Genomic DNA, 55948 nt, shown 5'->3' with positions numbered 1-55948 from the left:
TGCCGGCCTGGTGCGCGAGGGCGAGCAGGGCGAGGGGCCCGGCGATGCCGTGCGCCGCCCCGGTGCTGGCGGTGCCAGAGGGCGGCAGCGTGCCGGGGACGGCCAGCGACTGCTCTTCCGCGCGGACCCACCAGCCGGGCCGGCCCGCCTCGTCGGCGGTGGTGATCAGGGTGGTGAGGGTGGTGAGCGCGGCGGTCAACCCCGGCTCGGCCTGCGGAAGACCGAGCTGCAGAGCGGCGAGGAGCGTGCGGCCGATCCCGGCCAGGCCCTTGATGGTGTCGTAGACGGCCCACACCGTGCCGGGCCGGCACGCGCGGACCCGCTCGGCCTGGTGCTCGGCGAGACCCTGGGCGCGGGCGCAGAGCCACGCGGCGGCTCCGGCGAGGGCTTCGTGCTGGCGCCGCCGATGTGGGAGGTAGGCGCTGCCATAGATGAGCGAGGCGGCCAGGGCGCCGGGGCCGGAGTAGATGCCGTCAGGGCGGGCGCCTGCGACGGCCCGGGCAGCGGCGTTCCAGTGCCGGGCGGCGGCGTCGAGCAGCGTGGTGTCGCCATCGGCCAGGACGGCGAGGAGCAGCGCGGTGCCGGGCAGGCCGTCCGCGAGGGTGGCGGCCGCGCCGGGGGTGAGGCCGGCGGCCGCCTGCTCCGGGTCGAGGACGGCGGCCACGGTCTCCTCGACCAGCACGAGCGGGTCAGGCATGGCGGGCGAGGTCTGCGGTGTGGAGGAGGTCTGCGGCGAGGGAGCGGGCCAGCTGCTCGCGGGTGCGGTCGGTGCCGAGGAGGCGGTTGCAGTGCATGTGGATGAGGTCGGAGGCGCACAGTGGTGCCACCTCGTCGGCGAGGTGCGGCCGGTAGGCGCTCAGGGCGGTCAGCAGGGTGTTCCACGGGTCGGTGAGCTCTGGGGGGACGGTGGCTGTGCGGCATTCGGCACGTAGCGCTTCGCGGCGGCGGCGCAGGTCGGCCGGGAGGGGACGGGGGCGGGCGGCGGCGGGGGTGTTGAGGGTGCGGGCGATGGCAGCGGCGGTGTGGGCGGCGAGGATGAGCCGTTGGTCGTCGTCCAGGTCGAAGAGGGCGGCGCGGGCGAGGACGGAGTCGGCGGCGAACACCTTCTCGGCCGCACCGATCGCCTCGGGCCCCCCGTAGCGCTGGGTCTCGCGCTGGTACGCCGCGGTGACAAGGTGGCCGGTGGTCAGGTGCTGCTCGGCCAGCAGCTCGGCGAGGCCGGCGAGGCCCTGCTGAACCTCGGCCAGCAGCTCGGGGGCGCCGTGATAGCGCAGGCGCACGTGGGGGCCGAGTTCGGGGGTGGCGTACCGCAGCCAGTAGAACAACTTGACTGGGTACATCGGCAGCTGGGTGAGGATCGCGTCCTGGTGCCGGACCGGGGCGGGCAGGGCGAGGGACAGCCAGGTGCCGCCGGGGAGGGTGGTGTCGGCCACCCGGGCCCGGGCGGCGGTGCGGGGGTCGAGGCGAACCGGCTGCTCGGCCTGGTGCTGCTGGCGCAGGGCGACGACGAGTTCGAGGTGGTGGCGGCCATCCGGACCGTGCACCGGTGGCTGGCCGGGCAGCACCTCGCTGACGGAGCGGCAGCCGAGGCGAACACTACGGCGCAGCAGTTCGCGATGGTCCTGGTCGGCCAGGTCGATGGGGAGGTGTCGGTCGCTCTCCTCGATCACGACCTGCTGCGGGACCGGCATGGTGGGACGGGCCAGCCAGTCGGCGAGGTGGGCGTGCCAGCGGTCACGGTGGTCGACCAGCTCGTGGAGTGCCTGGGGGAGGAGCCAGCGCTGGGGGGCGAGGACTGTGGAGCGGTAGGTGACCCGGGGGGTGTAGGGGGCGAGGGCGGCGGGGCCCCAGGACCAGGGGTGCCAGGGCCTCTCGTCCGCGTGCCCGAGCAGGTGGAGGAGCTGGGCGGCCGGGGGCAGGAGCGCGCGGGTGATCCGGCTGAGCAGCACCGGCCGGACCGCGCGGCCGAGGCCGGGAGAGTAGAGGGTGAGGTGACCGGCCGGAGTGGTGGTCACGTACAGGGTGCGGGGGTCGAGGTCCCGGGCATCGGTGAGGGGCAGGCCCACCGGGATGCGGTACGCCGTCCGCCCGCTCTCCACCGCCAGCGCCCCGGTGCTGGTGGTGAGGGGGCGGCAGACGATCTCGGCCAGCACCGGATCGCTGCCGGCCTGCTGCTCGGCGGCCAGGTTCGGCAGGTAGCGGGAGAGGCGTCCGGCGGCCGACCCGGCATCCTGCGCAGCGTGGGTGCCGATGGCCAGGGCGAGGCGGCCGCCGTCGTCCTCCCGGACCCGGACGTGGACCTCGGCCGTACGCGGCGGGCGACCTTCGCCGTGGTGGGCCAGCGCGTCCACCATCTCCTCGGTCAGCTCCACCTCGTGCTCGCCGCGCGCGGTCGCGGCGAGCAGCATCCCGAGGAGGAGCTGGGTGCGGCGGTCGTCCAGGTCGGAGCGGGCGCCGATCGCGTCCTCCGGCCCGGGCGGACCGATCCCGATGGCCGGGTCGACGGCTTCGAGCAGCGGGACCAGGCGGTGCGACCCGTACGCCTCGCGGAACCGCGCTGTCCAGACTTGCAGCGGCGCGGTGCGGTGGCCGATGCGCCAGAGGGTGTCGACGGTCCGCGCCGCCTCCTTGCCCACCGTGGCCGGGAGGCGCAGGTGGGTCTCGGCGATGGTGTCGCAGGTCAGCGGGCGCTCGGTGGGGTGGATCGCGTCGGCCGCCCGCCGGGCGGCGTGCAGGAGGGGCAGACGCTCCGGGGCGCCGGGCCGGTGCCGGTCCGCGTCGGCGAGCAGCGCGCGCAGGTCGAGCACGGCGGTGCGAAGGCCGGCGGCCGGGGGGAGCTTCGTGGCGAGGTGGCCGAGCGGGTCGCGGGTGAGGTCGGCGGGCAGGAGGTCGGTCAGGAGCAGGCCGGTGCGGACCAGCGCGGTGATCGCGCCCCGGACGGCGGCGGTATCGGCGCCGGGCCAGCGCGCGAGCGCCGCGCTGACGATCTGCCCGGCCGGGGCCCCGCCGCTGCGGCCGCACTCGCGCATCAGCCAGCTGGACACCTCGGTCACCCGGGCCGTGCCCTGCTGCGCGGTGCCGTCCGGCCCCGGGTGCTCGACCTCCAGCACCGCGCCGCGCTGCAGCGCGGTCGGGTTGGCGAAGAGGCGGAGCTGGTCGAGCCCGTCCGGGAGGTCGAGGGCATGGTCGGCGACGGCAGCGAGCCAGGCCGGGCTGGGGAGCGTGGCGCAGCGGTGCTCCTCGCCCAGCAGAAGAACCGGCTCGCCGGAGGCCAGGTGGGCGGTGGTGGCGGCGGCCCACACGCCGTTGGGGGTGGTGCGGGTGCGGGCGCGCAGGGCGTAGGCGGCCCGGGCCAGCGCGCCACCGGAGGCGGCGTCAAGGTCGCGGGAGGCGAGGAACAGCCCCTCGGTGATCAGCCCGCCGGTCTTCGGGCCGTTGGCCGCCAGGAGCGGGAGGCGGGCGAGCGCCACCGGGTCGGGCACGAGACGGCTGTGCACGGGCGGGTCCCCCTTGGTCGAACGGCCGGGTGGGCGGCACCGGAGCCGCCGGTGCCGCCCACCCGTCTCCTGCTACAGCTGGTCCGGGATCAGGCAGCCGCTGGTCGGCCCGGCCGGGGGCGATTCCCCGCAGCCGTCGCCGGTGGTGTCGCCCTCGGTGTCCGCGTAGTTCTCGCGCACAGCGGTGAGCGGCGTGTTCGTCGCGTCGAGCACGAAGGCGTCCAGCAGTGTGGCGGTCATGTGCATCCTCCTTCCATCGTCCGGGTGGGGATGGTGCGCCCGGACCGCGCGGGTCCGGGAGTGTGGGTGGCCGTCAGGACTTCGGCCAGGTGAGGACCATCGGCGCGCCGGGCCGTTCCAACGACCGGCCCAGGGCCATGGTCGCGGGGTCGGTGCCCTCGTCGTAGACGTGGAGGACGGGGCCGGGGCGTCCCCGGTGGTCCCGGTCCCATTCCCGCAGGCTCTCCACCAGCGTCTCGGCCAGCGCCTGGTCATCGCCGTGGAGGATCACGCCGTACTCGTACCGGTCGCTCTTCTCCTCGACCGGGCGCATCGTCACGTAAGCCGCGGCGGTGGAGTCGGTGGTCCAGGTGAGCGGGGTACCGCCGGGCAGCGCCCGCAGGGCGGACTCCTTCGGGTCCGTCAGCAGGGTGCCGTAGGTGTCGAGGACAGTGGCGAACCACAGGTCGATTACCGGCCTGGTCCCCTCGCTCGACCCGACCTCGACGCCGGACCAGCGCGGGGTGCCGGTGGTGTCGAGTGCCTTCGCCAGGGCCTCGGGGTCGAGCGGCTGGGTGCCGTCGACCCGCACGCGAGCCCCGGGGGTCAGCGCGTGCATCCGGGTGGAGCTCGCCGCTTCCCCCCGCATCGCCACGAAGCCGCAGGGCAGCCAGCCGCCGCCGCTGTAGTGCCCTTCGCCGTTGGGAGTGAGGGCAACGAGGCGGCCGAGGCCGCGCACCCGCAACGGGACGACGAGCACGCCCTTGGGGTCGAGCTGGTCGAGCCAGGCCTGTTCGATGGCGGCCGCCTGCACGGTGACTTCGATCCGGTCGTACGGGGCCGCGTCGGGGACGCCGTGCGCGCCGTCGCCGGTGACGATGCGGACGGCGTCCTCCAGGCCGGCCGCTCGCAGGCAGCGGCGGGCCCGCGAGGTCACTGCCGGGTCAATGTCGATGCTGGTCACTGCGCCAGCGTCGCCGACCAACTGGTGGAGGAGGGCTGCGTTGTAGCCCCCGGAGCCGATCTCCAGCACCGAGTTGCCCGGCTGCGGCCGAAGGTACTCCAGCATCTGCGCCACCAGCCACGGCGCGCTGACCGAGCTGAGGAGCCGGCCGTCGCCGTCGCGGTCGGTGGGCTGGTAGTCGTCCTTGTACGCCTCGCTCAACTCGACGTCCGGGACGAAGAGGTGGCGGGGTGTCGCCCGGAACGCCGCGGCGATCTCCGGGGTGGTGATCCTGCCCGCCTGCTCCAGCGCGTGGATGAGCTGGTGGTTCAGCTCGCCTGCCTCGGCAGCCAGCTCTGTGACGCTGCGATCACTGACGGTCTTCATTCTGGGGAGCTTAGACACTGGCAAGCCCTGACGGTGCGGGTTCGAGATTAGAGAGGCCCACGGGGTTCGCCTTTCGGTCAGTCGCGAGTGGGTGCTGCCAGCAGGCTGGCGCCGCGCAGGTCGTTCTCCAGGTCGGTGATGACGGTGCAGCCGAGGAGGATCGCGACCAGTTGCTCCGCGATCGTCCAGCGGAGCACGTCCGGTTCGTCGTACTGGACGATCCGCTGGACGAACTCGGCTCCGCCCGCCGGAGGGCCGTAGACCTTCCCGTCGACCCCGGCGACGACGGGGCGCCGGACGCGGACCGCGGTGAAGCCGCGCTTGAGAGCGCTGCACATCCGAATGGCCTGGCCGGCACAGCGCGCGCACAGCGGCGGATGGACGGTGCCCATCCGTTCCGGCCAGTCCTCCCAGTCCGGTTCGGGCTTGTCCAAGAGCAGGAAGAGCATGCCCTCCGTCGTCACCGAGGGCGGACCGGCGCAGACCTGGCAGAGGAACCGGCTCATACAGCGGCGCTGCCGAGCGGAGTTGATCCCGCCGAAGTCCGGCCGGCCGGCGCCGCGCTTCTGGTCCTGGCGGATCCAGAGCACACCGCGGCTGTCCCGGTCGCCGGGGACCTCGCCCGCGAAGCGCAGGCCGTTCTTGGTGGCCACCAGTGCGGCCGGGCGGTCGTGCTCGCCTGTGTACGAGGTCACGTAGGGGACGACGTCCGGCTTCCACATGGTGCCGGTGGCCGCCTGCTGGTCGGGGGTCACTTCACGGCCTCGGCCATCTCCGCGGCCGTACGCCAGTACCACGGCAGGTCGCCCTCCTCGCCGCGGACGCAGCTCAGTCGGTAGTCGCCTTCGGTGCACCAGGCGGAGGACCCGGCGGCACGTTCGAGCGCATCGATGCAGCCGGTGAGGATGTGGATCCGCCGCAGGGCCCGGTAGGGCCTGCCGTCGGTGAAGCGCGTGACGTCGACGCCGTACGCCCGGTGAAAGGCCTCGTAGGCGGCGTCCGGATCCTCGTCGTGGTCCCCCCGGTGCGGGAGGACGGGGTCGTCGGCGTAGACCTCCTGCTGCATTGCCACGGATGCCAGGTCCACCATCGGGGGCCCGATGCGCAGGTCGGCCAGGTCCAGCAGACCGGTGCCGGACGCAGTGGCCGTGGCCTCCCGCGGGCTCAGCGCGGTGTGGATGACGCCGCTCTTCGTGGGCCACCGGGCCACGTTCCACCAGGCCGCCAGGGCTTGGAGCTCGCGGAGCAGGTAGCCGCGGACGGTCGGCTCCAGATCCCTCAGCGCCCGGACCCGCACGTGCAGGTCGGTAAACGGCCGGTAGGGGCGGATGCCCAGGAAGCCCGGCGGCTCCGGGAGCGAGTGCAGGTCACTGAGCACGCTGGCGAGCCCTTCCGGAGTAGCCGGGCCGCCGTCGCCGAAGTCCTCCCAGAACGACATTGCGTGGCCGTGCGAGATGACCGGCTCGCGCCGCAGCGGGCGAGGTGTCAGGACGCCCTCCGAGCGCACCCAGTAGGCCACGGAACACTGCTGCGCGGCGGCCAGGGCGTGCCCACGAGGGTGGACCTTGGCCACCACCCCGCCCTTGCCCTTCCACATGGCGGCGGGCAGCCGGTAGACCCTGCTCCGCCCGTTCGCGAGCAGCACTGCACCTTCGGGATCGAACCCCTCTTCGAGGGCTGCCGTGTGCAGTGCCGGCTCCCTCAGCGCGATGGACCCGCCGTGCTCGGACCCGTCGGCAGATGCCGCGGCGCCGCGCGCCCTCAAGACCGCGTTGCTGGTCGTGGTGCTCACGTTCTTCAACTCTCCGTTGTCTTCTGCATGGGGTCCGGGCCGGTCTCCCGCCCGGGGGTTGGCGGGAGACCGGCGCAGCCTCGGGGTTCGACGTGCCCGACAACACGGATCCTCCGAGGGACCTGCCCCTGGCCCGGCTGCTTGAGCCGGGCGGCGCGAGGATGGGGCAGGAAACCGGCGGCCACCTGCCGGGCCACCGGGTCGTTCGGGTGCCGCACAGCGCCTTCACCGGACGGCACCCAGCTCTACGCGCTCGCGCGGCCGACCTGGCCGCCTCGAACGAACTCGTCCCAGCCGCGCCCGGGTGTGCGCTGGGGGAGGCGGTGAACCTGAGCCGACGGCGGCGATGTCGCCGCCGCGGCCGCGCGTTGGGCGAGGGTGCGGCTGCGCCGCACCATGGCGGTTAACCGTTGCTCCCGCTGCTGCTCGGTGCGGACCTGTCCGGTGGCAACGTGAAACCAGACGACCTTGCCGGCGCCAGCCGGGTACCAGCCCCATGCGTCGGCGAGCTCGCTCACGAGGTGGAGGCCGCGGCCGCCCTGGCTGCCCTTGTTGGGCTTCCGCTGCTGGGGTAGGCGAAGGCTGTTGTCCTGCACGTCCACCCTCAGGTGCCCTTCGCGGGTCCAGGTCACCTGGACTCCGAGCACCGTTCCAGCGTGGTGGCGGGCGTTGGTGAGCAGCTCGCTCAGGCAGAGCAGCGCGTCGTGCAGCCGCTCGTCGGCCGGCAGCTCGTGCTCCTTGACCAGATCCTTGAGTCTCCGCCGTGCTGTCGGTACCGCCGTATCCCCGGTCTCGATCTCCAGGGTGACGTCCACCTCGACGTTGCACGGCCAAGCGGGGCAGTCGGCGTCGCACGTGCCGTCGGCGGCCTGGCTGTGCACCGGTGCCGTGCTGGCGGAGACCAGCTGCTCGGGTTCGTGCATCGTCGTAGGCATCCGCGGTCTCCTGGGGAAGAGCGTGGCCCGCCTGCTCGCAGGGTGCGGCTCGCCGGCTGGCACGGGGGGGCTGATCCCCAGTCAACTGGCGTGGCTGGTTGTTGACGAGGAACAACCTGGGCCGTCCCGCGCGCGAGGGGAGGGAACTTTTGGCGATCTCATTACCCAAACCGCTGCACGATCAGTGAGCACGCCGCTACTTTGGGGGCATGGGGGAGAACCTCGCTCTACGTGCCCGGATGGCCGAACTGCAGCTCACACGACTTGAGTTAGCACGGCGGCTCAACGACGAGCTGGCCCGAATCACAGGCAAACTCGGGACCATCTCGGAGCGCACCGTCCAGAAGTGGCTGTCCGGCAAGAGCAAGTGGCCACAGGGCAGAATCAGGATCGCGCTCACCAGCGTGCTGGAGCGCACACCCGACCAGCTCGGCTTCATCGAGCCGGGCGTCGCACCCCCGCCGGAGGAACCTGTGCGTCGTCGCAGCTTCATCGCCATCGGCACTGCCGCTGCCCTGCCCATTCCCTCGCTCGCGGCCCCCACGATGGTCGGCCGGTCCGACGTCGCCCGCCTACGCACCAAGCTGGACGACCTGGTCGCCCTCGACTACCACCTCGGTGGGCACACCGCCCTGGAAGCCGCCGCCGTTGCAGGCGCGGCCGAAGCCCTCCAACTCACGAAGATGAACACCAGCCAGGCCGTCGGCCGGCAGCTCCTCAGCCTCGCCGCCGACTTCACCGCCACGGCGGCGTTCTCCGCGATCGACGACCGCCGGTTCGAACGGGCCAAGGAACTGCTCAAGGACACGCTCACCTACGCCGGCCTCGCGCAGGACTCCACCGCCCAGCTGCGCGTGTACAACAACCTGGCGGTCATCGCCTTCCAGCAACAACACTGGCACGAATCCATCGCCGCTGCTCAAGCAGCCCACAGCCTGGGAATCGCCCGGCGTGACCCCCTTGCTGCCTCCCTCGCCCACGCGCGCGCCGCCATCGGGTACGCCGCCGCCTCAGACCGCCAGGCCGCCCTGCGCTACCTCGGACACGCCCACGACGCCCTGAATCGAGCCGGCCAGGAGCAGAGGCCTTCCTGGCTGGACTTCTACGGCCGCGCCGAGCTGTTCGCCCTGTCCGCAGTCGTCCACCAGCGTCTCGGATCTGCGGAGCAGGCCGAGGGTGCCGCCCACCAGGCGCTGGCGAGCATCCCGGCCGAGTACCGCCGCAACCGAGCGTCAGCCACCGGGTGGCTCGCCCTCGCACAGCTGCATCAGGGGGAGCTCGAACAGGCCTGTGCGACCGCTCTCACCGTCCGGCCACTCATGGGGGACGAGCTGCCGCCCAGAATGCGCAGCCTGCTGGGCGACTTCCACCGTGACCTGATCATGGTGGCGCCGGACAGCACCGCTACGCGAGAGTGGACCGAACGCATTCGCCGCCCGAAGGAGCGCCAGTGATAACGACCCGTCACCACCACCAAGGACAGCTTCCGGCGGGACTGGCCGACCTCCTGATCGAGGTACACGCCGATGCGTACGCCGACCAGCTCGATGACCCGTTCGTCCAGCGCTTCCCCTGGTTCGCCAAGCTCTGGTCCGGCTATCCCGACTTCCACTGCGTCATCGCATACGACGGCGAAGAGCCGGTCGGCTTCGCCTACGGTGCGCCGCTCGGCGAGGGCAAGGAGTGGTGGCGCGGCCACCTCGAAGAAGAGCCGGCCGACCCCAGCACCTTCGCGGTCTCGGAGATCATGGTCCGGCCGCGCTGGCGCAAGCAGGGCATCTCCTCGCTGCTCCACACCGAGCTGATCGCGTCCAAGCCGCAGGCGCTGGCCACGCTGCTGGTCGACACCACCCACCCGCGGGTCCAGGCTCTGTACGAGTCCTGGGACTACCGAAAGGTCGGGGAGCAGCAGCCATTCGAGGACGCTCCCGTGTACGCCGTCATGATCCGGCCGATCTGACCGGTACACCTGATCGGGTGGAAGCGAGACGTACTGCTCCCTTTCAGGTGCGCTTCCAGCGGCACAGTGGGGTGCCAACTGTGCCGCGCACGGAACACGTGACGGTGAAGTGTGCCGGGAATGGCCCAGTTCACCCCTAAAGTCCGGGTCGTGACCGATCAACCGCCACCGGGCCGGCCGCAGGTCGAACGCGACCTGGCCGCCGAAGTCCTCGCGCAGTACCGCGCCAAGGCCGTCGAACCGCCCTGGGTGTCCCCAGTGTCGCCGGAGGATTTGGCCCAGGCCGTGGCGCACTTCACCGGCCTCGCCCGGGACATCTTCGTCGGGCAGGCCCGCGCCGTCGGCCCAGTCCGGCGCCGTCCGCGCCGAGGCTCGCGGCCGCCGCGGTAAGCGAACCCGGGGCAGGTGGTGCCGGTCGGCCGGCACCACCGAAAGTTCACAGTCCTTGCCCGGGTCCAGCATCACGCGGATGTGGTCCGTCGGCGTCCGTAATCGAGGGCTGCCAGGTTCGGGGCGCCGTCCTTCAGAAGCCGGGGGTGCCCGTGGGCGTTCGGCAGACTGCCCCACTTCCGTAGATGGTCTTCGCGCCAAAGGGGATGCCACCCGCGACGGTTGGCCTTCGGAGGCGCGGTGGTAGTGACGTTCCCGCGTCCGTCCAGCCAGGCGTTCGGGCTCAGGAACTCAGGTGTCACCGTGTCGGGCCGCGATGACCAGATCCGCGCCGTGTTGAGGGTGATGCCGAAGAGGCCAGGCAGATCGCTGATGCCGAGAAGCCGGATGCCAGAGCGGGTGCGATGCTCACCCGGCGGCACAACGCGGCCGCGGTGAGGGCGACAGATCGGCTCGCCCTTCGCTGTGACACGACCGGCCTTGATGAGGGCAGCCTTGATCGCCTTCCTCGCGTAGAGCTTGCCCGGTCGGCCCGTGCCGCCGACCGATTCACCCAGGGCGTCTCCGAACCGTCCTTCGCGAGCCCAGCCCTTCAGGGTAGGCAGCGGAACGTGCGGGTACTCGGCGTGGGCCTCTGCGAGGGACCACAGCGCTCCCGGGAACCCCGCCCGCCCCGCCCGCGCGCTGGCCGGCCGCGCCGGGGCGCAGCCGGGGCAGCGATCTGCGGCGGCATCGGGGTTGGCGGACGTGCCGCAGCCAGGACACGGCGGGGATGTCAAGGCGGTACCTCCGGCGGCTGCGGACTGGTTCGTATGACCTGAGTGTATCCGCGGTGGTGTCTGGCCTGGCGCCCTACCAAGGCCCGGGCATCTACCGCAGCGAAGCACCGGGGGCCGCCGTCAACCGAGCACGCCGGTGGCAGCGGCGTCCAGGCCGAGCGAACCCGAGGCTCGGACCAGACCCGCGCGTACCTGGCAGTAAGTCCTGTTGACCCGTCGGGGGAGAGCGGGTTGCTCGGCTACGCCGGAGGTTGCCCGAGCAGCGGATCTGCTTCGTCAGCCGCTCTCCAGGACCACACGCCGAAGGCCGAGACGGGCGCTGTGGATCGACGCGCAGTTCCTCGATCGAGGGTCGGCAGGCGGTCAGCTCCCCCGCAGACTACTGACTGGTACCAATGCGACCTGCGGAAACGTGCCACTCCTACTTGCTGGTAACCGGGGTGTGGACCCTCTCGTCGCCGGCCCGCGCCGTCGAACGGAGCAAGCCCTGGAGCCATGCACGAACCGCGGCGGCGCCGCTCAGTGTCACCCTCTGCGGCTCGGGGCCGCCCAGGCCGATCACGATGGCGGCCCGGAGAACGCGCCCCGACCGCCTGCCGATCTCGATGTGCCCGATCGGCGAGCCCATGCCCTCCTTGGCGTCCACGACGACGCGGTAGCTGTTGCCGAAGGCGGGCCGCTCCTGCGGGTGCAGTCCGGCCTCCTCGGCGAGGGTAATGATCTGGCGGGTAACTGTGGTCGCGGGCAACATCGTTTGGTCCTCCTTCGCGAGGCCAGCTGAGGGTGAGGCGCAGCGCGGGGCCCACAGCCGGGCCGCCTCGGTGCGCTGTTTCAAGCGTCGATGCCGGGTCGTCAGGTGCGTCGACGCGCCGCTGACCGGCCTGCAGGAGCATCATGTTTAGATGACCTGAACTTATCAGATTGAGGTGCCGGCGCTATCCGGCCCACAGTGGCGCCCCAGCCTGGGCGACCCCTGACCGTGCACACGTCGGCCCGGGGTCACCGCAGCCCAGCGGCAGCGGGCTCCGCTGCGCGCGCTCGCCTCGGCCGACCTCGGTGCTGAGCCCGTTTCCCGCCGAAAATGAGGGGCGGGTGCCAGGCGGTGAACCCGGGGTCGTGCGGGTGGGGGCGTGTGCGCACCCGCGCCTGCGTCGGGCGACGGGCGCCCATCGGGCTTCTGGTGGCCCTTTCTTGGCTGCTCGCTGCCGGGTCGGGCCGTTGGGCGATGCCTCGTGGAGCGGCCACCTGCGCGCCGACGATTGATAAACTTGCGTCATCTAAATTGATGCTGACGAGGAGCCATGACGAACACCGCCGCCATCACGTTGCCCGGCCGCCTGCACACCTACCTGCTCGCCCACCCTGACGCCATCACCGACCGCGGACTGGTGGACCTGGTGCGCGGCGCCGAGGTTCGCCCGAGGGGGGTCGGCACCGCCGCGTACATCGACACCACGGCCGACGCCGCGTTGCGTCTGGCCGACCAACTGGATTCCCTGGACGCGAGGATCGCAGCCGGCACGTACCCGCCCGCGCCGATCGACCGGGGCAGCCTTGGCATCGTCGCGGGCAAGATGCGCAGCGCGGCCGCCAAAGGCACCCCACGCAAGCCGAAGGGCCCCCGCCAACCCGCCCGGGCGGCGACGCCTGGCGACATCTACGACAAGGCGGTTCGGACGCTCGTGCGGGCCGCTGCTGACTACCTGCGGGCCAGGACCGGCCTGCCGCTGCCCGTCGTTCCGGACGAGACGGAGAAGCTGAGGACCGTGACGCTGGCCGTGGAGACGCCCCACGGCTCGGGGACCGTCCGGATCGACCTGTCCGACCTGGTCCAGTGCTGCACCCTCACCCTTGACCGCGTGCCGCTCGACCGGGCCGCCCAGGCGTACCGGGCGGCCTGGGGCGATCCGCACGACCACTTCGACGGCAGCGAGACGCTGGAAGGCTTCCCGCCGGGCGAGAAGTTCGAGTTCGAGGACGACAACGACGACGCTGAGCGGCGTACATACGACCCGCTGCGGGTCGAGGTACTCGACGGAGGCCTGGCGCGGCTGGAACTGCCGGACTTCTCCCTCGGCGACGCCGCCCTTGCTCTGGCCTGCCTGACCTCGGACTGACCCAGCCACTTGCAGGTGGGGGCCGGAAGCCGGCCCCCACCGACTTCGGATTCTGAGTCCCCGGCCACCAGGCGAGCGTCTCCGCCCACCCGACGGCCCGTGGCTCCTACCGATCGTGCCCGGCCACCAGACAAGGACCCCATGCCCATCCAAGCCGACGTTGCTGCGCTCCTGGCCCAGCTCCCCGAGCGGATGCCCGAACTTCCCGTCGATCCGCGCCGCAAGCTGCCCGTACCGGTCGTCTCCCAGCACGGCGACTTCCACGACTTCACCGCCATCAACGCTGAGCAGGGCGTGCGCCTCGCCCAGGAGCGCCGCTGCTCGATCTGCAGCGGCGACCTCGGCTACTGGGTGGCGTTCCTCGGTGGAGAGCAGTCGTTCCAGCGTCGCGGCTACGCCGACCCGCCCATGCACCCCGCGTGCGCCGAGGCGTCCCTGACTCTGTGCCCACACATCCGGCTGCAGCGCGCCCGGCGGGCGAGTGAGAACCACGTCATGGCCGGCGCGACCACGGGGGAGGGGTGGGTCGAGGCCAAGCCACAGCGGTGGGTGCTGGGCATCACCCGCTCGTACGACATCCGCATGACCGCTGCCCGCGGTGGCGGCCACGCCCCCGTCTTCCGGCCCGCGCCGTTCAAGTCGCACCGGGTGTTCGGCTACGACCAGAACGGGTTGATCACCGAACTCTGACTGCCCGGGTGGTTGTGCCGGTCATCTCCGCCATCCCGCAGCAGGAGCACCCTGGCCGCTGCTGTGCAGCGTGCTGGCAGGGCCGATCCGGGCCAGCACGCTGCACAAGACGGTGACTGCGCTCAGAGGCAGGCCTGTCGGGGCCTGCCGCCGGGGTACCGCCCGCGTCAACTCTGCTGTGACGGCTCGAACAGGCCGCGCCCGGCGCGCTGTGCCTGGCCTCGCGTGACGAGTCGCCCAAGGGTCGCGGTCACGTTGGCCAGGTTGTTGCTGGTCTCGTCCAGGCCGATGGCCTGAAGGACATCCTTCGCCCGGAGCGGCGTACCGGCCGCGGTCAGGGCGCCCTGGACGGCGTCCGCGATGCCGTTCGACCGCTTGCCGCCCGCCGCCTTGGCCGGTGCCGTCTTGGGGGCGGCCTTCGAGGCGGTGGCCTTCTTCGCCGCCGTCTTGCGCGGCGCCGGAGCAGCCGCTTCCTTCTCGGGCACCGTCTCGGCGGTCTGCGGAGCCGTTGCGGCCTTGCGTCCTCTGCGGGCCGCCGTGCCAGCCGGCTTCGCCGCGGCGGTCCGCGCCGGTCCGCGACGAGTCGGCTTCTTCGCCGTCGGCGCCTCGGCGACCGGGAGCGGCTTGTCCTCGGTGGCGGGAACCGGCTCGGCGTCCGCCGGGCTGTCCGCTTCCAGCACCGCCGGGGTGAGCGCCTTCAGGCTGCTGAGGGCAGTGCGGACCGACTCAAGGTCCCCAGTGACCGCAGCCAACTTGCCTTCCAGCGCAGCCTGTTCCGCCTCAAGCCCCGGGAGTCGAGCCTCCAGCAAGGCGATCGTGGACGCGACGGAGGTGTTCGTACCGAAGGTGGTTGCCAAGTCTGGTGCCCTCATTCGCTTGTGCCGATGCGACCGCCTTTCGCATGGTCGCTGCAACGACTGTACGGCCCTGGTCCTCGTTGACGCCTGGGGTTTCCGCAGATGGGGGCCGGTGTGGGGCGGGTGTTGACGGTGCGTCGACTTGTGGAGTGGGAGCCTCGCGCTGTTCGAATTGATAAACTCAGGTCATCTAAATGAGCGATTCGGCTTCACGGTCGGGGCCGCCCGCGCGACAAGGAGTACCCCATGAGCACCCTCCTCCTGCCATACCGCCTCGGTGACCCGACGGACATCGAGTGCCACTACCCGGTCATCGTGTCCCCCGACACCACCGACCTGGTCCTCGGGCACGTCTTCCGCTTCCACCGCCCCTGGTACGCCGTCCCCAACGGGAAGGAGGAGTACTGCGTCGGCCGCCCGGACAAGGGCCAGCCGGGCCACGCGAAGGCCGCCGACCACCTGATCAAGGAGTACGTCGACGGGAACATCACCCCCATCCCCCTGACCGAACTCGTTCCACGGGTCTTTGAGCCGCTCGATGAGGTACCTCTTCTCCACCCCCGGCTGCCCGCCACCGACCGCAACATCGGCAGCGCCAAACAGGCGTTCGCCACCATCGAGGCCCAGTTCTGGCGCGCCCGCAGCGGCTTCCCCGGCAGCGACAACCACTGGTGGCTGGAGTGCATACTCCCCGGGTGCCCCGGCTGGTCCGGGCCGCGCTACCTGTCGCACATCCGTGGCCGCAACGGCGAGCCGCCCAGCACCTACCGCCACCCGGGCTGCCTGCCGCCGGAGCAGGTACGCAAGCTGATCGCCGCCTATCAGCAGTAGCCCGCACTGCCCGCCGGGCCCGGAACCGGGCCCGGCCCCACCTACTGCCCACAGGAGTCCCACCATGAGTCTGACCGACCGCCTGGACACCCTCACGGTGGAACGCGCGCTGCGCACCCTCGCCGACCTGCAGAACGCCTACGGGGTCCGCGAGCTCGACCGGGACGAGGTTCTGTCCGGCCCCCAGTACGCGGCGGCAGAGCGCATCGCGAAAGCTCTCGTCACCGAGCTGGAGGAGCTGGCCGACCGCACGGAGGAGGTCCGTACGGCCATGGACGTCGTGACCACCGGCTACCGGGTCGTGATCCGCTTCCGGGACGGCCGCGGCGTCCTTGTCCCGCGAGCCGAGGTGCTGACCGCTACCGACGTGCCCACCAAGGGCCTACTACTCGACGTGAACGACCTCCAGGACGGCGAGCACATCACCAACGTCCCCGCCCGCCAGGTGATCGGCGTGCACCTGGAGCGCCGACCGGCAGCGACCGGCTGACGGCCGCCTTTCCCCGCCTGCACCTCGAAAACCCACTCGCCGAACTCGGTCACAAGCCCGACAAGGAACCCCATGACACCCATCATCCGCTCCACCGTCCAACACCCCCTGCCCGCCCAGACGCGCGTCTTCCACAACGCGCAGGTCTGGGGACCCCGTGTCCCCGGCGGTACTGGTGTCGTCACCCAGGCGCAGCCTGGCGCCGCCGACACCACCGAGTACCACGTGCTCCAGCCCATGGACTTCTCCCGCCGCCCCGGCCTGGACAACCCCTTCGGGCGCACCAGCCGGTGGAACTCCACGCGCACCGTGCCGGTCTACCCGCAGTCGCCCAGTGCCGAGATCCTGGAGCAGCTCGACGCCAGCTACGACACGCTCACCGTCATCGGCCTCACTCCCGAGCACCGCGTCGCGATGTGCGCCTACCTCACCGCCCGTCACGCCGACGCCGTGACGGGCATCTGGTCCAAGCTCGACGCCGACGAGCACTACGACCGCTGGTACCGCTACGAGCCTTCCTTCCTCGTCGCCGGATACCAGGCCGCCCGCATCCGGCAACACCGCGAAGACGGCACCCTCTCGTGATCGACACCAGCCCGCCCCCGATGAGCGCAGCCGACCACGACGCCGTCGCCGCCGAGTGCCGGGCGCAGGCCGCCGCCTTCACCGCCCTCGCCGAGCATGTCGTGGGCGACCCTGTGCTGCAGCAGCGACTCGCCGCCGTCGGCGCCCAGCACCTCGCCTCCGGCCCGATCACCGCCGCCGCCCTGCGCGACGCCGCCCGGGCCGCGACCGATGACGCCCTGGTGCACGAGACGGCCGCCGAATGCCGCCGCCGCTCCCCAAGCCGCGCCCCGTGCGGCTGCTCGCACCGGGACAACCAGCACGCCTTCCACCTCACGGACGCCGGCGCCATCCCCTGCCGCTCCTGCGCCTGCCCCGACTACCGGCCGCACGCCCCGGGGGGCGCTTCTACACTCGGCCCGCTGCCGAGCACCGTGCCGAGCAGGATCCCGCCACAGGAAGAACGTGATCACCGTGAGGTCTGAGATCCGCCCGCCCGCGCCGTCCGCCTGTAGGACCTGCCCGTACCGCGGTGATGTCCCGTCAGGGGTCTGGGCAGAAGAGGAGTACGCCAAGCTCGAGCGGTACGACCGTCCGACGAGCGAGCAGCCCGCTGCCCTGTGGCTGTGCCATCAGACGGACAGCGACAGCGACAAGCGCCGCATGTGCGCCGGCTGGATCGGCTGCCACGGCGGGGCGAACCTCCTGGCATTGCGGATCGCCCTGATCGAGGGCCTGATCAGCGACGCCACCTTCCGCGAGGCAGTCGGGTACGAGTCCGCTGTGCCACTGTTCGGCTCCGGAGCCGAGGCGGCGACGCACGGCCGGGTCGACATCGAGTCGCCTGGCGCCGACGCCCGACGCGCGATCGAGAAGATCGTCAAGGTTCGGACCGGGATCCGGTTCGGATGACGAGCGATGGCAGGAAGCCGCGCAGCCAGCGCCTGAGCGCTCATAGCCGAGGACTGCGCATCAAGGCCGGTGACCTGGTGATGCAGAACTACCCGGAGCAGGAGGTCCACGCCACCGTCCAGCGCGTCTACGCCCGTGCCGGGCGGTTGGTCGCTGACCTGACCTGGCACTACACGGAAGCCGAGCGGGACGTGGAGGGAGAGGACCTGTTCCCCCTGGTCACGGTGACCCGCGAACATCTGGACGCGGCGGTGAGGCCGATTCGCCTTGCCGCGGGGGAGCACCAGGGTTGGATCAAGCAGGCCGTCGTGACCCGCTGGGCGGGGCACTTTCGGGTCACCTGCTCGTGCAAGGACGGACTCGAGGTCTGCCGGACGGGCCGCCAGGCCGGCTGGAGCAGCACGCTGGATGGCGCCCGGGCGCTCTGGGCCTGGCACACCGCGGGAGAGATAGGCGTGGCACCGCCACCGACGTGAGTGTCTATTTTTTTCCTTGATGCTTTAACGCCTAGGCGCTAACATTGTCCATGTCGGAACGCGCCCGGCGCCCCGCCGGAGAGAACGGACGGACGAACATGACGAGCACCGATCAGCTCAGCACGCTACGCATCCCCAGAGTCGAAGGCGGCGACGCCAACCCGCTCGGCACTCGGCACTCGGAAGCTCGGCGACTGTCATGAAGGCCCTAGTAGCCCTGCTCCTGGCAGCCGCAGCCGGGATCGGCGCAGGCCTGATTACCGCTCAGGTGGCGGCCAGCCACCCGCAGTCGCAGGAGTCCTCCGTCACCACCTTCAACGACGGCTTCTCGGACTCCAAGAGCGACGACTGCCAACAGGGCTTCCAGCCCGCCTGCGACTGGCTGGCCGAAACGAAGCCGACCCCCGGCACTCCGAGAGGCTGACCCTGTGGATGCCGAAGAACCCAACCCCCCGTGCCCCCAGTGCGGCGAGACCGAGACGGAGCGCTGGCACGATCCCGAAGGCTCCGGCTGGGCTTGTCGCAACCTTCAGTGCCAGTGGTTCGGGGTCGACGGGGCGATGGAGTGAGCCCCCTCCCCAGGCCCCCGTGGCGGGAAGCCCAGACCACCGGCCCCTGCACCGATCAGTGCCAGGACGTCCCGCACTGGCCGGACGACCCTCTGTTCCAGGCCGTCCGCGCCCAGCACCGGCTCACCCTCGACCCCGTCGGCCCCCTGTACGTCGGCATGTGCTCCTGCGGCGGCCTCATCACCCCGCAGTGGGACAGCAACGCGATCAGCGAGGCGTACGACCAGCACGCCGCCGTCGTCCAGCACGAGCTGCGCCACCTCGACCCCGTCGACCGGCTGGACGAACTCGGCACCACCGAGATCCGCACCGCACTGGCCGAGGCCGCCTCCGGCCTGCCCGCCGACCACCCCGTACGGCAGCTCTGGGAGCGGCTCGATCAGATCCTCACCGACGGCGGAGCCGAGTGCCTGCCCGACCCCTGGGATCACGGACACGAGAACGTGCCCGCCTGCGCCGGCCACGCCGACCCCGCAGAGGCCGCCGTGTGCGACGGCTTCTGCGCCACCCGCTCCGGCCGATGACAGCACCGCCCTGGCTGCCCCTGCACCTCCCGGTGCCGGCGGCAGTCGGGGCGTCCGGTTGCCCGGGCGCTCTGGGCGTGGCACGCCGCGGGGGAGATCGGCGCAGCGCCTCCCGCGTAGGCCGGGGCAGGCCCCTGAGTGGATGCAAGTTTTTTGATTGACGAATTAGCGCCTAGGCGCTAACTTTGTCCATGTCCGAGTCGCACCAAGCGACCCCCGACGAACGAAGGCGCCCCGATGTCCGACATCCGCTACCCCAACTGCGCGGTCCCGCTGACCGGCACCGACGGCAACGCGTACTCGATCCTCGGCACCGTCCGGGCCCACCTGCGCCGCCACCTGAGCACCAACGGCATCGGCAACCCCGAGCGGTCGCAGATCATCGCCGAGTTCACCAACGCCCTCACCAGCAGCGACAGCTACCAGGAAGCCCTCAACGTCGTGCACGACTGGGTCGCCGTCGAGTAGCCGGCCCGGGCGCCGCGCGGGCTCCCGTGCGGCGCCCGGGCCGACGGGAGAGCCCGGACTGTCAGTGACGCCTGAGAAACACTCAACGTGTGCGAGGTGGCCGTGGCCCGCACCAAGAACGAGGAGCAACAACCCCATGGAGCAGACCGACCTGGCGCAGCGCGGCGCAAAGGTCGCCCGACTCGCCGCCGAGTTCGGCGCAGCAGCAGCCAAGGCCGACATCGGCCTGTTCACCAGCACCGTCGAAGCAGCGGTCCGCGACGAACTGCACCCCGAAGTGCTGGCCGCGATGCTTGCCGCAGTCCTGAAGTCCGCCCCGCCCGAGTACCGCAACGTCCACGGCATCGCTGACATCCGACGCCTCGGACAAGTCACCGGGCCCAGCGAGTTCGCCATCGCGATGATCGACCGTGGCGGCACCATCGACGAAGCCTGGGAGCTCTACCCCAACGTGCGCGAGGCCGCCGACCTCCTCCAGGACGCTGCGACCCGCCTTCACGCCTCCGGCACCGGTGAGAGCGCGATCCGCATCCTGCACGAAGGCCTCGAAGCCGACGAGGACCTGGTGGTACCCGCCCTCCAGCTCGCCTCCGAATGCCTGGCCCTCGCCACCGGTGCAGCGAAGCGGCCGCGCAAACTCGCCCACGACGAACTCCAGGCAGTGCTGTGCGACCGGCTGACCGACGCCGCGTTCCGCCACCAGCCATTCGAGATCGCCCAGACCATCAACGAGGTGATGAAGGCCGACCTCGGCGTCGGCGTCGTCTTCGGCCTGCTTGACGCCCTGCACCACCGCATGCCGACGAAGACCCCGCGCCGACCGGACGGTGCACTGGACGTCATCGACCTCACCCACACCGACGACGCGGACACCTACACCGCCCGTCTGACCGAACTCGGCTACACGCCCGACGTAGCGCAGCGGATGTACCCGGGCGCAGCGAAGGCCGCGTTCCACCTGCAGCGCTGCGCCGTGCACCTGGCGGCCGGCCGGCCACAGGTGGTGAAGGACCGGCTCGCGGCGGCATTCGAGCAGAGCCAGAACCTGATCGTCCCGGCCTGCCATCTGGTGGCGCATATGGGCGCCAGGATGGCCGAGCTCCTGTCAGAAGGCGGTGAGCTACTGCGCCCCAGCAGGGCCGCGGGGCTCGTGTTCCGCCCCGGAGGGCCGGAGGCGATCCGCTCCGAGACCCGTATGGGTCCGCTGCCATCCTGGCCCGGCCCGCCCGTGGACAGCGGTGAGGTCGTGGAAGACGAGTTCGGGACGCTACCGGTGGTCGCCGATGTCGCTGGGAGCGCGCCGTGGTGGAACGCCCCGGCTGCCGACCACGTCCCGCGCTGGCGAGACCGGATGACCGAGATGCTGAGCCTGCCCACCGTCGCACAGGAGACGGCCAGGATGATCGAGAACGGGCGAGGCACGATCGGGCCGGCGATCAACGACACCCAGCGTGCCGTGCGGGTGCTGGCCGTCCAGGAAGAAGAGCGGCTGTCGAAGGGGCGGGTCTGGTTCGTCGGTCCCCGAGTGACCGCCCGCGCCCGAGCAGCGGCCACGACAGCACTCGACAAGCCGCTGTCCTTCGACCGGCTGCCCTCCCGCAGCGGCCTCGTTGTGTTCTCCGGCCCGCTGGGGGCGTACTACTCGAAGGAATGGGACCACTGCACCCACCACCCGGTGATCCCGGTCGTCGCAGTCTCCTGGGGCCCGTTCAAGGGCGGCTGGGCGAAGGACACGGTGCCGACGCCGGAACGCGACGAACAGTGGTGGTACAAGCGCAACGCCGGAGTCAGCGACGAGGAAGCCGCGGAGGTCTTCGGCGAGGCCGGGCGCCTGGAGCTGGTCGACGGGCGCACGATCCCGGTCGGGCTGTTCCGGCCCGAGCGCGACGAGGACGGCAAGTTCCAGGAGTGGCTGTGGTTCACATTCTGGGTGCCGACGGGAGCGCTACTCAAGTCGCTGCCCGAGGGCGCGCAGGTCAGCCCGGACCGCAAGCTGTGGGCGCCGGCGGCCGAGCTGCGCGCCTTCCGCGAGCACGACTCGCCGCTGGAGTGGGAAGACGAACTGCTGCTGCGGATGGGCCAGCAGCTGGCGACCGCCCCAGAGGCCGGCTCACGACTGGCCTGGGCGCGGGGCGCTATCGAGGCACTCGCGATCTTGAAGATGCTGCTCGACAAGGTAGCCGACCTGGACGGACAGCCGATCGTCGGCCGGGAGATCGAGGTCCCCCGCCGCGAGCGGCCCGTGAAGCAGGGCAAGGGCAAGACGAAGCGGGTCCGCACGGTGGACCGCGTGACCGTCGTGGACCTGGAGGAGCCGAAACCGCTGGTCCCCTCGCAGCGCGCAGCGGAGGACGAGAAGTCGGGCCGGACGTGGACGCCGCAGTACGGGCGCGAGGTGGAAGAGCGCACCCGGCAGAACCACTGCCGAACCCCGCGTCAGCACCGTGCGCTCGTGGAGGAGCTGGGGGAGTGCCCGAACCACGGGCCCGTGACCGTGCGGGCACACCGCTGGGGCAAGAACCTGCCGCTGCGGCCAGTGAACACGGTGGGCAGGACCAGCTGAGACCCGGGCCGCGAGCCCCGGGCCTTTCCGAAAGAATCTTCGGAAAGGGGGTTGACATCCAGTCAGACCGAATCCAGTATTTGGTCTACTGGAACTTCTGCACCACGAAGGGCCGCCCCGTGAAACCGCCGGGGCGGCCCTTCGTGCTTCCACCACCCCGCGAAGGGAGGTCCCTTTGCCCACTGCCCCTGCCGCCCCCGTGCTCGTCACCGGAGCCGACGCCGCCCACCTCGTGAAGCGCCCCATCGGCACCGTCCGCCGCTGGGCATCCGAGGGCCGCATCACCAGCTATGACGGCCTCTACGACTGGCGCGAGCTGCAGCCCGTCGCCCGCGGCGAGATCGCCGCACCCCCGCTCAAGACCGCCGTCCCGGTCGCGGCGTGACGGGCATCGCCGCGTACGACCTCGTCGTGCCCACCAGCTCGCTGCTCATCACCCCCCGGATCTGCCCCTGCGGCGCTGAGCTGCCCTCACTCGCCGCCGGCGCGACGCCGTTCCGCCGCCACCTGCCGGATCCGCACGCCGACTGCTACGCCCAGGCCCAGGCCCGGCTCGCCGAGAAGGTCGCCGCCGACACCGATCAGGCGGCCACCCAGTGGCAGCAGCTCCGGCAGCAGCACCAGGACAATCCCGCAGCCGTCGCCGTGCTCGACCTCCACCGCCCCGAGGCCGGCCGACACCAGCCCGCCTGCTCCCACTGCGAGCAGTACGACGGCCTGGAAGGCGCCGAGCCCGCGCCCTGGCCCTGCCTGACCTACCAGGCCGTCCAGCACACCTGACACACCGGAAGGAGGCGCCCCGGTGCATCCTTCCCCGTCGACCGGCCGCGTCGTTCACTACCGTCTCTCCGTCGAAGACCTGCACCGCCACCGTGCCCAGGAGCCCGCGCACAGGCCGCTCCCCGAGACTGCCTCGCACAGCATCGGCGACGTCCTGCCCGCGATCGTCGTCCGGGCCGAAGGCAACACCGTCAACCTCCAGGTGTTCCTCGACGGACCCGGCACCCTCTGGCTCCCCAACCGCGAGCACGGTCACGAACCCGGCCACTGGCACTGGCCCCCCATCGTCCCCGCGACCACCGCCGGCCGGAACTGAAGGAGGCAGCATGATCCAGCAGCAGCCCCGCCCGGGCGACATCGGCCTGACCTCCATCCTCGGCCCGGTCGGCAGCCTCATCCGAGCCGGCCAGTGGCTCACCGGCTCCGGCTTCTCCCGCTTCGAGCACGCCTTCGTCGTCGTCGGCCCGGGCGAGAACGGCGACCTCGAACTGATCGAAGCGCAGCCCGGCGGAGCCGTCCTGCGACCGCTCACCGAGTACGCGGACCGCGATGTCGTCTACGTCTCCCCGCCGCTGACGGACGACCAGCGCGAGAAGATCGCCGCCGCCGCCCGCAGCCTCCGCGGTACCCCGTACAGCGCGCTCGACTACGCCGCCCTCGCCGCGCACCGCTTCCACATCCCGGCGCCCGGCCTGCGCCGGTACATCTCCGACAGCGGTCACATGATCTGCAGCCAGCTCGCGGACGAGGCCTACCGGCGCGCCGGCGTCGAGCTGTTCAACGACGGCCGCTGGCCCGGTTACGTCACCCCCGGCGATCTGTGGAACCTGCTGCGCCATGGCTGACGGTCACGTGCACGATCTGTGGCTCCTGCCGCAGGTTGACCTGATGATCGAGTTCGTGGCGCCCTGCTGCGGGAAGTTCCTCATGACGGGCCTTCCGGCGGGTTGGGTCGCCTACCCCTGGCACGAAGTGGTGGCCAAGGTCGCTCACGACCTCGGGGGCCGGTACCGAGGAACGTGGGGCCAGTACCGCGAGACCGATCCGCGAGGCGCGGGCCGTGCCAACCTCCTCGAGGCCGAGCGGCACTCCCCGGAACGGTCCCACGGCAGTCCGACCGACGAGACCGCGTTCCTGCGAGGCGGCCCCTTCGACGGCGAGCTGGAGCCCTTCCCGCAGACGCTGCTGGACGACGTGTGCCCGCGTCTGATCCGAACGCTGCCGCCCCAGCTGCTGCCCCCGGACCCCGACCTGGCCAAGCCCCCGCAGCGCGTACCGCGGGCCGTCTACCAAGCCCTGCGGGATGACCACGGGTTCTTCTCACGTGACGACCAGGGCCGGATCCGGTTCGACTTCTGGGGGTTTCAGTGAATCTCCCTACTGCCGAGCACCAGGCAGGTCACCGAAAATCCGTGGCCATCCACCTACCCGGTCCATACGCTCATTCACAGCACCGTAGAGCAGCTCGGTCAGCTCGGCGGCCTCATAAGCCGCAGGTCGCGGGTTCGAATCCCGCCGGTGCGACCACGCGTTGAGTGCTGGGACACAAGCGGGGCTGTAACCCCTGCGCCTTCGGGCTCGCGAGGTTCGATTCCTCGGCAGCGCACTGTGATCGTAGCTCAACGGCTAGAGCACCGCGTTGTGGTCGCGGATGTTGCGGGTTCGAATCCCGCCGATCACCCCAAGGCGTCGTACCCCAACGGCAGAGGGACCCGGTTCAGGACCGGTTCAGTGTGCGTTCGAATCGCACCGACGCTACGCAAGGCGCTGTAGCCCAACCAGGCAGAGGCGGCGGTCTGAGGGGCCGCAGGTTGCAGGTTCGAGTCCTGCCAGCGTCACGGAGGATTGGCCGAGCGGGAAGGCAGCGGCTTGCTAAGCCGTCGTCGGGGGTGACACCCCGCGCAGGTTCGATCCCTGCATCCTCCGCCGGCTTCCACAACCACCGGCCCGTCAGGGCACGGCCGTTGGAAGCCCCCTGGAAGGTCCGGCATGTGGCGTGCCAAGCGCTCTCGAAAAGCGTGGCGGGTGACACCGCGGCGAGTTCAACTCTCGCACCTTCCGCCAAGCGGTCGTAGCTCAGGCTGGCCAGAGCATCCGGCTCCAACCCGGAGTGCCGCAGGTTCGAATCCTGCCGACCGTGCTCGATCCCCGCTGGTGTAACCGGCAGCACAGCAGGCTCTGGACCTGCGAGTCGAGGTTCGAATCCTCGGTGGGGAGCCCAGGCCAGACGAGTACGACTGGCTGACCTCGCCCGGTCAAACCGGGCGGCCCGCGGGTTCGACTCCCGCCGGCCATCTGTTTCCCCGGGAAACACCCCGGCACCCGCACGGCCACCTCCTGCCCAGCGAGACGAGAGCGAGGGCCCTGCATGCGGCTCACCGCGACCCGTGGCGAGAACACCGTCACCATCGAGATCGACGGCGCCGACCCGAAGCTCCTGAAACAGGCCGAAGAGGCCGCCCGCAGGCTGCTCGGCGACAGCGCTCCCAAGCCGCCGAAGCTGAAGATCGGCTTTGCCGCACCCGAGTGACCGTCAGGCCAGGCCTCGCCGCCACCATCCGACCGAGCCCACTTGACGTCGGACACCCACAAGCAGGCCCCGCGCGGACGCAACCGATCCGGCGGGGCCTTTGACGTCGGCCGCCGTGACTGAGGGGTCCACGGCGGCCGACCCCTTCCGACGCAGGCCCCTCCCGAACGAAGGACCCCTCACATGACCACCACGTACACCGGCAAGGTCGTCCTGGTCGAGCGCGCCAACCCGGACGAGAAGCACTCCGCGTACAACGACGGCCAGTACCTGATCTACGCCGAGACCGGTTCGCAGCTGTTCGGTCACCGCCTGGACGGCGCCTACGGTGGCTTCGGTGTCTACGCCCTGAGCGGCCGCGGCGGCATCGGCGGCATTCCGCTGGCCGGTGAGGCCGCGTACCGCGTCGTAGCCGTCGACAACGCGGAGCACTGGATGCTCGACGCGCTGGACAGCGCCGACGAGGAGATCCGCTCCGTCCGCTCCGGCGAGCGCAAGGCTGAATGGATCAGCGGCGTCTACGAGAGCGCGGAGAACCGCTCCCGCCAGCTCCGGAAGACGCTGGAGAAGGCCCTGGCCGAGCCCGAGCCCGAGGAGCCGGAGGCCGAGGACGAGCCGCTGGCAGTCGAAGAGCGCGCCAGCACGGCGCTGTTCTTCGCGTCGATCCCCCTGCCGCCCACCGTGCGGATCACCGTCCCGGCCGGCGTCCAGGTCCTGGTGACCACGGAGTAGACCCCGCCTCCAGCCTTCACAGACCTCCCACCCCTGCGGGTGCGGAGGTTTTCGCATTCCCGCCACCGACCTGGGAGCCCCCTTGGACACCGACCCGGCCGTCGACACCACCACTGCCACCCTGTCCCGCGCCGAGCGCCGCCGCCGACGCCGTGAGGATCGCGCCGCTGCCGTGCACCGCGACCCGCAGCCCACCCGCAACCGCCGCCAGCGCCGCGACCTGTTCGGCCCGCCCCCGGCCGTCCACGCCACGCACCGGCTGCCGCGCCGCCCGAGGAACGTCCTGGGCGCCGTCACCCCGACCTCCGGCCAGGCCCGCGTCGACGCCAAGCGCCTGGACCGCGCCGTGTTCTGGGCCAACGCCTACTCCAACGGCCGTCTCCTGGCCGTCTGACCGGTCGCCCCACGACCCCGTAGACGGCCCGCGTCCGGCGGCGCGCGTGGACACCCACACCCGCAAGGAAGTCCACCCCGCCGGACGCGGGCGACCAACACCCACCCACCATCGTGAGGAACCACCATGTCCGTTCTCGACGCGCTCCACGACGCCATCGACAAGCTGGAGGACGAGGGGCACAGCCTCTCCGGCCACCTGCGCACCATCGCCGAGCACATCAAGGCCGACCTGCTCGGCGCCGGCAAGAACGAGGCCACCACGCTGGAGACCCTGGTCCACTCCCTGGCCTCCGCCCTGTCGCCGGTCCTGGACGCCGCGAAGGCCGACACCATCGCCCAGACCAAGTCGCTGTTCGCCGACGCCCTGGCCGCGGCCGAGCCGGTCCTCAAGACCGGCACCACCGAGGCGCACCAGGCACTCTCGGACCTCGTGACCGCCCTCAAGAACGTCCTGGGCGACGCCCCGGACCCGGCCCCCACCGCGCCGACCACCCCGGACCAGGATCCGGCGGCGGTGGACCCGGCCGCCGCGACCACGAGCCCGACCACCCCGGAGACCGCGGCCACCGCCGCGCCGTAACCCCCCGACCGCCACGACGGCCGCCGCCGAGCTTCCCGGCTACGGCTCCGGTCCGGACGCGCCCGCGCTGGCGGCCGTCGTGGCACCCCACCCCCAGAGAGGAGGGAGCGCCATGGCCGTCGAGTACGTAGAGACCCGCGCTGTTCCCCTGCGAGACCTGAGTCCGTACCCCGGCAACGCCAAGCGCGGCGATGTCCCCGCGATCCAGCAGTCGCTGCGCAAGACCGGCCAGTACCGCTCCCTCGTCGTCCGCGACACCGGCAGCGCCCTGATCGTCCTGGCCGGCAACCACACGCTCCAGGCTCTCAAGGCCAACGGCGAGAAAACCGCCCGCTGTGAGGTCATCACCTGCACCGACGCCGACGCGCGCCGCATCAACCTCGCCGACAACCGGCTCTCCGAGCTCGGCACGTTCGATGACGACGCCCTCGCCGAACTCCTGCAAGCCATGGCCGACGACGGCGGCCTGGACGGCACCGGCTACACCACCGCCGACCTCGACCAGCTCCTCGCCGACGACGACGCGGCCACCTCCGCCGCGATCGAAGGCGACGCCGACCAGGGCGACGACGACCACGGCCTGTGGGGCGTCATCGTGACGTGCGCCAACGAGGACGAGCAGGTCGAGCTTCTCGACCGCCTCAGCGCCGAAGGCCGGCACGTCCGAGCCCTCATCACCTGACGGAGCCCTCATGCGCGCCCACATCGAAGTCTCGACCCCGATCCACTCCAGCGCCCGGGTCCTCCAGGCCAGCGGCCTGTTCGACGTCCCCGTGGAGCAGAAGACCACACTCTCCTGGGATGCCGACCTGCCCCTGGAAGACAAGGACTGGAACGTCGGCCTGATCGTCGGCCCGTCCGGGTCCGGCAAGTCGACCCTCGCCCGGCACCTGTGGCCGGAGCAGCTCGCCACCACCTACGACTGGTCGGCCGACCGCAGCCTGCTGGACGACTTCCCGGCCAAGATGAGCGTGCGGCAGATCGTCGCGCTCCTCAACGCCGTCGGCCTGTCCTCCCCGCCGGCCTGGCTGCGCCCCCACCACACCCTGTCCAACGGCGAAGCCTTCCGCGCGACGATCGCCCGGGCCCTGGCCGAGACCGACGACGCCGACACCGTCGTCATCGATGAGTTCACCTCCGTCGTGGACCGGCAGGTCGCCAAGGTCGCCTCGCACACGGTGCAGAAGACGGTCCGCCGCCAGAAGCGCCAGTTGGTCGCCGTCACCTGCCACTACGACGTGGAGGACTGGCTGCAGCCCGACTGGGTGTACGACGTCGCGGCCGGCACTTTCGCGTGGAGGCAGGTTCAACCCCACCCCGCGCTTGAGCTCCGGATTCACCGCGTGGACCGAGCCGTCTGGCCCACCTTCAGCCGTCATCACTATCTGAGCGCCGACCTCGCGAAGTCCGCTCAGTGCTTCGGCGGCTGGATCGACGGGCAGTTGGTCGCGTTCACCTCGTACATCCACCTGCCGCACTCCAGGATCCGGGACATGAAGATGGCCCACCGCACGGTCGTCCTGCCGGACTTCCAGGGCCTGGGCATCGCCGGGAAGATGGTCGAGTTCGTCGGTCAGTCACTGCACGAGCAGGGCTACCGGTTCCGGCGCGTCATCGCGCACCCGGCCGTCATCGCCTACTGCCTGCGCTCACCGCGGTGGCGTGAGAACGAGAAGCCCGGCGGCCGCAGCAACCTGCGCTCGCGCAGTGTGTCGCCCGCCTTGCGCGCCCGGTTCGCTGACCCCCGCCGCCTACTGACCCGCTCCTTCGAGTACCAGCCGCCGGCCAAGCGCTGACCCGGCGAACGCGTCCCTCCAGGTGTCGGGAGCCCGGAACATGCCCAGCTTCCCCTGGCACATGACGAGCTGGTCGGCGGCTATCGGCTGGGTGAGCTCCCAGTGCCACATGCCCGGCACGGCCCACGACGAGGCCGAGTCCTGCGTGCTGCCGGTGACCGTGACCGCTCCGACGATGTGCCCGTAGCGCCGGGCTTCGGCCGGCACGTCGATGCCGCGGGCCTTCAGCGCGGCTTCGCCCGCGTCTGCCCATCGGCGGCCTGCGTGGATCAGCAACGTGCCGCGCAGGCGAGTGAGCCGACTGCGGTTCTCGATGTCCTTCCCCGCGTGGATGATCGCCCAGGCCCACGGCTGTCGGACCGTCAGTACCATGGGCGAGGCCTGGGCCGAGGCAGTCGGGACGCGCTCGCCCAGGAGTAGCCTCAGCCGGTGGGGCTCGAAGCGGTCGAGCCGGATCCGAGTTGCGCGCTGAGGAAGAGCCACGACAGCGTTCTGCGGCGTCACCGCGACCGGCTGAAGCGTCGCGTGCGTCGCGTCCACCGCGTCGACCCGCAGGCGGCGGCCGCCCGACCGGCTGCTGACGTCCTGCCAGACCTGACCGACCTCGACGAGGACGTTCACTGGGACACGTCCTTGCGCTTGCGGCCGCCGCCGGCCCCGCGGCCCGGGCGCTGGTAGTTGCGGATCACATCGGCTGGCCACGTCGGAGTACGGCTGACCATCGTCGCCTCCGGCAAGACACCGGGCCGAATGCGGTACTTGCGAACCGACTCCACACTGATGCCCCAGTACGTGGCGACATCCTGCATCGTCCAGGTGTCCTTGCGGTTGAGCTCCTCCAGTTGCCTCTCACGTTCGGTGTCCGGCGCCTGCTCCTGCGCCCCCGGGCGCGGATGGTTGCGGATCGTGTCCGGCTCCCACACCGGCGCCCGGTTGATCGTGTCGTCCGGATCCGGCAGGAAGCCGGCGCGCGTGAAGCGGTAGGTGCGTACCGACTTCGGCTTCATGTCCCAGTACACGGCGATGTCGTCGTACGTCCAGTACGGCTTGGTGTTCAGCTGCTCGAGCAGCTCTGCTCGTTCGTCGTCGGGCTTGTCTGCAGCGCTCATACCGACAGTGTAGCGCCGACATAGACAAAGTTACGGTGTGCACTCTCGACAGTCCATGCCACATGGACATTGTTTCTGCCTAGAGATCGGGGGACCCATGCCTGCTGCCAGCGACAACAACCACCAGCGGGCCGTCACCGCTCTCAACCTGAAGCTTGCCGGCGTCGACTGGGACACCATCGCGGACCGGCTCGGCTTCACCGACCCCGTCGACGCGATCGAAGCCGCTCAGGAAGTCGCCGCCACCCACTACGACGGACAGAGCATCGACCCCGCCCTGATCCTCGAGGTCCTGCGCCTGGACAAGCTGCACACCGTCGCCTGGAAGGAAGCCCTCAAGGGCGACCTCAACGCCGCCCGCCTGGCCCTCGACATCGGCGACCGCCGCCAGCGCCTGCTCCGCGTGAACCAGAGGAGCCGGGATTGAGTAGGACCCGAAGTCAGTACCGGGAGACCGGCGAGTGGACCCAGAACCGCCGCCCCCCGGACCAGTGGGATTTCCCCCGCTGCGGGGCGCGCCTGCGCGGTGACCCGTCCCGTACCTGCGGCCAGAAGGCCGGCATGGGCACCGACCACGCCGGGTTCGGCCCCTGCAAGTACCACGGTGGCAACACGGCGGCGCACCGGATGCGCGCCGCCAGCGAGATGGCCGAGCACCAGGCCAACCAGATGCTCGCCGACATGCGCGTGCAGGCCGTCGAAGACCCCTTCGCCGCGCTCGGCAAGCTCGCCGGTCAGGCCCTGGCCTGGCAGGAAGCCCTCGGGAAGATCGTCAACCGGCTTCAAGACCGCCTCCGGTACGAAGGCGCCGGCGGCGCCGAGCAGCTGCGCGCCGAGGTCGCGTTGTACGAGCGGGCCATGGACCGAGCCGCGGCGATCCTCGCGCGCATTGCCCAGCTCGGCATCGAAGACCGAATGGCCCGGATCACTGAGCGGCAGGCCGAACTCGTCCTGTCCGCCCTCGAAGCCGCGCTCTCCCACGCCGGGGTTACCGGCACCGACGCGGCCGAAGCCCGAGCCGTTGCCGCCCGACATCTCCGCGCCGTACCGGCGGTCTGACTCGTGCGCCTTCGGCGCCCCCACGCTGGGAACCCGCAGGGGGTGGTCGAATGTCTGGCCTCGCTCAACGACGCCTGCGGATCCGCCCCCTGAGCTTCGCAGCAGCGTGTGCGTTCGTCGCCGACCACCACCGCCATCACGCGCCACCGCAGGGTCACAAGTTCTCCCTCGCTGTCGTCGCCGAGCCTGACGAACAGGTCGTCGGCGTCGCGATCATCGGGCGACCGTTGGCCCGGATGCTGGACGACGGCCTGACCCTGGAGGTCACACGCCTGGCTACCGACGGGACCGCGAACGCCTGCTCTGCGCTCTACGGCGCAGCGTGGCGGACCGCCCGGGCTGCAGGTTACGAGCGGGTGGTGACCTACACCCAGGAAGCGGAGAGCGGAACGAGTCTGCGCGCCGCTGGCTGGCGGCTGGTTGCTCGCCGCCGCCCACGCCCCGGCTGGAACACGCCCAGCCGACCACGACAGCGGCTCGGCACCGAGAACACGGGCCGACTGATGTGGGAGATCACCACCCAACGTGCCCTGCCTCTGCCCGAGGCGGCCATCTGACGCAGCCTGCTCACCCGTCGGGAAGGGGGAGGTGAAGCGTGGTCGATTTCGCCGACGCCCTGGCCCTGGCCGCCTCCCGCCTGGAGGGCCTGTCACAGGCCACCGACCGGTTCCCCACCCCGCACGACCTGGCGAAGGCCCTCGACCCGCGCGTGGTCGCCACGCCCGCCCTGGAACTGCTCGACCGCAACCTCATGGACGTCGCGGCTGGCAAGACCCGGCGGCTCATCTGGACGATGCCCCCGCAGGAAGGCAAGAGCCAGCGCGTCAGCCGCACCTTCCCCGCGTGGCTCCTCGCCCGCAATCCCGACCTGCGCATCGCAATCGCCAGCTACGAGTTCGGCACCGCCCGCCGGTGGGGCCGCGCCATCCGCAACGACATCTCCGCCAATACGGACCTGTTCGGGCTGCGCGTGCGCCACGACACCGGAGCAGCCCACGAGTGGCAGCTCGAGGACCATGCTGGCGGTGTCTATTCCGTCGGCATCGCCGGTGCCCTGACCGGCCGCCCTGTTGACGTGCTCATCATTGACGACCCGATCAAGGGCCGCGCCGAGGCCGAGTCGCTGGTGCAGCGGGAGAAGGTCTGGGACTTCTGGGTCGACACCGCACGCACCCGTTTCGGTCCCGAAACCGCCGTGATCGTCGTCCTCACCAGGTGGCACGAGGACGATCTCGCGGGCCGCCTCCTGGCAGCGGACAAGACCATCGGGGAGTGGACCTACGTCAACATCCCGGCGCAGGCCGAAGCCGCTGACGACCCGCTCGGCCGGAAGCCCGGCGAGTACCTGGTCTCAGCTCGTGGCCGCGGCGTCGCTGACTGGGAGTCCACCAAGCGGGACGTCGGCGCCCGCACCTGGACCTCGCTCTACCAGGGGCGCCCCGCGCCGGCCGAGGGCGGGCTGTTCCGCCGCGACCACTGGCGCTGGTACCAGGCTCCGAAGGCGGACCAACGCGCCGACGGGTCGTACTGGATCCCGAACGCCACCGAGGTCATCCAGTCCTGGGACATGACCTTCAAGGACTCCAGGACCGGGGACTTCGTCGTCGGACAGGTCTGGGCGAAGATCAACGGCCAGGTCTACCTCATGGACCAGATCTGCGACCGCCTCGACTTCCCCGCCACCTGCCGCGCCGTCACCGCCCTGTCCAAGCGCTGGCCGCAGGCCCACGCGAAGTTGGTCGAAGACCGGGCGAACGGGCCTGCCGTCATCTCGCAACTGCGCTCCACCGTGCCCGGGCTGATCCCGGTCACCCCGAAGGAGTCCAAGTTCGCGCGCGCCTCCTCCGTCGCGCCGTTCGTGGAGAGCGGAGTCGTCTGGCTTCCCGCGCCCGAGATCGCCCCGTGGATCGGCTCCTTCCTCGAAGAGACCGCCGGCTTCCCGAACGCCTCGCACGACGACCAGGTCGACGCGATGACCCAGGCCCTGCACCGGCTCCTCGCCGGATCGAACAGCGCCGACCGCGCCCTGGGCTGGCTCGACTCCTACACCTCGATACCCCGACCCGCACCGGGAACCCCCCTGGACTACCTCGATGGGAGGGCACCGCATGGCCCGATGGCCCTTCCCCCGCAAGAAGACCCCGACCCCGGCGACCGAGCCGACGGGCAGTAGCGCCCCCGCCCTGGAGAAGTCCACGCAGGCGTCGGCCGTCCACACCTTCTCGTCGGAGCAGGTCGCAGCGCTCCTCGCCTCCACCCAGCTCGGCGCCGGCACCACGGGTTCGTTCAACCCGTTGCCGCGTATCGAGCCCATGGTCGCCTTCGGCCCCGGCATGCCGCTGCTGCCGACCGCGTTCGACCCGGTCAACCCCGACACCGGCCGCACCCCGCCGCGCTTCTCCGAGTACCCGGTCAGCGTCAACCTTCCCGGCATCACCGACCGCCTGGTGCCGTGGAAGGTGCTGCGCGACTCCGCCGAGGTCGGTCTGCCTCGCCGGTGCATCGAGATCCGCAAGTCCCACGTGGTCTCACTGGACTGGGCGATCGTCATCTCCAAGGACGCGATCGCCCACGCCCAGGCCGCGAACCCGTCCGCCCCCCGCGCGGAGATCGAAGCCGATCTGCGACGCGCTCTCGGACCCGAGATCGCCCGGTGCACCGCGTTCTGGTCCCGGCCGGACCCCGGCCAGGACGAAGAGTGGCCCGACTGGATCGCCAAGCTACTCGAGGAACATCTGGTCCTCGACGCGATCGCGATCTACCCGCGCCGCACCCGAGGCGGGGACCTGTACGCCATGGAGATCGTGGACGGCTCCACGATCAAGGTCCTGCGGGACCACCGCGGTGGCAAGCCGCTACCGCCGAACCCGGCCTACCAGCAGCTGCTGTGGGGATTCCCCCGCGGGGAGTACACCGCGGACACCGACGACGACAAGAACATCCTGAACCCGTACAACGACGACACCCTGATCTACAAGCGGCGCAACGTCCGCTCGTTCACCCCGTACGGGTTCTCCGCAGTCGAGCAGTGCCTGACCGACCTCGACGTGTGGCTGCAGCGTCGCAACTGGATCCGCTCGGAGTACACCGACGGCACCGTCCCGACCGGATTCCTCAAGATGTCCTCGGACGCCGTCGGCTGGACCCCGGCCCAGGTCCGTGAGTACGAGACCGCGATCAACGACATGTGGTCCGGCCAGCACGCCGACCGGCACCGCATGCGAATGCTGCCGCCCGGCATCGACCTCGCCACCAACAGCGACGTCGCCGAGAGGTACAAGCCCGAGTACGACCTGTTCCTCATCCGGCTGCTCAGCTCGCACTTCGGCGTCACGCTGCCCGAGCTGAACTTCACCGAACCCGGAGGCCTCGGCAGCACCGGCTACCACGAGGGCCAGGCCGAAGTGCAGGAACGTTCCTCCACTCTGCCTGACTACCGATGGCTGCAGAAGCTGATCACCAGCATCTCCCACCGGCACCTGCGCATGGCTCCACAGCTCGAGTTCCGCATCCTCGGCCTCGAGGACGAAGACGACGCCGCAGCCGACGCCGTCGCACAGGAACGCGTGCAGTGGGGCCGCACCACCCTCAACGAGGACCGGGACCTGCGCGGCTTGCCCCGCTACCCCTTCCCCGAGGCTGACATGCCGATGCTCATGACACAGCGCGGCGTCGTGTTCCTCGAAGGCGCTGCCCGGCTCGCACCGGCCGGTGAGACCGTGGGCCCCGTTCAGGCCCCGCCCGCCACCGACGCCGACGGCAACGGTGTCATCGACCGGTTCGAGGACCCCGACGCGCTCGCCGGGGACGATGGCAGCGCTCAGGAAGACGGCGCCCGAGGCCAGGCGGTGAAGACCGAACTGGCCGCCTACCGTCGCTGGGCCCGCCGCAACCCGCGCCCCAGCCGGCCGTTCACCTTCAGCACCGTCACCAAGGCCGACGCCCCCGACCTGCAGGGCGCACCGGTCGTGTTCGCGGACGGCGGTGAACCGGACCCAAAAGCCGGTAGCCCGGCTGTCTGGCCGGGCTGGGGCCGCGACACCACCACCGCCGCCGCGTGGGCACCGCGCATCACGCAGGCCTTGGCCGGCGCACTCGACTGGGATGCCCTCGCAGCGGCCTGGATCACCCACACCCACCTGGCCAAGACCGACGACTGGGACCTGGCCCAGGCCAGCGGCTGGCTCACCGGCCAGGGGATCGACCTGAACCCGGTCATCACCGACCTCGTCCTCGGCCTGCGCACCGAGGGCTGGGCGATCGGCAGCGCCGCGGCCACAGCCGCCGTCGCAGGCGAAAGCACAGCCACCTTCAACTGGACGCCCGGTGATGAGGCCGCGGCCACCCGCACCTTGACCGCGACCAGCCGACACGACCTGGCGGCCCACCAGGCGCAGGCCGCCAGTCAGGCCCGCGAGATCGCAACGAGCCGACTGCGCCGCATCGCCCAGGCCCTGGCCGGGACGAAGAACACGGGCACCACCGCCAGCCAGCTCGCCGACGAGCTTCGCACCGCGACCGCCGACGCCCCGTGGGCCCGCGCGCTCGCCCTCACCGAGCTGCTGCACGGCCAGTCCGCTGCCACCACCAGCATCTACCAAGGCGCAGGCGTCAGCAACGTCCAGTGGACCTGCGAAGACGAACCGTGCACCGCGTGCCTGGACAACGAGGACGCCGGCTCGCTCCAGCTCGGCCAGGCCTTCCCCTCCGGCGTCACGGCCCCGCCGCTGCACCCCAGCTGCCGCTGCAGCCTCCTCCCCGCCTGACGCGGGGCTACCCACCACCGCCTCAGCCCCCAACCAGAAGGAGGGGACCCTTGAACGTTTCCTACGCCTGGTCGCCGATCACCAAGTCCGAGAAGCAGCCCGACGGCACGCTCCTCGTCTACGGCCCGGCCGCCACCAGTGCCCTCGACCGCGACAAGCAGCGCCTGGACCAGGACTGGCTCGACCGGGCCATGCCCGCCTGGATGTCCGAGGGCGGCAACGTCCGTGAGCAGCACGACAGCAAGCGCGCCGTCGGCGTCGGCGTCGGCCTCAGCAAGGGCGACGACGGCAAGCACCACCTCGCCGCCCGCATCGTGGACCCCGTCGCCGTCGCCAAGGTCGAGACCGGTGTCCTGAAGGGCTTCAGCGTCGGGATCAAGAACCCGCGCGTCGAGTTCGGGCACCCCGACGCACCGAACGGCCTCGTCACCGACGGAGAGATCATCGAAGTCTCCGTCGTGGACCGCCCGGCCAACCCCGAGTGCGGCATCCAGGTCGCCAAGGCCGACGACACCGGAACGCTCGCGGCCGTGCCCGACGCGGCGCTGGTCGAGACCCCGGCGACCCCGGCCTCGGAGCCTGCCGCTGCCCCCGAGCCGCAGCCTGCGGCCGGCACCGGCACCGCCCCGGCACCCGCAACCACCGCAGCCGCCGACCCCGAGACGGTGCTGCGCGCCGCCGAGGTCATCGTCCAGGCCCGCGCCCTCATCAAGGCCGACACCGCCGCCCCGGCGGCCGCCGACGGTGAGGACGAGAGCAGCGACATCAACGGCGCCCAGCAGGCCATCGCCATCATCGCCGCGCTGATCATCAGCGAGGCCGAGTCCCTGGCGATGGGCAACCTCAGCGAGGCCTGCGACATCGCTACCCTCCTCGACGCCGTGAGCGCCCTGAAGTGGTTCTCCGCCCGCGAGGAGGCCGAGCAGGCCGGCACCGCCATGGAGTTCTCCGACACCGCAGACCTGCACAAGAACGACACCGCCACCCCCGAACCGCAGATCACGAAGGCTGACATCGCCGAGCTGGTGAAGTCCGCCGTTGCAGAGGCCACGACCGCATCCGAAGAGCGCATGAAGTCGCTGGAAGCGGACCTGGTGAAGGCCAACGGCGAGCTGGAGACCCTCAAGGCCCAGCCTCTGCCCGGCGGGCCCGCGCTGACGCGCACCGCCGCCCAGGAGGACAGCGCCCGCAGCGCCGACGCGCAGCGGCTCATCGCCGAAGCCAACGCCTACCTGGCCAAGGCCGACGCGGTGTCCGACCGCGACCTCAAGGACGGCTACCGGCAGAAGGCCAACGCGCTGCTGGACCGCGCCAACGCCTGACCTCCACCCCACCGACCTTCCCTTCCCCCTGCCTCCCGATAGGAGTCAACTGTGGCTCTGCCCACCGCAGACGTACTGTTCGGCGAGTCGCCGGACGCCCCCCGCCTGGCCAAGACCGACCTGGCGGACCGCTTCGACAACCTGATGAAGGCCGTCGACGCGATGCCGACCCGGCACCTCGACCTCGCCGCCATGAACCAGGCCTTCAGCCAGGGCCGCGGCATCGACTTCACGCCGCAGCCGACCACCGTGCACGGCGCCCTGGTGAAGACCCTGGAGTCGCCGGAGATCGCCAAGTCGCTGTCCCCGGACCAGCTGAGCTCCCTCACCGCCGCGCTGGGCCAGCTCAAGTCCCAGGCCCCGGACATGGTGAAGGACATCACCAACTCCAGCCCGATCGCCTCCGGCCTGGTCGCCTTCGACCTGGAAAGCCCGGCCAAGATGCTGGCTCCGCGCCCGACCCCGCTGCGCAACCGCATCCCGCGCAAGAAGGGCGTCGGCCTGTCCCACCGCTTCAAGGTGATCAGCGGTTACACCGGTACCGGAACCGGCGGCGTCGCCACCATCCACCCCGGTATCTCGGACGCGACCCAGACGAACTTCGCCCCGCAGGGTTCCGGGAACCCGCTGTACTACGCGCGCGGCCCGAAGATCAGCTACGCGGGTTACGACGTCGTCGTGCCGTACGCCCAGTTCTCGGTGTCGGACCAGGTCACCTGGTCCGCGCAGTACCAGGGCCAGGGGTACCAGGACATCCGTCAGCTGTCCCGCACCAGCCTGCTGTACGCCTCGATGCTCCTCGAGGAGCGCATGTTCCTGATGGGCAGGGGGACCAGCGCGAACAACTTCCTCGGCGCGGTCGCGGCCCCGGGCAACGTCACCGTCACCGCCCGCGCGGCCGCCGCCGGTGAGACCCCGATCAGCGGTAGCGCCGGCAACGTCTACGTCAAGGTGACCAGCGACGCCGGTGACTTCGGCCAGTCCGTGCTGTCCGGCATGGTGTCCGTCGCGGTCTCCGCCGGCCAGGTCGTGGACGTCACCTGCAACCTGCCCGCCGGAGCACTCGGCCAGCGCGTCTACGTCGCGACCGCCGCCTCGGCCGACCCGGGTGACGCCGCCCGCTTCTACGCGGGCCGCTCGGGCTACAGCACCTTCACCATCCAGGGCGCTCTGCCGAACAGCGGTGCTGTCGCCGCCTCGGTCGTCGCGGACACCACCGCGTACACCAACGGGTACGACGGCATCCTGCCGATCTGCACTGGCCCGCAGTCGGGCTACACCCGGCAGCTCAACGCCCCCCTGAGCACCAGCAACCCGGGTGGTGAGTTCCAGACCGCGTTCGCCGCGCTCTACCAGTCGGTCAAGGCCGACCCGGACCGCGTGCTCTTCAACGGCTCGGACCGCAAGCAGCTGTCCGACAGCCTGAAGTCGGCGTCCAGCTCGAACTACCGGCTGACGCTCACCCAGGACGAGGTGTCCGGCGTGACCCTGGGCGACGTGGTCAACACGATCATCAACGAGGTCACCGGCAAGGGCGTCACCGTCGAGGTCCACCCGTGGATGCCGCAGGGCAACACCGCGATCCTCTCCGACACCCTGCCCATGCCCGACACCGACGTCTCCGACGTGTGGGCCGCCTGGAACGTGCAGGACCTGATGGGCGTGGACTGGCCCGTCACCCAGTTCGCCTACGAGTCCAGCTCGTACTGGCTGGGCACCATGGTCTGCTACGCGCCCGGCTGGAACGGCGCCATCACCGGCATCAAGGCCGCGTAACACCAGTCCCCACCTCGGGAAGGCCCGCAGCCAGGCGGCTGCGGGCCTTCCGTGTTCCCGAAAGGAGGAAGCATGGCCCGGCTCTGCCTGCCTGACAGTGCCGTGCGCGGCGTCGACATCAAGGGCGCCCGACTCGGCTTCACCACCAGCTACACCCCCGGGCGTGACGGCACCGTGACCGTCGACAACCCCGCCCATGAGAAGGCCCTGCGCCAGCTCGGCGCCTTCGCCGCCAACCTCGGTGGCACCGTGCGGCACAGCAGCGGCTACCGCTGCGACAAGTGCGGCCACGGCTCGTACTTCGCCCGCTGCGGCAAGTGCGGCACGACCTGCAAGCGGGAGGACCAGTGACCGACACCACCGAGCCGCTGAGCCCCGACACCACGGCCGCACCCGCCCAGCAGCCCCCGGCCGCCGACAGCAAGGCGGCACCCGCCCGCGCCGGCGGCCGCAAGCCCCAGAAGGGCCCCAGCACGCCGGTCGTGGACCTCGAAGTCGCCTTCAAGGACGAGCCCGAGCCGCCCATCTGCGAAGTCTGCATGCCCAGGGGCTGGCCCGACGGAGCGATCGCCATGGGCTGCGAACACGGCCACTGGACGCGCTGACCCGGAGGGAGGAGGCCCCGTGCTCGCTCTCCCGTACGTGACCGCGGCCGCGTTCCGCGCCCATCCGACGTTCCTGGACACCTACAACCTGCGCTCCGGGAACTCCTCCTTGGCCGCGCAGGACGCCGAGCTGACGAACGTCCTGCTCATGTCGAGCCAGTGGGCTGACAACTACTGCCGTCAGCCGCTCGCCGTGCACCTGGCCACCCAGCAGCACACCGCGCGTTACGACCGCTCCGGGAACCTGCGTATCCGCGCCGACCACACCCCGGTCCTGTCGGTCCAGAGCATCGCCTACGGCCACAACCCGACCGCGCTGACCGTCGTCAACCAGCCCGCCTACTGGGACGACAGCGGGAACCTCGTGTTCCCGCCCAACGTCGGCCCGTGGAGCGGCGCGCTGTCCTTCACCAGCCCCCTGCTGGGCGGCTCGGTCTTCGCCCGCCTGGCCTACTTCGCCGGGCACGTCGCCACCGTGCTGGCCGCACCGCAGAGCGCCGGCGACCAGAGCGTCAGCGTGCCGGACATCACCGGCCTGCAGCCCGGCCAGAGTTACCGGCTGTGGGAACCCGGCGCCGAGGAGACCATCACCGTCTCCACCGCCTGGAGCCCGCCGGTCCCCACCGGGCAGCCGATGCCCGGCACCGTGCCGCTCGCGTCCCCGCTGCTGTTCGCCCACACCGCCGGGATGGGCCTCTCTGGGCTGCCATCCGACGTCCACCTGGCTGTCATCAACTACGCCACCGCGTCGCTGATGCGTCCGGACACCGCAGCCGAGGACGCGTTCCCCGACACGGGCTTGTCCGCCGGGATCCGGCAGCGCGACTCCCGCAAGGACGGATCCGGTCTGGTCGCCGAGGCCCAGCGCCTGCTCGCCCCCTACCGGCGGGTGGTGCCCTGATGAGCATTCAGAGCGTCATCAACGGCATCGGCACGTTCCTGGGCGGACCCTACGATCCGGCAACCCGGACCTACCGCAGCTCACCGGTGCGCGGCGTCGGAGTGGTGCGGCGCGCCTTCGCCCGGGCCGACGACCACGCCGACTACTACCGCGGCATGCCGCCCGGCACCCGCACCGGCTGCCAGATCGTCATCACCATCCCGGACCAGTCCGAGTACCGCGAGACGGTCGGCCCGGAAGGCGTGGGTCTGCTGCGGGTCCTCTACACGGTCGAGCTGAACGTCTTCGTCCGCTCCGAGTGCGAGTACGCCGAGGACGCCCAGGACGACGTCTACGCCCTGCGCGACGCCCTTCTCACCCGGCTGCGCTCCGACCACACCCTCGGTGGCTGCGTGTTCCAGGCCGGCGAAGCCGTCGCCGGAGGCAGCGGCGCGATCAGCGTCCGCTACGGCCAGCCCAGCTCGAAGGCGCAGCTGACCAAGCAGTACATGCAGATCAAGTTCACGGCCGTCGAGCTCACCGCCGTCTGACCTGCGCCCTCCACTTCTCCCCTTCTCCGTGCAGGAGCAGCCCACCCATGCCCACAGCCAAGTCGGCTGCGGCGCAGGACGACAGCGCGCAGACCGCACCGGCCGCCGCGCCCGCGTCTGCAGCCGAGCCAGCGACCAAAGCGACCGAAGCCCCCTCCCAGGCCAACGGCCCGGCCGCCTACCAGTACACGGGCGCAGTCGAGCTGGTCTACGTCGCCGTACCGCTCACCGCCCGCCCCGCGCTCCCGGCCCGGCCCTCCACCGACGACGACCCCGGCGCGCCCGCCACGCCGGCGACGGTCTTCGCCTGGCCCGACGGCCCGCCGGACGACGGCCGCTGGACGCCCACCGCCGAGCCGCCCAACCAGAACCCCGACAACGAGCCCCAGCCGGGCGCGAGCAGCAAGGAGTAGCCCATGGCCGTCACCGCGTTCGCGCCGGCACGTCAATTCCTGGGAATCGCCGCGGAGACCAACCCCGGCCAGCCCGTCGCGATGACCAACACCCTGACCGTGGCTCAGATCAAGCCGTCCGACAAGGTGACGTACCTCGAGGACAAGGCGCTGCGCGGCGTCATGTCGACCGAGTTCAACGAGATCCTCGGCGTCGGCAAGGCCGAGCTGGACATCAACAGCCCGGCGTTCGCCGACCAGCTGCCGTGGTGGTGCCGCAACATCCTGGGCGACGTCAGCGTCACCGGCACCCCAACCGGCACCGGCGCGACCACCCTCAGCGTCGCCGCGGCCGCCGGCGCGACCTCCTTCACCACGCAGGCCACCATCCCGGCCGGCACCCTGGTGCAGATCGGCACCGGCGCGAAGGCGGAGATCGTCACCACCGGCACCCCGACCGGCTCCGCCCCGAACTTCGTCATCCCCGTCACAGTGCCCGCCTCCGGCGGCCTGGTCTACGCCCACAGCGTCGGCGATGCCGTCACCCCCGTCACCGGCCCGTACACCTACGCGTACAGCCTGCTCAACAGCGGCACCGGACAGCCGCCGTCCCACACTGTCACGCACTACCTCGGCCCGGGCAGCACCGGCGCCCGCCAGTACCCCGGCTTCGCGGCCTCCGAGCTGGCGCTGAAGTTCGCCGTCGAGAGCGCGCTGCTGGAGTACACCGTCAAGGGCACCTCGTGGCCGTCCGTGCCCGCCGCCGTCGCCCCGCAGGCCGCGCCCGGTACGACCATCCCGCTGCCGTCGTGGAGCACCACGATCGGCATCGGCGGGAGCGTCGCCGGATCCCCGGTTGCCACGGTCTCCGAAGGCGAGATCACCCTCAAGCGCGAGCTGGGGGTCATCTACACCGCGACCGGCGTCCGCGTGCCGTACGTGATCCAGCGCGGCGGACTCACCGTCGAAGGCAAGTTCACGTTCTCGGCGGTCGCCGACGAGAGCCCCCTGCTGTACATGCTCACCAACAGCCAGCCCCAGGTGCAGATCATCCACAGCAACGGGCTGACCGGCGTGAACATGCTCAAGATCCAGATCGACATGCAGCAGTGCGCGTTCACCGTCGCCGACCCGGACGCCGGTAAGACCGCAGTCGGCTACTCGACCACCTTCAAGCCTCTGCTGAACACGGCGAACGCCGGAGGCAGCGGCGGCTACTCCCAGATCAAGATCTCGATCACCTGCAACGTCCCGCCCGGCAGCTTCTGATCCCGGCGCACCCCTCCCACCTCTTCGAAGGAGCCCCCCGCATGTCCGAGCAGCACCCCCTCGCCTCGCCCGACTCCTGGGTCGTCCTGCGGGACCCCAAGGAGCTCAAGGCCGGCGCGAAGAAGCGCATCCTGCGCTCCGTCCAGGACAGCGCCTCCAACATCTCCATGGGCCTGGACGTGGCCGACGGCCTGATGGCCCTCCTGGTCGAGAACTGGCAGCTCCCGCGTCCCCTCCCGCTGCCGTCCGTGTCCCCGGACTCGCTGGACCTGATGGAGATCGAGGACTACGACAAGCTCGCCGAGCTCATCCGCCCGGCGCAGCAGCTCCTCTTCCCGGGCAACCCCGACCCGACCGACGCGAAGGACCAGGCCGCGCAGGAAGCCGACCCCGCTTCCCCTACCGCGCCTACCGTCGCCTAGTAGCGGCCCTCGACCGTAGGCCCATCCCCGGCGAGCACCCCGCCACCCCGCTCGACGAGGCCGCATTCCCCTACGGCTGGTTCGCCCAGGTCCATCACTGGCCCCCGTCCGTGGTCGACGACCAGCCGTGGTGGCTGATCGAACAGCTCCCGGTCATCGCCCGCGCGTACGCCGAAGTCGAAGAGGCCCGCAACGAACGCGCCCGGGCCGAGGCGGAAGCCCGGCACCGGTAGCGGGAGGGAGGCCTGTGGGAGTCTCCCTCAGCGGCGGCGACGAGCTGCGCCGTGCGCTGACCGCCATCGGCGTCCGCGCCCAGGCCGCGACGCCGCTCGCCGTCGCCGAAGCAGCCACCCTGTTCGCACACGCCGTCGAACGGCAGCTGACCCGCAGAAGCCACGAGCGGGGGACACCGACGCCGTCCCGGCCCGGCGAACCACCCGCGATGGTCACGCCCAGCACCAGCCGGTCGCTGCACAACTCACTCACCGTCGTCGGCCCCATCGCAGCCGGCCCCGGCGAGTGGCTCGCCGTGACCGGCCCGACAGCCGCGTACGCCCGCATCCAGGAACTCGGTGGCGTCACCGGCCGCGGGCACGCGACGACCCTGCCACCGCGCCCGTACATGCGCGCCGCTTACGACGAGGTCGCCCACGACCCCGCCCTGCGCGGCGCCTTCATCCGAGCCTGGGGCGCGGCACTCACCTGACCCTCCGAGCAATGAGGAGGTGCCAGGTGTCTGACTCCCTCCTGCCTCCAGTCACCGCCGAGTTCCTCGGCAACGTCGCCCCACTGCTGTCCGCCATCGAGGCGGGCGTCGCCGCGTTCGAGGACTTCGGCGCGTCGATCCGGGCGATCGCCGCCCAGGTCGACCTCGTCTTCACCTCGGTGGGCGAGTCGGCCCGGACCATGTCCGGCAGCCTGGCCGAGACCGGCGGCGTCACCGACGCGTCGCTGCAGGGCATAGCCGTCAGTGCCGAGGAGATGGCAGCCGCCGTCCAGGCAAGCTCGCTGAAGGCCTCGACGTCGCTATCGGCCGTCAGCGACTCCGCGCGGGCGACGGCCACCAGCGTTACCGAGAGCAGCACCGTCACCGAAACGTCGCTGCAGTCCATCGGTGCCAGCGCCGAGCGGATGGCCGTGTCGGTGCAGGGCGCGTCGGCAACGACCACCGAGTCCCTCGCCGCCGTCGGTGTCGCCGCCCGTAACAGCGCGACGGCCACCGACGCCGCCACCACCGCGTCCGCTGCCTCGGCTGGCGGCGCGATGACCACCATCAACAACGTCGGCAAGGCCGTCACGGTCGCCGGTCTCGCCGGTGGCGCGGCGAGCGTCAAGATGGCTGCGGACTTCCAGAGCGCCACGATGGTACTCGTCACTGCCGCTGGCGAGCAGGAAGCCAACCTCAACGCCGTCCGAGACGGCATCAAGAACATCGCCGCCGACACCGGTACCAGCTGGCACCAGGTGACCGAAGGCATGTACGAGGCCGAGAAGGCCGGCTACAAGTTCGCCAACGGTGGCCTGGACGTCGTCCGGGCCGCCGCGCAGGGCGCCCGTGAGGAAGGTGCCCCGCTGAACCAAGTCGTGGACGCCATGACCACGACGATGAACGACTACAACATCCCGGCGTCGAAGTCCGTCCAGGTCATGAACGCCCTGAAGACGGGCGCTGGCGAGGCCAAGACCAACTTCGGTCTGTTCGCTTCCTCGCTGTCCACCGTGCTGCCGTCCGCGTACGCCGCGCACGTGTCCTTCGAAGACGTCGTCGGTGACCTCGCGTCGATGACGACGAAGGGTGAGACCGCGCAGCACGCCGCGCAGCTCATGGCCGGCGCGATCCGTTCGCTCCAGTCGCCGAACTCCACGACCTCCGCGACCCTCCAGCAGCTGGGCCTGTCAGCCACGCAGGTCGCGCAGGACATGGGCAGCAAGGGCTTGTCCGGCGTCATGAACGAGATCGTGGAGGCGATCGGGCGGCGCCTCGGTCCGTCCGGGCTCTACGCGGTCGGCGTGTTCAAGCAGTCCGCGTCGGCCGCGCAGGACGCCGCCAAGATGGTCTCGGCCATGCCGCCGGCCCTGCAGAAGCTGGCGGAGGCCTACGAGCACGGCCAGATCTCCCAGAAGGAGTTCAAGCAGCAGGCGAAGGACCTGCCGGGCGCCCTGGCGGCGCAGGCCGAGCAGTTCCAGGCCCTGTGGGACAAGAGCCAGGGCTTCTCCGACCAGGTCAAGGCCGGTAACCCCGAGCTGACCACCTTCTCCGACCTGCTGCGCAAGGCCACCGGTGGTCAGTCCGGTCTTCAGACCGCTCTGATGCTGACCAGCGAGGACGGCAAGAAGACCAAGGAGAGCATCGAGGCCGTCAGCAAGTCGTTCAACGACGGAGGCCATGAGGTCGAGGGCTGGACCGCGACCAACGAGCAGATGACCGTCCAGATGGCCAAGCTCAAGCAGGGCCTCGAAGTCACGGCCATCAGCATCGGCGAGAAGCTGATTCCGCCGATCTCCGCGATCCTCGGGTTCTTCCAACAGAACTCGACCGCGGCCAACGTCCTCGCCGACGTCGTAGCGGGCGGCCTGTCCGCCGCGTTCACCGTCTTCGCCGTGAACAAGATCGCCGGGGTTGCCAAGGGCGTCCAAGGCCTGATCGGCGACATGGCGTCCGGTGCTCGAGCCGCCACCCAGTTCGCGTCCGCTGTGGCGGGCGCTGAGGTCGGCGAGAACGCCGGAGGAGCGGCCCGAGCCGGCGCCGCTGTGCGATCTGGTGCGACCGCAGTCGCCTCCACGGTCTCCAGTGGCACGCAGCGCCTCGCGTCAGGCGTCGCCAGCGGCGGCCAGGCCGCCGCAGCATGGATGGGCACCGCCTCCCGCAACGCTGCGGACCTCGCCGTCAACATCGGGCGGGCTACCGCGGCGGGTGCCGCATCCGCGTGGAGCGGCATGGTCCAGGGCGCAGCCGCCGTCGGCGGGGCGCTGAAGACAGCGGCCGTTGCCGCAGCCGAGTACGCGCTCAGAGCGGGTGAGGTCGCGCTCGCCTCAGCCCGTTCGGCGATCGCGTTCGTCGCGGAGAAGGTCGCGATGGTGGCCTCCACCGTCGCCGAGGGTGCGATGACGGCGGCCCAGTGGTTGCTGAACCTCGCGATGGACGCCAACCCGATCGGGCTCGTCGTCCTCGCCCTGGCGGCCATCGTCGCGGGCCTGATCTACGCCTACAACCACGTCACGTGGTTCCGCGTCGGGGTGCAGGCCGCCCTGAAGCTCGTCGTCGAGGCCTTCGAGTGGCTCGTGTCGGGCGGTGAGCGTGCCATCTCCTACCTGGCGCGGCTGCCCGGCATGGTCGTCAGCTTCTTCTCCGGCGCCGGGTCCTGGCTGGTCAACGCTGGCGAGAACCTGCTGATCGGTCTGTACAACGGCGTGATCTCGCGAGCCTCCTGGCTTGCCTCGAAGCTCATGGGTCTCATCAAGGACATCGTCCCTGGACCGGTCCTGAAGGTCCTCGGGATTCACTCCCCGTCGACGGTTTTCCACGAGATCGGAACGAACGTCGCCGCTGGTCTCGCGAACGGCATCGTCGCCGGTAGCGACCCTGTGTCGGAGGCCGCAACGGGGCTGGCGCAGAACGTCATCACCAGCGCTCGGGGCCTCGCCACGGACGCCGTGCGCGTCACCGCGTCGGTGGCGGCCGCCGCCGGGCGGCCCGCCAGCCCGGTCGCCGTCGGCACCCTGCCGTCGGGCACCTCTGCCTCTGGCGGAGGGCCGGTCACCGTCACCCACAACTGGAACATCACCGTGCAGGGCTCGGCCGTGACGACCAAGCAGTTGGCCGACGACATCGAGACGGAGTGGCTGCGCCGCGGTATGCGCAACTCCACCACTTACCCCGCCTACCGGCGCTGACCCCAGACAGGAGGCGCCGGTATGGCGAAGCTCTCCACGCTCCAGGACCCGTTCACAGGTCCCGGCATCAACACCACCCTGTGGAACGCGAGCACGATCGCGGCCTGCACGCTCGACCCGGTCAACCAACTGGTGCAGGTCGCGGTCGCCACCACCTCGGGCACCTACAACAGCCTGGGCTCGATGCCCTGGGACGCGACCGGATCGAGCGTGTTCGCGGAGATCACCGCCGCCCCGAACGGCAACGGTGGCACCGTCACCAACTTCAAGCTGGCCGCCGACCCGAACAACTCGATCGGTGCGCAGGTCACCTCGGGCGGCGCGTTCTCGCTGCGGCTGCAGACCGCCGGGGCGTGGACCATCACGGCACTGCCCAGCTACAACCCGGACGCGCACCGCTGGTGGAAGCTCTCCGAAGCGAACGGCTCGTTCACCTTCTCCACCAGCTCGGACGGCCGCGCCTGGACGGCTCAGGCCACCGTCGCCCACGCCTTCCCGGTGACCGGGATGCAGTTCTACTTCCAGGCCGGCACGACGGACACCGAGCCGGCAGGGATGGTCGCCACCATCCGCAACATCAACACCGTCAGCGCGCAGCCCAACAACCCGAACTGGCCCACCATGGAGCACGGCTGGGGAGCATCGCTGGGCGCCCAGGGCGGCAACGTCCCTCTGAACAACTACGTCGACGTCTCCAACCTCACCCGTAGCCAGGTCGCCTCCAGCCGCGGCAAGCAGTACGAGCTCGAACAGATCCGCAGCGGCGAGCTGCGCCTGCAGCTCGATAACCAGGACGGCCGGTTCGACCCCCTCAACACCGCCGGGCCGTTCTACGGCCACGTCCACCCTTACCAGCCGTACAGGTTGCGCGCACAGTGGCCGCCGACCAGGAACTTGCTGCGGCAGTCTCAGGCCACCGGTGGCGATGTCGGCGGCTACTCGCTCGGCACGCTCGACACCAGTGACAGCGGCCCGGGAATCTACTCGCGCACCGACAGCGGTGGCGGCGCCTTCGTTGCCTCCACTTCGGCCTGGGCCGGCGGCACCGTCGCCCAGTTCGCGGTGCCGGCCTCGACCGCCGGCTCGACCGCCGTCGCCTACATCCAGCAGCCCAGCTTCGAGCCCGGCGCGACGTACAGCGCGCAGATGCAGGTCCGGAACGTCACGGCGAGCACCACGGTGCCGCTCTACCTGGCGCTGCGCTTCTTCAGCGCGGACGGCAGCACCCTGCTGCAGATGGTTCAGAGCGCGGCGATCACCCTCACCGGAGCCACAGCAGCGCCCTGGACCCGCTTCACCGTCACCGGCACCGCCCCCGCCGGGACCGCCTTCTGCGCCGTCTCGCTCCGCACGAACGCGTCCCCGTCGGCGTCGTGCAACGTCCAGGTCGACGCCTGGCAACTCGAGCGGGCCTCCGCCCCGTCGGCCTGGTGCGCGCCGGGCACCTGGTATCCGATCTACAGCGGCTTCACGGAACGCTGGGACTCCAGCTGGAGCCTGTCGGGCACGTACGGGCAGACCCAGGTGACGGGGGTGGACTCTCTCAGCCTCCTCTCGCAGGTCACCCTCTCCGACCCCTGCTCCGAGGAGATCAAGTCCTACACACCCCGGTTCCTGTACCGGTTGGACGATCCGCAGGGTGCCACCACCTTCGCTGACAGCATGGGCAACTACCGGCCCGCGACGCTCTACATCTCCAAGGACGGGCCCGGCTCCCTCACCACCGGCAACAGCGTGACTGCCAACGACCCGGTGAACGGTGTCTTCGCCGGTTCGGGCGGGACCGTCATGTCGATCAACAACCCGAGCCCCGGGCAGGCGGGCGCCTTCACTGGCTCAGCGCTCTGCCTGTCCGACGCAGGCATCACCGGCCCGGCGAATCCCGCCCTGTTCAGCCGCATCATCGCATTCCGTTACACCGGCCCTGTCCCTCAGAACGCCGCGTTCATCTGGGTCGGCACGGACGGCCAGATGACCAACGGGCAGTTTGTCGGTTCCAAGGTCGCGCTGGTCATCGACTACACCGGCCGCCCGTTCATGCTGATCAGCGGCCCCACCAACGACACCCAAAGCTGTCTGCTGGCAGACCAGAGCGGCAGCGTTCCCAACGTCTGCGACGGCAACTGGCACCTGGCCATCTTCGGCTACAACCAGCAGGACCAGCAGCTCCTCGCCTCCATCGACGGCGGCAACGCCTACCTCGGCAACATCCCGAACGACGCCGCCCCGACCGGCATCGTCTTCGAGAGCGTCGGCGGCTTCGCGAACTGGGTCATCGGCGGCCCCTTCCAAGGGAACTTTCAAGGGGACCTCGCCTTCATCGGCGAGTTCACCCAGTGGTTCGGCCCCGACGACTGCCTGAACTTCTACAACGCGTGGAAGAACGCCTTCGCGGGCGAGTCCAGCGACGCCCGCTACCAGCGGATCCTCCAGTACGCCGGGTACCAGGGCGCACGCAGCATCGACTCGGGCCAGACCCGAAGCCTGTCCGGCGCCAAGTTCTCCGGCCAGGACGCCCTGAGTGCCCTCGAAGACGTGGTCGCGACCGAGAACGGGCAGCACTACATCAACCGGACTGGGGCCATCACCTTCAAGTCCCGCGCTGCGCGGTACAACGCCACCGCTCCTGTGTTCACGTTCGGCGAGAACCAGGTCGGCGGGGAGTGGCCGTACGAGGAAGCCGGCATTGAGCTGGACGCCACGCACATCAGCAACGGCGTCCGGGTCACCCAGCAGTCCAGTCAGCAGGTCTTCAGTGCCCAGGACGCGGCGAGCGTCGCCGCGTACTTCCCCCGCACGATGACGCGCACCAGCTACGCCAGCAGCACCCTGGAGATCCAGGACAGCGCCAACTACTTGCTGTCGCGGTACAAGCAGCCAGCGCCTCGAGTCACCACGCTGGTTCTCCACCCCTCGGCGATGCCCGCGATGTGGCCGGTCTGTCTCTCCCTGGAGCTCGGCATGCGCGTACGCGTGATGCGAAGGCCGCAAGGCGCCCCACCGATCCAGGTGGACTGCTACATCGAGAAGATCGACTGGTCGTTCAACGACCAGACCGACGCCACGGTGAGGCTCCAGTGCAGCCCCGCCGACCTGACCCCGTACGCCGTCTTCGCGGCGTTCCACACCACGCTCGCGTCGCCCGTCGTGGCCGGAGCGACCACGGTCACCATCAAGGCCGGCCAGGACAGCGTCAACCCCGCCCGAGCGCAGCTGGCCGCTGGTCAGCAGCTGGTCCTCGGCCAAGGAACAGCCAACGCTGAGACCGTCACCATCGCGCCTGGCGGTGTCCCGGCTACCACGTCCGGTTGGACGACGTGCGTCCTGACACTCACCTCGGCAGTGACGAAAGCCCACAGCGCGGGCGACGTCGTGTGTGAACCCCTGCCTGGGGGAGTGTCCGACCCGGCCACCTGGGACAAGTCCTCGCAGTTCGATTCGACCGCGTTCGCCTACTAGCCCACCTGCGCGAACCACCGCCACCACCGCCCCGGCTGTCCTTCGGCCGGGGCGTCTGCCTTGCGTAGCGCAGCGAGAGGAGGACCCAGCGCGTGGCGCCTTCCCTTCCAACCCTGGCCTCGCAGGTCCCAGGGAACTTCATCACCAGTGCGTTGTGGAACGCCAGCGTCTACACCCCGCTGTCGTTCCTGCTCAACCGACCTGTCTTCCGCGGTGTCCAGGCAACGGCCCAGTCCATTCCGGCCAATACCGTGACACCGCTGGCGATCGACACGACGATCATCGACACCTACGGCGGCCACTCCAACGCCGTCAACAACTCCCGGTACGTCGTGCAGATGGCCGGCTGGTACCTGGTCATCGGTTCGCTCGGCACGGCAACCAGCAGCAGCGGCGCCCGCCTGGCTCGGCTCCACAAGAACGGCTCGCTCATCCCGGCAAGCCAGTTCGGTATTCCGAATCCCTCCTGGGACATCACCACGGCCCTGCAAACCCTGGCCATCGTCCAGCTCGCGGTCGGCGACTACGTCGAAGTGGCGGGCTACCAGGCCAGCGGGGGCGCCCTGACCACCAACGGAGACTCCGCGCTCACCGTCCTCTGGATCCACGCCTAGGAAACCCCACGTGCTCCTCTTCGACTCTACGAAAAGTGCCCAACCGCAGGCGCATTGCTGGGTCCCCAACTGCACTGCGGCAACCGTCGTTCAGTGGCGCCGCCGCCACGCCGTCGGCTCCGACGACGTACAGGCGGTGTTCGCCTGCACGGCTCACGCGATCAGTCTCGACGGGGCTGCCCACATCCACCAGCCGCAGTGCGTCGCCGATCCGGCCCGCCTCCCGGCCTGCGGCTGCACACCCGAACCGCTGCTTGCTGCGGCTCCGGCTGCGCCCCGGGCTCGGCCGGTCGCCGACCTGCCGGCCGCTTGGGCGGCCTCGATGTCGCGTAGCTGACCGACCGCCTCCCCTTAAACCGGCCTGGCCTATTTCGAGAGGAGGGACGACTTGGGCCTTGCTGTTCCCACTCCAGCATCCGAAGTCCCTGGGAACTTCATTACCAGTGCATTGTGGAATGCCAGCGTCTACTCCCCGCTGACGTTTCTTCTGAACCCGCCTACCTTTGTCGGCTACCAATCCACCAGCCAGTCGCTGAGCAATTCGAGCTGGACGCCGCTGAACATAGACACGGTCGCCAATGACCCTTACGGCGGCCATTCCTCCACCAGCAACACCTCGCGCTACACCTGCCAGCCGGGGGCAGGCGGCTGGTACACGGCATGCGGAGTCTACGCGCCGAACGGCAACGGCAACGGCTTTCGAGCAGTCAAATTGCAGGTCAATGGAACGGCTGTTCTGGGTGCCGCTGCGTACCTCCCCGCAATGGGTCCCGAGATGGGGCTCGTGACACCCGTCAAAGACATCTTCCTCAAGCCCGGAGATTACATCGAGGTGTGCGGCTGGCAGAGCTCCGGCGGGGCACTTGGAACCGCCCTCGACTCAGACCTGCGGACCGGATTGTGGGTGAGGTTCTCCCATGTCTGACCCACCGAAGCTCGCCACGAGCCCAGTGACGTGCAAGCTCTGCGGCGCTCCAGCGCTCGTGCAGTGGCGTCGCCGCCCAACGCCGACGGAACTTACCGCGATGGCCGCCCGAAGCCCGGCATCCGCCACGGCCGACATAACGGTCACCGTCTACGCCTGCGGCCCCCACGCCATCACCATGACCGCCGCGGCGCAGATTCACCAGGCGACGTGCACGGCACCGAACAAATCTCACCTGCCGGGCTGCTCATGCACTCCAGAACCACTGCCCGCTCCAAGGGCCGCCTTCGCCGCCACCACAACCATCACCTTGGCGAGCGGCTGGACAGTCCCGGCCACCAGCTGACCTCCTCGTTCCCCGGGCCGGGCCTGTTGGAGAGCGAACAGTCTGCTACCCGCCGGATGACCAAAGACCCGCCCCCGACCGGTGACCGGTCGGGGGCTTCCTCATTCCTGGAGGCAGATTGACCACCCACCCGCACCGCGAGGCCGCCGCACACCAGCGGGCCACCCACCGCTACGGGGGTGCCGGAGGCGCGCACACCGCCAATCACACCCGACTGGACCGCGCATATGTCGTGCCAGGGCTGATCAGCAGATGAGCAACCTGACCAGCTTCAACGAGCGCCTGGCCGTCCTCGTCACCCGCGGGTTCGGCAGCATGTGGGCGGCCTACGCCCTGACCATGTACGGCCTGCTGCCGCTTCTGCTCCCTGCCGCGCAGGACCGACTTCTGTACTGGTCCAACGTCATCCAACTGGTGGCCCTGCCGCTGCTGATGGTCGGCCAGACCGTGCTCGGCCGCGCCTCAGAGCGCCAGGCCGGAGAGACCCACGACGCGGTCATGGAGGAGCTGTCTCTCCTGCGGCAGGCCCATGACGAGCTCAGGCAGATCGTCACCGCCGCGTCCAAGACACCTGCAGAGGAGGTCCTCTGATGTCCAACGCCCGAGGCTACGACGTCTCCGACTACCAGGATGCGATCCCGGACGACGCCGAGTTCGCCATCATCAAGGCGACCGAAGGCGCCCACACCGACCAGCAGAACTACCAGGCCAAGCTCGCCGACGCGCGCGGCCGCGGCATCCCCATCGGCCACTACCACTTCTTCCACGCCGAAAACGACGTCCAGGGCGAAGTCGACCACTTCTGCTCGGTTGTCGGGGACATCCCGGCCGGCGAGTTCCTGGCACTCGACTTCGAACCGTACGGCCAGGACGTCGACGACACCACGGCCACCGAGCGGAAGAACCAGTGGCTCGCGCAGGTGAAGGCCCGCTACCCGGGCCACCAGGTCGGCCTGTACGCCAACCTGGACTGGTGGCACCGCACCGATGACGAGTGCGGCGACTTCCTGTGGATCGCCGACTACGACTCCCTGCCCGGTGCCCCAGCCGTCGAGCACCCGTGGACGTTCCACCAGAGCGCTGACGTCCCGATCGACACGAACCTGTACAACGGCACGGCCGAGCAGCTGCGTGCCTGGGCCGGCGTGCCCACGCCCACGCCGACAGCTCCCGCTCCGGACCCCGTGCCCCCGTCGGACACGACCCCCACCGAGGCCCCGCCCTCGAGCTCCACTCCGCAGTGGAAGCAGCTCCTGGACCACGTCGCATCCATCCCCGAGCAGATCTACGAGGGCTGGAACCCCGACGGCGGCTACGACAACCACACGCCGTTTGGGACGGAGTACGGGGAGGACGGCGTCTCGTGGTGCGTCGAGTACTGCTGGGATATGTACCACGACACGGGCCTCGACTCGGCCGTGCCGAAGACCGACAACGTCACCGACTTCTCCGACTGGGCCAAGCAGCACGGCCAGTGGTCGCTCTACCCGTCCGTCGGAGCATGGGTCAACCTCGGCGACGGCCAGCACTGCGAGATCGTCACCGGTTGGGATGGCGACACCGTCTACACCAAGGGCGGTAACAGCATCGAGGCTGGCTCCCAGGACGGCGGGCAGGGCAACGGGGTGTGGTCGCACGCGACGCCACGCCGAGCGACCCGCGTCACCGGGTACTTCGCGCCGACGTTCCCGGACCACATCGCCCCGCCCACCGCGGACCCGCAGGACTACCGCGGCGGAGCCGCCGTCGACTCCTTCAACGCCCCCAACTCGCAGCCCACACCTGCTCCCGCCCCGACGCCGACCCCCGCCCGCTACCAGGTCACCATCGCCGGCCTCCCGTACGGCTTCGGCGCCGTCGGCTACCAGGTCACCGCTGTCGGACGAGCCCTGGTCGCTGCCGGGCACGGCGCCCACTACCAGGTTGGTCCCGGTCCGACCTGGAGCGACGCGGACACCCTGAACTACCAGGACTACCAGCGCAGCATCGGGCTGCGCGGCACGGCCCCGCACCAGGACGCCGACGGCGTGCCGGGCCCGGCATCGCTGCGTCGGCTTCTCGGCTACCTCCCCGGAGAGGTGCCGCCGTTCCCCGGCCGGCAGGCCTTCGCCGACGGCCAGTCCAATCAGTACGTGCTGATGCTCGGTGAGCAGCTGGTCCGCAAGGGCTACGGCAGCCACTACCGCATCGGACCGTCCCCGGACTGGACCGAAGCCGACCGGGCCAACGTCGCCGACTTCCAGCGCGCCCAGGGCTGGAACGGCTCGAACGCCGATGGCTTCCCCGGCCCCGAAACCTGGCGTCGGGCCTTCAGCTGACCCGCCCGAAACCCACTCTCCCTTCAGCCCCCGGAGCCACCTCGGTCCGGGGGCTCATTCATGCCCTCAGGAGGCACTCATGGGCGCACCTCGCCCCACCGACCCCGACCCGAGCCAGGCGCAGCAGGCCGCCCTGCTCACCGAGAGCGGCAACGGCCCCACCACCCCCGACGAGGCGGAGCTCCTAGCCGCGAAGTTCGGCCAGCCCAACAGCGCCGGCGTCTACGGCGCTCCCGCCACCGGGGGGAGCGCCGCATGAGCATGGCAACGATGATCTCCCAGGCCGAGAAGAGCCTGGGCCTGAGCGGCCGCCCCAACTACATCACTGAGGACTACGCCTCCAGGAACGGCCAGGAGTTCGCCAACGCGCCGTGGTGCGACGAGGGGATCACCTACTGGGCCCGGCAGAGCGGCGAGTACTCCGCGGTGTGCTTCGACACCGACTACGCCTACACCGTCGCCCACGCTGTCCGCTTCCAGCAGGCCGACCAGTGGCACGACGGTACCGACGACGTCCAGCGCGGCGACATCGTCTTCTTCGATTGGGACGGCGACCTGACCATCGGCAGTATCGATCACATCGGTCTGGTCACCGACACCGACGACAACGGCAACGTCTACACCATCGAGGCCAACACCGGGAACGTCGTCGCCCGCCGGGTACGGACCGCCGCGGTGATCGTCGGCTACGGCCGCCCCCAGTACAGCGACCAGGCCACTACCGCCCCCGCCCCGGCCCCCGTCGGGCCGGCGTGGCCGGGCGAGTATCTGCGCCAGCGGAGCCCCATGCTCCACGACGACACCGTGCGGACGTGGCAGCAGCAGATGGCCAACCGCGGTTGGCGCATCACCGTCGACGGCTGGTACGGCCCCGCCAGCGCGAGCATCTGCCGCCAGTTCCAGCAGGACTCCACGGACAACGGCTGGCCGCTGACCGTCGACGGCATCGTGGGGCCCGCGACCTGGACCGCGTCCTGGAACCGACCTGTCAGCTGACCCCACCATAGGAGGTAGCAAGTGAACCTCGCGACGGCTGCAGCCCAGGCCGACACCTTCGCGATCTGGTGCGGCGCGGTCGCCGCAGTGTGCGCCGTCGCAGGCATCCTGTGGCGGGCGACGCGCGCCCTGCACCACGCCGCGCGTAACGTCGAAGACTTCGTACGGGACTGGGCCGGCAGCGACGAACACCCTGGCGTCATCGACCGGCTCCACGCGATCGAAGACAAGATCAACCGCATCGATCACGAGCTTCACCCCAACTCCGGCGGCAGCCTCCGAGACGCCGTCGACCGGGTCGACAGGCGCACTGAACACCTTGACGGTACGTAGGCGACTGGTGGGGGGGGCCCCCCCCGGGGGGGGCCCCCCCCCACGGTAATTGCCGAAAAGGGGTTGACGAAAAATGGGGCCCCCGCGCGCCGGCCCCAGACGACAAACCGGCAGTGGGAAAGGGGGCGGGGGGGC

62 protein-coding genes and 9 tRNA genes (1 of these 71 cut by a window edge) are annotated in these 55948 nt (G+C 70.6%); 60 read left to right on the top strand and 11 right to left on the bottom strand.

Annotation, left to right across the window (positions count from 1 at the left end; all coding sequences use genetic code 11):
- The 7 genes from ACIGG8_RS27120 to ACIGG8_RS27090 form a co-directional block, all read right to left on the bottom strand.
- On the bottom strand, nt 1-697 hold the 5' portion of the coding sequence (locus ACIGG8_RS27120) for a lanthionine synthetase LanC family protein (protein ID WP_396551423.1). It extends 527 nt beyond the left edge of the window; 697 of the gene's 1224 nt are visible here — the first part of the coding sequence; its start codon is at nt 695-697; its stop codon lies beyond the left edge, outside the window.
- Nucleotides 690-3497, bottom strand: a complete 2808-nt coding sequence (locus ACIGG8_RS27115) for a lantibiotic dehydratase (protein ID WP_396551422.1) — start codon at nt 3495-3497, stop codon at nt 690-692. Before ACIGG8_RS27115 ends, ACIGG8_RS27120 begins: the two co-directional genes overlap by 8 nt.
- Nucleotides 3498-3569: 72 nt before the next feature.
- Nucleotides 3570-3737: a hypothetical protein gene (locus tag ACIGG8_RS27110; RefSeq protein ID WP_396551421.1), complete on the bottom strand. Its 168-nt coding sequence runs from the start codon at nt 3735-3737 to the stop codon at nt 3570-3572.
- 73 nt (nt 3738-3810) lie between these two features.
- Complete coding sequence (fxlM, locus tag ACIGG8_RS27105; RefSeq protein ID WP_396551420.1) at nt 3811-5046, bottom strand: methyltransferase, FxLD system; 1236 nt, start codon at nt 5044-5046, stop codon at nt 3811-3813.
- A 77-nt stretch (nt 5047-5123) separates the two neighbouring features.
- Nucleotides 5124-5801, bottom strand: coding sequence for a hypothetical protein (locus tag ACIGG8_RS27100; protein ID WP_396551419.1), 678 nt, complete (start codon nt 5799-5801; stop codon nt 5124-5126).
- A complete protein-coding gene (locus tag ACIGG8_RS27095) occupies nt 5798-6691 on the bottom strand; it encodes a phosphotransferase (RefSeq protein ID WP_396551418.1) in 894 nt (297 codons plus the stop codon). Before ACIGG8_RS27095 ends, ACIGG8_RS27100 begins: the two co-directional genes overlap by 4 nt.
- Before the next feature lie 392 nt (nt 6692-7083).
- The gene (locus tag ACIGG8_RS27090) at nt 7084-7773 is read right to left on the bottom strand and encodes an ATP-binding protein (protein ID WP_396551417.1); all 690 of its coding nucleotides are present in this window, start codon (nt 7771-7773) and stop codon (nt 7084-7086) included.
- A gap of 209 nt (nt 7774-7982) precedes the next feature.
- Here ACIGG8_RS27090 and ACIGG8_RS27085 point away from each other — a divergent pair, with 209 nt between their 5' ends.
- The 3 genes from ACIGG8_RS27085 to ACIGG8_RS27075 all read left to right on the top strand — a co-directional run bounded on the left by ACIGG8_RS27085 (nt 7983) and on the right by ACIGG8_RS27075 (nt 10123).
- A complete protein-coding gene (locus ACIGG8_RS27085) occupies nt 7983-9227 on the top strand; it encodes an XRE family transcriptional regulator (protein WP_396551416.1) in 1245 nt (414 codons plus the stop codon).
- A complete protein-coding gene (locus ACIGG8_RS27080; protein WP_396551415.1) occupies nt 9224-9733 on the top strand; it encodes a GNAT family N-acetyltransferase in 510 nt (169 codons plus the stop codon). Before ACIGG8_RS27085 ends, ACIGG8_RS27080 begins: the two co-directional genes overlap by 4 nt.
- 150 nt (nt 9734-9883) lie before the next feature.
- Nucleotides 9884-10123 (top strand): hypothetical protein, encoded by a 240-nt coding sequence (locus ACIGG8_RS27075; RefSeq protein ID WP_396551414.1) that lies wholly within the window; start codon nt 9884-9886, stop codon nt 10121-10123.
- Nucleotides 10124-11323: 1200 nt separating this feature from the next.
- Here the strand turns inward: ACIGG8_RS27075 and ACIGG8_RS27070 are convergent.
- Entirely contained in the window at nt 11324-11653 is a 330-nt protein-coding gene (locus tag ACIGG8_RS27070) for a hypothetical protein (protein WP_396551413.1), read from the bottom strand.
- 550 nt (nt 11654-12203) lie between these two features.
- On the opposite strand from ACIGG8_RS27070, the gene ACIGG8_RS27065 reads away from it, so the two are divergent.
- Both ACIGG8_RS27065 and ACIGG8_RS27060 read left to right on the top strand, forming a co-directional pair.
- Nucleotides 12204-13019 (top strand): hypothetical protein, encoded by an 816-nt coding sequence (locus tag ACIGG8_RS27065; RefSeq protein WP_396551412.1) that lies wholly within the window; start codon nt 12204-12206, stop codon nt 13017-13019.
- 141 nt (nt 13020-13160) lie between these two features.
- Nucleotides 13161-13709, top strand: coding sequence for a hypothetical protein (locus tag ACIGG8_RS27060; RefSeq protein ID WP_396551411.1), 549 nt, complete (start codon nt 13161-13163; stop codon nt 13707-13709).
- A 167-nt stretch (nt 13710-13876) separates the two neighbouring features.
- Here the strand turns inward: ACIGG8_RS27060 and ACIGG8_RS27055 are convergent, their stop codons facing one another.
- On the bottom strand, nt 13877-14566 hold the full coding sequence (locus ACIGG8_RS27055) for a hypothetical protein (protein WP_396551410.1): 690 nt from the start codon (nt 14564-14566) through the stop codon (nt 13877-13879).
- A 246-nt stretch (nt 14567-14812) separates the two neighbouring features.
- On the opposite strand from ACIGG8_RS27055, the gene ACIGG8_RS27050 reads away from it, so the two are divergent.
- The 30 genes from ACIGG8_RS27050 (at nt 14813) to ACIGG8_RS26905 (ending at nt 28777) form a co-directional block, all read left to right on the top strand.
- On the top strand, nt 14813-15397 hold the full coding sequence (locus ACIGG8_RS27050; protein ID WP_396551409.1) for a hypothetical protein: 585 nt from the start codon (nt 14813-14815) through the stop codon (nt 15395-15397).
- A 64-nt stretch (nt 15398-15461) separates the two neighbouring features.
- Complete coding sequence (locus ACIGG8_RS27045; RefSeq protein WP_396551408.1) at nt 15462-15887, top strand: hypothetical protein; 426 nt, start codon at nt 15462-15464, stop codon at nt 15885-15887.
- 72 nt (nt 15888-15959) lie between these two features.
- Nucleotides 15960-16472: a hypothetical protein gene (locus tag ACIGG8_RS27040; protein ID WP_396551407.1), complete on the top strand. Its 513-nt coding sequence runs from the start codon at nt 15960-15962 to the stop codon at nt 16470-16472.
- Nucleotides 16473-16492: 20 nt separating this feature from the next.
- A complete protein-coding gene (locus tag ACIGG8_RS27035; protein ID WP_396551406.1) occupies nt 16493-16936 on the top strand; it encodes a hypothetical protein in 444 nt (147 codons plus the stop codon).
- Entirely contained in the window at nt 16917-17363 is a 447-nt protein-coding gene (locus tag ACIGG8_RS27030) for a DUF6283 family protein (protein WP_396551405.1), read from the top strand. Before ACIGG8_RS27035 ends, ACIGG8_RS27030 begins: the two co-directional genes overlap by 20 nt.
- On the top strand, nt 17360-17839 hold the full coding sequence (locus ACIGG8_RS27025; protein ID WP_396551404.1) for a hypothetical protein: 480 nt from the start codon (nt 17360-17362) through the stop codon (nt 17837-17839). The genes ACIGG8_RS27030 and ACIGG8_RS27025 overlap by 4 nt, the downstream gene beginning before the upstream one ends.
- Before the next feature lie 199 nt (nt 17840-18038).
- On the top strand, nt 18039-18263 hold the full coding sequence (locus tag ACIGG8_RS27020) for a hypothetical protein (RefSeq protein ID WP_396551403.1): 225 nt from the start codon (nt 18039-18041) through the stop codon (nt 18261-18263).
- Nucleotides 18264-18404: 141 nt separating this feature from the next.
- Nucleotides 18405-18932, top strand: coding sequence for a hypothetical protein (locus ACIGG8_RS27015; protein WP_396551402.1), 528 nt, complete (start codon nt 18405-18407; stop codon nt 18930-18932).
- 237 nt (nt 18933-19169) lie between these two features.
- A complete protein-coding gene (locus ACIGG8_RS27010) occupies nt 19170-19400 on the top strand; it encodes a hypothetical protein (RefSeq protein WP_396551401.1) in 231 nt (76 codons plus the stop codon).
- 136 nt (nt 19401-19536) lie between these two features.
- Complete coding sequence (locus tag ACIGG8_RS27005; protein WP_396551400.1) at nt 19537-21963, top strand: hypothetical protein; 2427 nt, start codon at nt 19537-19539, stop codon at nt 21961-21963.
- Nucleotides 21964-22138: 175 nt separating this feature from the next.
- A complete protein-coding gene (locus ACIGG8_RS27000; RefSeq protein ID WP_396551399.1) occupies nt 22139-22348 on the top strand; it encodes a DNA-binding protein in 210 nt (69 codons plus the stop codon).
- A complete protein-coding gene (locus tag ACIGG8_RS26995; RefSeq protein WP_396551398.1) occupies nt 22345-22743 on the top strand; it encodes a hypothetical protein in 399 nt (132 codons plus the stop codon). The genes ACIGG8_RS27000 and ACIGG8_RS26995 overlap by 4 nt, the downstream gene beginning before the upstream one ends.
- 22 nt (nt 22744-22765) lie before the next feature.
- Nucleotides 22766-23059 (top strand): hypothetical protein, encoded by a 294-nt coding sequence (locus ACIGG8_RS26990; protein WP_396551397.1) that lies wholly within the window; start codon nt 22766-22768, stop codon nt 23057-23059.
- Between the two features lie 10 nt (nt 23060-23069).
- Nucleotides 23070-23588: a hypothetical protein gene (locus ACIGG8_RS26985; RefSeq protein WP_396551396.1), complete on the top strand. Its 519-nt coding sequence runs from the start codon at nt 23070-23072 to the stop codon at nt 23586-23588.
- Nucleotides 23581-24114: a hypothetical protein gene (locus ACIGG8_RS26980; protein WP_396551395.1), complete on the top strand. Its 534-nt coding sequence runs from the start codon at nt 23581-23583 to the stop codon at nt 24112-24114. Before ACIGG8_RS26985 ends, ACIGG8_RS26980 begins: the two co-directional genes overlap by 8 nt.
- 78 nt (nt 24115-24192) lie before the next feature.
- Nucleotides 24193-24270: transfer RNA gene (locus tag ACIGG8_RS26975), tRNA-Met, on the top strand.
- Nucleotides 24271-24351: 81 nt separating this feature from the next.
- Nucleotides 24352-24427: transfer RNA gene (locus tag ACIGG8_RS26970), tRNA-His, on the top strand.
- Between the two features lies 1 nt (nt 24428).
- A tRNA-Leu gene (locus tag ACIGG8_RS26965) sits at nt 24429-24501 on the top strand.
- A gap of 5 nt (nt 24502-24506) precedes the next feature.
- Nucleotides 24507-24581, top strand: a tRNA-Leu gene (locus ACIGG8_RS26960).
- 1 nt (nt 24582) lies between these two features.
- Nucleotides 24583-24669, top strand: a tRNA-Ser gene (locus tag ACIGG8_RS26955).
- Nucleotides 24670-24720: 51 nt separating this feature from the next.
- Nucleotides 24721-24807, top strand: a tRNA-Ser gene (locus tag ACIGG8_RS26950).
- 1 nt (nt 24808) lies between these two features.
- Nucleotides 24809-24883, top strand: a tRNA-Trp gene (locus ACIGG8_RS26945).
- 5 nt (nt 24884-24888) lie between these two features.
- A tRNA-Gln gene (locus ACIGG8_RS26940) sits at nt 24889-24960 on the top strand.
- Between the two features lie 4 nt (nt 24961-24964).
- Nucleotides 24965-25037, top strand: a tRNA-Leu gene (locus tag ACIGG8_RS26935).
- 74 nt (nt 25038-25111) lie between these two features.
- Entirely contained in the window at nt 25112-25273 is a 162-nt protein-coding gene (locus ACIGG8_RS26930; RefSeq protein WP_396551394.1) for a hypothetical protein, read from the top strand.
- A 183-nt stretch (nt 25274-25456) separates the two neighbouring features.
- Complete coding sequence (locus tag ACIGG8_RS26925; protein ID WP_396551393.1) at nt 25457-26005, top strand: hypothetical protein; 549 nt, start codon at nt 25457-25459, stop codon at nt 26003-26005.
- An 82-nt stretch (nt 26006-26087) separates the two neighbouring features.
- Nucleotides 26088-26399 (top strand): hypothetical protein, encoded by a 312-nt coding sequence (locus ACIGG8_RS26920; protein WP_396551392.1) that lies wholly within the window; start codon nt 26088-26090, stop codon nt 26397-26399.
- A gap of 126 nt (nt 26400-26525) precedes the next feature.
- Nucleotides 26526-26981 carry a hypothetical protein gene (locus ACIGG8_RS26915; protein WP_396551391.1) on the top strand — a complete coding sequence of 152 codons (456 nt, stop codon included), beginning with the start codon at nt 26526-26528 and terminating at the stop codon, nt 26979-26981.
- Between the two features lie 112 nt (nt 26982-27093).
- The gene (locus ACIGG8_RS26910) at nt 27094-27663 is read left to right on the top strand and encodes a ParB N-terminal domain-containing protein (RefSeq protein WP_396551390.1); all 570 of its coding nucleotides are present in this window, start codon (nt 27094-27096) and stop codon (nt 27661-27663) included.
- Nucleotides 27664-27673: 10 nt separating this feature from the next.
- Complete coding sequence (locus ACIGG8_RS26905) at nt 27674-28777, top strand: GNAT family N-acetyltransferase (protein ID WP_396551389.1); 1104 nt, start codon at nt 27674-27676, stop codon at nt 28775-28777.
- Here ACIGG8_RS26905 and ACIGG8_RS26900 read toward each other — a convergent pair.
- Nucleotides 28733-29398 (bottom strand): hypothetical protein, encoded by a 666-nt coding sequence (locus ACIGG8_RS26900; protein WP_396551388.1) that lies wholly within the window; start codon nt 29396-29398, stop codon nt 28733-28735. The genes ACIGG8_RS26905 and ACIGG8_RS26900 overlap by 45 nt on opposite strands.
- Nucleotides 29395-29886 (bottom strand): hypothetical protein, encoded by a 492-nt coding sequence (locus ACIGG8_RS26895; RefSeq protein WP_396551387.1) that lies wholly within the window; start codon nt 29884-29886, stop codon nt 29395-29397. The genes ACIGG8_RS26900 and ACIGG8_RS26895 overlap by 4 nt, the downstream gene beginning before the upstream one ends.
- Nucleotides 29887-29983: 97 nt before the next feature.
- On the opposite strand from ACIGG8_RS26895, the gene ACIGG8_RS26890 reads away from it, so the two are divergent.
- The 25 genes from ACIGG8_RS26890 (at nt 29984) to ACIGG8_RS26770 (ending at nt 55813) form a co-directional block, all read left to right on the top strand.
- Complete coding sequence (locus ACIGG8_RS26890) at nt 29984-30313, top strand: hypothetical protein (protein ID WP_396551386.1); 330 nt, start codon at nt 29984-29986, stop codon at nt 30311-30313.
- Between the two features lie 134 nt (nt 30314-30447).
- Nucleotides 30448-30945, top strand: a complete 498-nt coding sequence (locus ACIGG8_RS26885) for a hypothetical protein (RefSeq protein WP_396551385.1) — start codon at nt 30448-30450, stop codon at nt 30943-30945.
- Nucleotides 30946-30995: 50 nt separating this feature from the next.
- On the top strand, nt 30996-31502 hold the full coding sequence (locus tag ACIGG8_RS26880) for an XF1762 family protein (RefSeq protein WP_396551384.1): 507 nt from the start codon (nt 30996-30998) through the stop codon (nt 31500-31502).
- 38 nt (nt 31503-31540) lie between these two features.
- A complete protein-coding gene (terL, locus tag ACIGG8_RS26875) occupies nt 31541-33118 on the top strand; it encodes a phage terminase large subunit (protein ID WP_396551383.1) in 1578 nt (525 codons plus the stop codon).
- Nucleotides 33054-35711, top strand: coding sequence for a phage head morphogenesis protein (locus tag ACIGG8_RS26870; RefSeq protein ID WP_396551382.1), 2658 nt, complete (start codon nt 33054-33056; stop codon nt 35709-35711). Before terL ends, ACIGG8_RS26870 begins: the two co-directional genes overlap by 65 nt.
- 50 nt (nt 35712-35761) lie before the next feature.
- The gene (locus ACIGG8_RS26865) at nt 35762-37033 is read left to right on the top strand and encodes a hypothetical protein (protein ID WP_396551381.1); all 1272 of its coding nucleotides are present in this window, start codon (nt 35762-35764) and stop codon (nt 37031-37033) included.
- 51 nt (nt 37034-37084) lie between these two features.
- A complete protein-coding gene (locus ACIGG8_RS26860; protein ID WP_396551380.1) occupies nt 37085-38809 on the top strand; it encodes a hypothetical protein in 1725 nt (574 codons plus the stop codon).
- Nucleotides 38810-38881: 72 nt separating this feature from the next.
- Complete coding sequence (locus ACIGG8_RS26855) at nt 38882-39160, top strand: hypothetical protein (protein ID WP_396551379.1); 279 nt, start codon at nt 38882-38884, stop codon at nt 39158-39160.
- Nucleotides 39157-39414 carry a hypothetical protein gene (locus ACIGG8_RS26850; protein ID WP_396551378.1) on the top strand — a complete coding sequence of 86 codons (258 nt, stop codon included), beginning with the start codon at nt 39157-39159 and terminating at the stop codon, nt 39412-39414. The genes ACIGG8_RS26855 and ACIGG8_RS26850 overlap by 4 nt, the downstream gene beginning before the upstream one ends.
- Nucleotides 39415-39433: 19 nt before the next feature.
- Nucleotides 39434-40315 carry a hypothetical protein gene (locus tag ACIGG8_RS26845; protein WP_396551377.1) on the top strand — a complete coding sequence of 294 codons (882 nt, stop codon included), beginning with the start codon at nt 39434-39436 and terminating at the stop codon, nt 40313-40315.
- A complete protein-coding gene (locus tag ACIGG8_RS26840) occupies nt 40315-40845 on the top strand; it encodes a hypothetical protein (protein ID WP_396551376.1) in 531 nt (176 codons plus the stop codon). Before ACIGG8_RS26845 ends, ACIGG8_RS26840 begins: the two co-directional genes overlap by 1 nt.
- A gap of 47 nt (nt 40846-40892) precedes the next feature.
- The gene (locus tag ACIGG8_RS26835; RefSeq protein ID WP_396551375.1) at nt 40893-41258 is read left to right on the top strand and encodes a hypothetical protein; all 366 of its coding nucleotides are present in this window, start codon (nt 40893-40895) and stop codon (nt 41256-41258) included.
- A gap of 3 nt (nt 41259-41261) precedes the next feature.
- Nucleotides 41262-42506, top strand: a complete 1245-nt coding sequence (locus ACIGG8_RS26830) for a hypothetical protein (protein ID WP_396551374.1) — start codon at nt 41262-41264, stop codon at nt 42504-42506.
- A gap of 41 nt (nt 42507-42547) precedes the next feature.
- Nucleotides 42548-42928 (top strand): hypothetical protein, encoded by a 381-nt coding sequence (locus ACIGG8_RS26825; RefSeq protein WP_396551373.1) that lies wholly within the window; start codon nt 42548-42550, stop codon nt 42926-42928.
- A gap of 110 nt (nt 42929-43038) precedes the next feature.
- Entirely contained in the window at nt 43039-43161 is a 123-nt protein-coding gene (locus tag ACIGG8_RS26820) for a hypothetical protein (RefSeq protein WP_396551372.1), read from the top strand.
- A gap of 14 nt (nt 43162-43175) precedes the next feature.
- Complete coding sequence (locus ACIGG8_RS26815; RefSeq protein ID WP_396551371.1) at nt 43176-43634, top strand: hypothetical protein; 459 nt, start codon at nt 43176-43178, stop codon at nt 43632-43634.
- Nucleotides 43635-43660: 26 nt separating this feature from the next.
- Nucleotides 43661-46822: a phage tail tape measure protein gene (locus ACIGG8_RS26810; protein ID WP_396551370.1), complete on the top strand. Its 3162-nt coding sequence runs from the start codon at nt 43661-43663 to the stop codon at nt 46820-46822.
- Between the two features lie 21 nt (nt 46823-46843).
- Nucleotides 46844-50281: a hypothetical protein gene (locus tag ACIGG8_RS26805; protein WP_396551369.1), complete on the top strand. Its 3438-nt coding sequence runs from the start codon at nt 46844-46846 to the stop codon at nt 50279-50281.
- 92 nt (nt 50282-50373) lie between these two features.
- Nucleotides 50374-50895, top strand: coding sequence for a hypothetical protein (locus ACIGG8_RS26800; protein WP_396551368.1), 522 nt, complete (start codon nt 50374-50376; stop codon nt 50893-50895).
- A gap of 388 nt (nt 50896-51283) precedes the next feature.
- Nucleotides 51284-51820, top strand: a complete 537-nt coding sequence (locus ACIGG8_RS26795; RefSeq protein ID WP_396551367.1) for a hypothetical protein — start codon at nt 51284-51286, stop codon at nt 51818-51820.
- Nucleotides 51821-52418: 598 nt separating this feature from the next.
- Nucleotides 52419-52757, top strand: coding sequence for a hypothetical protein (locus ACIGG8_RS26790; protein WP_396551366.1), 339 nt, complete (start codon nt 52419-52421; stop codon nt 52755-52757).
- Nucleotides 52757-54484, top strand: coding sequence for a peptidoglycan-binding protein (locus ACIGG8_RS26785; protein ID WP_396551365.1), 1728 nt, complete (start codon nt 52757-52759; stop codon nt 54482-54484). Before ACIGG8_RS26790 ends, ACIGG8_RS26785 begins: the two co-directional genes overlap by 1 nt.
- Nucleotides 54485-54563: 79 nt before the next feature.
- Nucleotides 54564-54743 carry a hypothetical protein gene (locus tag ACIGG8_RS26780; protein ID WP_396551364.1) on the top strand — a complete coding sequence of 60 codons (180 nt, stop codon included), beginning with the start codon at nt 54564-54566 and terminating at the stop codon, nt 54741-54743.
- A complete protein-coding gene (locus ACIGG8_RS26775; RefSeq protein ID WP_396551363.1) occupies nt 54740-55480 on the top strand; it encodes a CHAP domain-containing protein in 741 nt (246 codons plus the stop codon). Before ACIGG8_RS26780 ends, ACIGG8_RS26775 begins: the two co-directional genes overlap by 4 nt.
- A 21-nt stretch (nt 55481-55501) precedes the next feature.
- Nucleotides 55502-55813 carry a hypothetical protein gene (locus tag ACIGG8_RS26770; protein ID WP_396551362.1) on the top strand — a complete coding sequence of 104 codons (312 nt, stop codon included), beginning with the start codon at nt 55502-55504 and terminating at the stop codon, nt 55811-55813.
- Nucleotides 55814-55948 lie beyond the last annotated feature (135 nt).

This window comes from Kitasatospora sp. NPDC085464 (assembly GCF_044541955.1).
Taxonomy (GTDB): domain Bacteria; phylum Actinomycetota; class Actinomycetes; order Streptomycetales; family Streptomycetaceae; genus Kitasatospora.
This window is presented reverse-complemented; position numbering and strand designations above follow the sequence as displayed.

Bases quoted from the DNA above. Each gene is read 5' to 3' on its own strand.
- ACIGG8_RS27110 (WP_396551421.1), bottom strand. From the start codon at position 3,737: ATGACCGCCACACTGCTGGACGCCTTCGTGCTCGACGCGACGAACACG.
- fxlM (WP_396551420.1), bottom strand. From the start codon at position 5,046: ATGAAGACCGTCAGTGATCGCAGCGTCACAGAGCTGGCTGCCGAGGCA.
- ACIGG8_RS27090 (WP_396551417.1), bottom strand. From the start codon at position 7,773: ATGCCTACGACGATGCACGAACCCGAGCAGCTGGTCTCCGCCAGCACG.
- ACIGG8_RS27085 (WP_396551416.1), top strand. From the start codon at position 7,983: ATGGGGGAGAACCTCGCTCTACGTGCCCGGATGGCCGAACTGCAGCTC.
- ACIGG8_RS27070 (WP_396551413.1), bottom strand. From the start codon at position 11,653: ATGTTGCCCGCGACCACAGTTACCCGCCAGATCATTACCCTCGCCGAG.
- ACIGG8_RS27065 (WP_396551412.1), top strand. From the start codon at position 12,204: ATGACGAACACCGCCGCCATCACGTTGCCCGGCCGCCTGCACACCTAC.
- ACIGG8_RS27060 (WP_396551411.1), top strand. From the start codon at position 13,161: ATGCCCATCCAAGCCGACGTTGCTGCGCTCCTGGCCCAGCTCCCCGAG.
- ACIGG8_RS27050 (WP_396551409.1), top strand. From the start codon at position 14,813: ATGAGCACCCTCCTCCTGCCATACCGCCTCGGTGACCCGACGGACATC.
- ACIGG8_RS27045 (WP_396551408.1), top strand. From the start codon at position 15,462: ATGAGTCTGACCGACCGCCTGGACACCCTCACGGTGGAACGCGCGCTG.
- ACIGG8_RS27040 (WP_396551407.1), top strand. From the start codon at position 15,960: ATGACACCCATCATCCGCTCCACCGTCCAACACCCCCTGCCCGCCCAG.
- ACIGG8_RS27035 (WP_396551406.1), top strand. From the start codon at position 16,493: ATGAGCGCAGCCGACCACGACGCCGTCGCCGCCGAGTGCCGGGCGCAG.
- ACIGG8_RS27025 (WP_396551404.1), top strand. From the start codon at position 17,360: ATGACGAGCGATGGCAGGAAGCCGCGCAGCCAGCGCCTGAGCGCTCAT.
- ACIGG8_RS27020 (WP_396551403.1), top strand. From the start codon at position 18,039: ATGAAGGCCCTAGTAGCCCTGCTCCTGGCAGCCGCAGCCGGGATCGGC.
- ACIGG8_RS27010 (WP_396551401.1), top strand. From the start codon at position 19,170: ATGTCCGACATCCGCTACCCCAACTGCGCGGTCCCGCTGACCGGCACC.
- ACIGG8_RS27005 (WP_396551400.1), top strand. From the start codon at position 19,537: ATGGAGCAGACCGACCTGGCGCAGCGCGGCGCAAAGGTCGCCCGACTC.
- ACIGG8_RS26985 (WP_396551396.1), top strand. From the start codon at position 23,070: ATGATCCAGCAGCAGCCCCGCCCGGGCGACATCGGCCTGACCTCCATC.
- ACIGG8_RS26980 (WP_396551395.1), top strand. From the start codon at position 23,581: ATGGCTGACGGTCACGTGCACGATCTGTGGCTCCTGCCGCAGGTTGAC.
- ACIGG8_RS26930 (WP_396551394.1), top strand. From the start codon at position 25,112: ATGCGGCTCACCGCGACCCGTGGCGAGAACACCGTCACCATCGAGATC.
- ACIGG8_RS26925 (WP_396551393.1), top strand. From the start codon at position 25,457: ATGACCACCACGTACACCGGCAAGGTCGTCCTGGTCGAGCGCGCCAAC.
- ACIGG8_RS26915 (WP_396551391.1), top strand. From the start codon at position 26,526: ATGTCCGTTCTCGACGCGCTCCACGACGCCATCGACAAGCTGGAGGAC.
- ACIGG8_RS26910 (WP_396551390.1), top strand. From the start codon at position 27,094: ATGGCCGTCGAGTACGTAGAGACCCGCGCTGTTCCCCTGCGAGACCTG.
- ACIGG8_RS26905 (WP_396551389.1), top strand. From the start codon at position 27,674: ATGCGCGCCCACATCGAAGTCTCGACCCCGATCCACTCCAGCGCCCGG.
- ACIGG8_RS26895 (WP_396551387.1), bottom strand. From the start codon at position 29,886: ATGAGCGCTGCAGACAAGCCCGACGACGAACGAGCAGAGCTGCTCGAG.
- ACIGG8_RS26890 (WP_396551386.1), top strand. From the start codon at position 29,984: ATGCCTGCTGCCAGCGACAACAACCACCAGCGGGCCGTCACCGCTCTC.
- ACIGG8_RS26885 (WP_396551385.1), top strand. From the start codon at position 30,448: ATGGGCACCGACCACGCCGGGTTCGGCCCCTGCAAGTACCACGGTGGC.
- ACIGG8_RS26880 (WP_396551384.1), top strand. From the start codon at position 30,996: ATGTCTGGCCTCGCTCAACGACGCCTGCGGATCCGCCCCCTGAGCTTC.
- ACIGG8_RS26870 (WP_396551382.1), top strand. From the start codon at position 33,054: ATGGCCCGATGGCCCTTCCCCCGCAAGAAGACCCCGACCCCGGCGACC.
- ACIGG8_RS26855 (WP_396551379.1), top strand. From the start codon at position 38,882: ATGGCCCGGCTCTGCCTGCCTGACAGTGCCGTGCGCGGCGTCGACATC.
- ACIGG8_RS26840 (WP_396551376.1), top strand. From the start codon at position 40,315: ATGAGCATTCAGAGCGTCATCAACGGCATCGGCACGTTCCTGGGCGGA.
- ACIGG8_RS26835 (WP_396551375.1), top strand. From the start codon at position 40,893: ATGCCCACAGCCAAGTCGGCTGCGGCGCAGGACGACAGCGCGCAGACC.
- ACIGG8_RS26830 (WP_396551374.1), top strand. From the start codon at position 41,262: ATGGCCGTCACCGCGTTCGCGCCGGCACGTCAATTCCTGGGAATCGCC.
- ACIGG8_RS26825 (WP_396551373.1), top strand. From the start codon at position 42,548: ATGTCCGAGCAGCACCCCCTCGCCTCGCCCGACTCCTGGGTCGTCCTG.
- ACIGG8_RS26805 (WP_396551369.1), top strand. From the start codon at position 46,844: ATGGCGAAGCTCTCCACGCTCCAGGACCCGTTCACAGGTCCCGGCATC.
- ACIGG8_RS26790 (WP_396551366.1), top strand. From the start codon at position 52,419: ATGAGCAACCTGACCAGCTTCAACGAGCGCCTGGCCGTCCTCGTCACC.
- ACIGG8_RS26785 (WP_396551365.1), top strand. From the start codon at position 52,757: ATGTCCAACGCCCGAGGCTACGACGTCTCCGACTACCAGGATGCGATC.
- ACIGG8_RS26780 (WP_396551364.1), top strand. From the start codon at position 54,564: ATGGGCGCACCTCGCCCCACCGACCCCGACCCGAGCCAGGCGCAGCAG.
- ACIGG8_RS26775 (WP_396551363.1), top strand. From the start codon at position 54,740: ATGAGCATGGCAACGATGATCTCCCAGGCCGAGAAGAGCCTGGGCCTG.